Source organism: Gilliamella sp. Occ4-3 (genome assembly GCF_001690675.1).
In the GTDB taxonomy this organism is placed as follows: domain Bacteria; phylum Pseudomonadota; class Gammaproteobacteria; order Enterobacterales; family Orbaceae; genus Gilliamella; species Gilliamella bombi.
On the sequence record NZ_LZHR01000103.1, the window covers coordinates 1 to 57,671 of the forward strand.

The following is a 57,671-nucleotide window of genomic DNA, read 5'->3' on the forward strand; positions in this document are numbered from 1 at the left end:
CACCAACTAGCTAATCCCATATGGGTTCATCAAATGGCGCATGGCCCGTAGGTCCCATGCTTTGGTCTCTCAACTTTATGCGGTATTAGCAGTCGTTTCCAACTGTTGTCCCCCTCCATTCGGCAGATCCCCATACCTTACTCACCCGTCCGCCACTCGTCATCAAGTGCAAGCACTCATGTTACCGTTCGACTTGCATGTGTTAAGCCTGCCGCCAGCGTTCAATCTGAGCCATGATCAAACTCTTCAATTTAAAGTTTGATGCTCAATAACTGTCTCTGACATATTCAAATGAATCTTCAGTGTCACTTATCAAGACTTAATTTTTTTAGTCCGTAGACTTTAATCTTTCGTCTCGCAAGTGCCCACACAGATTGTCTGTTTCTTATTTTTAAAGAGCTGACAGCTTATGTTCCTTATCAACCTTTTGTTGATTTATCTCGCTGTCTCAAGGGTTGCGTATACTACGCTAACCTTTTTTATTCGTCAAGATCTTTTTTTAAAATTTTTGATCTCACTTAATCACTAACTTTCCGTCTGCTTGTCGCTGACTGCGTGTCAGTGGGTGCGCATTATAAGGGCTTCTTTTTTTTTAGCAAGCAAAAAAGATAAAATAGCCATCTGGTCGCGCAAGTTTTAATCTTACTGAACTTTAATGTTTTGATATTTATTTAGATTGTAATCAGATAATTTTTTAATCAAATTTTCTACAGGCTGAGTATAAACTGTGCTTAATACAATATTTTTGGACGCAGAAGGAATTATTTGGTCCAGATTATATTTATCATTTAGTAAATTACAGACTCTTGTCGCAATCGCATAACCTGAATCTATTAGGCTCGCCTGAGGAAAAAGCGTCTGTAATTCTGTCTTAATAAAAGGATAATGCGTACAACCTAGTACTATTGTATCAGGGATTGTTTGTAACCCAAGCCAAGGTTGCATTAGTTCTTTTAACTGTTTCATATCTACATTAATGCCTTGTAATTTATTTTCGGCTATAAGTGCTAATTCCGATAAACCTAACATTTTAACAGTACAATGCGAAGCAAATTGCTGTATTAAATCGGTTATATAAGTTCTTTCAACTGTTGCCTTTGTTGCTAATAATCCTATACATTTATTTTTAGTAAGTAAGCTAGCTGGTTTAATCGCTGGTACAACACCAATAATAGGGAAAGAAAATTTAGCGCGCAAACTAGGTAAACAAATAGTACTAGCTGTATTACAAGCAATAACTGCTAAATCAATTGGATAAAATTTAGTAACAGCCTCAATGACAGAGTTCACTCTATTAATTAAAAACTCTGATGATTTATCACCATAAGGGAACATCTCATTATCGAATACATAGATATAGTGTGCATTAGGTAGTTTATTGTAAATTTCATTATAAACAGATAAACCACCAATACCTGAATCAAATATTAACACTGAAGGAGATTGTTTTACGATATTCATTTTAGCTATAGGATATTAAATAATAAATTAGAAACGCGTCATATCGTAAATTGATTAAAAATTAATGCAAGTATTTTACCCAAGCTAATGTTGCATTTAGTTCCATAAATTATAAACTAGACGTCTAGACGGTAAAACTGCTAAAATAAATACTTACTAAAGCTAAATATTATATTTCGAATATTGTGCAAGAATAAGTTAAGAGGGTATTCTATGTCAGAGTTTCTATTTACTTCAGAATCTGTTTCAGAAGGTCATCCAGATAAAATTGCCGATCAGATATCTGATGCTGTACTTGATGCAATTTTAAAACAAGATCCGAAAGCGCGTGTTGCTTGCGAAACATATGTAAAAACTGGTATGGCCTTAGTTGGCGGTGAAATCACTACTTCAGCTTGGGTAGACATTGAAGAATTAACTCGAAAAACAATTAATGATATTGGATATACCAGTTCAGAAATGGGATTTGATGCAAATTCATGTGCGGTGCTTAATGCTATTGGTAAACAATCTCCGGATATCAATCAAGGAGTTGATCGAAACGATCCTCTAGAGCAAGGTGCTGGTGACCAAGGTATTATGTTTGGTTATGCTACCAATGAAATGCCAAATCTAATGCCTGCTGCTATAAGCTATGCTCATGACTTAATGCGCCGCCAAGCAGAAGTTAGAAAAAATGGTACACTTCCTTGGTTAAGACCTGATGCAAAAAGCCAAGTAACATTAATTTACCAAGACGGTCGGATAAAAGGTGTTGATACAATCGTTCTATCAACTCAGCATTCAGAAGGTATTGAGCAAAAAGCATTACATGAAGCCGTCATGGAAGAAATCATTAAACCGACATTGCCAGCCGAATGGTTAACACCTAGAACAAAATACTTTATTAATCCAACTGGACGTTTTGTTATTGGTGGCCCTATGGGAGACTGTGGACTAACTGGACGCAAAATCATTGTCGATACGTACGGTGGAGCAGCTCGTCATGGTGGTGGTGCCTTTTCTGGAAAAGATCCTTCAAAAGTTGACCGCTCAGCAGCTTATGCCGCACGCTATGTTGCAAAGAATATTGTTGCTGCAGGACTTGCTGACAGATGTGAATTACAAATATCTTATGCAATTGGTATTGCCAATCCTACATCAATCTATGTCAATACTTTCGGCACAGAAAAAATCCATCACGATAAAATTGTATCGCTTATCAAAGACTTCTTTGATTTAAGACCTTATGGATTGATCCAAATGCTTGAGCTAATTCAACCGATCTATCAACAAACTGCAAGTTACGGTCATTTTGGTCGAGATATATTCCCTTGGGAAAAAACTGATAAAGCGGCACTACTACGTGATGCAGCAGGACTATAAACGCATACCAATTTATTTACATAATCAAACTATGGCTTGTTTAAGAACTCACTTAATGCAAGCCAATCAACGTCTACATTCCCAATATAAAGAGCCTAAGATCATTTATAAACCCAAAGGCAGTATTGCTGGTAGTGCCTTTTTAACACGTTGGGAAATTCAACTTAATTCGATTATGTTGCTAGATAATGGTACTCAATTTATTGAGGAAGTTGTGCCTCACGAATTAGCACATCTCATTGTCTTTAAAGAGTTTGGCAAAGTAAAACCACATGGTAAAGAATGGCAATATATTATGTCAGAAATATTAGGAAAAATCCCTGCAACAACTCACCGTTTTCCTATTCAACGCAATACTTATTTATACTACTGCAGTTGTCAACAACATCAATTAACCTCAATCAGACACAACAAAATTCAAAATAATAAAACTAGTTATTTATGTCGTAAATGCGGTACTATACTCAAACTTAAAAGTGCCATTTAGTACTAAGATATTATATGTGTAAGTTAGATTTTCATTTTTACAAAAGTTCGTTATTAATTCTCACTCTTGGCATTATCCTATATATTACGGGAAATTGGTTCATACCTTTATACAATGGAATGACGGTTGTAGTGATTGAACATATTCAATCTCTCTTCTTATTATTTATGTGCTGTTATACCTATTATTATGCAAAACGAGTATCTGAACATTCTGAGCTTTATAGATTTTGGATTTGGACAATTTTCTGGTGGTTTATGCTTTTTGGTCGAGGAATTAGTTGGGGAAGAGACTTTTTCCCTGAGGTACCTCGTTTCTATTATAAAATCATTGCTAGTATATTAATAGCGATCCCAATACTAAGTATATTTTTACCCACGATTCGCCGAGAAATTGCTCGTCGCTACAAATACGAAAAAATACCATTTTGGCATATATTCTTTGCTTTTTTATTCTTAGGTATAGCTGATATTGCTGAACATCGCCGTATTGGACATGAATTTCTAGTTATAACAAAAGAGCGAAAAGATCTCATTGAAGAATTAATGGAAATTCCTTGTCTTCTTTGTTTATCCTTAATAACCTTTTATATGCAAAAAAATGAAAAAAAGAGAGTAGATTCCCTATGCTAAGCTACCGCCACAGTTACCATGCAGGAAATCATGCAGATGTATTAAAACATATTGTTTTAACATTATGTATTGAATCATTAAAGGAAAAAGAAAAGCCTTTTTTATATTTAGATACACACTCGGGGGCTGGACGATATCTATTAAGAAGTGAGCATGCAGAAAAAACGGGTGAATATTTATCAGGAATTAATTTACTATGGCAACAATCTAATATTCCTGAATTGCTTAATACATACATATCGGTACTAAGACGCTATAATCCTTTTGAGGAAATAAAATATTATCCTGGTTCACCATTAATTGCGAAGCAATTATTACGTGAACAAGACAAGCTCAACCTTACAGAGTTACACCCAACTGATTACCCTTTATTAAAACAAGAATTTAGTAAAGATAAACGAACAAAAGTTTTACGTGAAGATGGATTTTCCCAATTAAAATCAAAGTTACCTCCACTATCTCGTCGTGGAATAATATTGATTGATCCTTCTTATGAAATTAAAGACGATTATCAAAAAATCCCTGCAGCATTATTTGAAGCATATAAACGTTTTGCAACAGGTGTTTACTTAATTTGGTATCCTGTGGTATCTCGTACACAAACTCAAAAAATGATTGATAATATTGTTAACTTAGGCATAAAACGAATTTCACAATTTGAGCTGGCAATAAAGCCTGATAATAACCAAAAAGGCATGACAGCATCAGGGATGATAGTAATTAACCCACCATGGAAATTACACGAACAAATGCATACAATTTTGCCATGGCTAAAAACAACACTAGACGTTGGAAAAACAGGAAATTTCATCATTAGAGAGCTAAGTGGAGTTGATCCTTTATATTAACCATAAGTATCCAATGTGTTAATTTCTTAAAAAATCTTCCCATCGTAAGTAACGATGGGGAGATTTTTAATGATGATCAATAAAAATAAATTTTAAAGCAAATAGTAAAGCAAAAATTATTACACAAAGATTTAATTGTTTAAATTTGCCAGTAAAGGTTTTTAACACTACATAAGAGATAAAACCTAGTGCAACCCCTTCAGTAATTGCAAAGGCAAATGGCATCATAATTGCTGTAATAAAAGCGGGTGTTGCCTCTGTTAAGTCAGACCAGTTAACTTTAACTAGGCTGGAAACCATTAAGATCCCAACAAAGATAAGTGCGCCTGATGTTGCATAGGTAGGTACTAAATGTGCCAGTGGCGAGAAAAAGGCTACCAATAAGAATAATAGTCCAACTACTACTGCGGTTAATCCTGTTCGACCACCCACAGAGATACCTGCAGAACTTTCAATATAGGTTAACACTGATGATGTACCAAATAATCCACCTAAAGAGGAGCTAAAACTATCAATTAACAGCGCTTGACGCATTTTGGGGAATCGACCTTTTTCGTCACTAATGCCTGCTTTATCTGTTAGTGCTAAAATAGTGCCTGATGAGTCGAATAAGCTGACAATCATTATTGAAAAAATAACGCCCATGATACCGATATTAAGCGAGCCAGCTAAATCTACATGACCAACAACGCTAGTTACACTTGGTGGCATAGATATAATACCTTGGTAACTGATATTTGGATCGAGCCATAGTGCTAATAAAGTTACAACTAAAATTGAAATTAATACTGCTGCATGAAAGTTACGAGCCGCTAAAATAACAATGATAAAAAAACCTAGTGATCCTAATAGGACTTTAAGCGATAAGATATTCCCCATAGTTAATAGTGTGGAAGGAGAAGCGACTACAATGCCCATATTTTGAAATCCCATAAAAGCAATAAATAGTCCAATACCTGCACTAATACCTACACGCAAACATTGTGGAATATGTTCAATTAACCAGTGACGAACTTTAAATAGTGATAACGCAAAAAAGATTAAAGAACCCCAAAATATCGCTCCCATACCAATTTGCCAAGAATAGCCCATTGCCCCACATATGCCATAGGCAAAAAAGACGTTAAGCCCCATGGCAGGTGCTAATGCAATTGGTAAATTGGCAAATAGCCCCATTAAAATGGTAGCAAAGGCTGTTACGATACAAGTTAGAACAAAAACAGCAGAAGTATCCATACCTGTTGCTGATAAGATGGAAGGATTCACGAAGATGATATAAACCATTGTTAAAAAGGTAGTACAACCAGCGATAATTTCAGTACCGATAGTTGTTTTTTTCTCTTTCAATTGAAAGGTTTTTTCGAATATTGACTTCATAAGTTTAGGCCTAATTTAGATTGATAAGTAAGAGTAAAAGTTTATAAACAGTTTTACCTATTTTTTTACTAAAGGGGAAAAATAAAAAAGATGAGGAGTATTTACTCCGCACCTTCAAATAAACAAAAATTTTTCAGCGTCAATTATTGCTAGTTATTTATTTTGGTCAAGCGTTATTCTAGTTATTTCTCTTTGCTGTATTATAATGCTACAGAATCAGGTTTATTTAACGTGATTTTTACTTTAAGAATTCTATGACTTTCTATTTCAGCTACTTCAAATAAATAATCGCCAATTTGCAAGGTTTCGCCAACATTGAGTAAATGTTGAGCTTTTTCCATTAATAACCCTGCTAGGGTATGATATTCACGTTTATCATCAATCGGTATTGGTACAAAACGGACTAGCTCTTCAACTGGAATATAACCATTAGCAATCCAGCTATTATCATCTAGACATTGAATATCATGTTTAGCATCAATTTCCTCTTCTTCTGTTGGGAAATCGCCAGCAATGGTTTCGATAATATCCGTTACCGAAACAACCCCTTGCATTGAACCAAATTCATCAACCACAAAAGCAAAATGAGTTTTGGCCTTTTTAAATTGTTCTAATGCAACCAGTAACGATACGGTTTCTGGAAAGATTAAAGGTTGTTTGATTAGTGAGTGTATATCGATCGGTGCTTTGCTTTGTAGCACATCTTTTAAAAGGTCATTAACTTGGATAATGCCTAAAGGCTCATCAATTGAGTCATTATCAGTGACAACTAAACGAGAATGGGGATTATCAAAGATTTCTTTTATTATAACATCACGATCGTCATTAATATTGATCATATCAACATCAAGTCGAGATGTCATAATGCTACTGACCGAACGCTGTGCAAGTCCAAGTACTCGTTCAACCATGCTGAGTTCTTGATGATTAAACACTGATACTTTTTTATTAGCATCAGATACGATATCAATATTATGAGTATCGGGATCTTCCTCAGCATCACCTTTTAGTAGATGTAAAATAGCTTCGGCAGTTCGTTCTCGTAGCGGTTTTTTATTTAATGCTCTACGGCGATTTAATATGGCTAATTGATTAAAAAATTCAATCATGATTGAGAAACCGATCGCCGCATATAAGTAACCTTTTGGAATAATAAAATCAAAACCTTCGGCAACAAGGCTAAATCCTATCATTAATAAGAAGCTCAAACATAGGATCACAATGGTTGGATGGGCGTTGACAAAATTAGCCAATGGTTTGCTTGCAACCATCATAATGCCTATTGCTATACAAACGGCAATAATCATCACTGGGATATGTTCGACCATTCCAACAGCTGTAATGACAGAATCAAGCGAGAACACAGCATCAAGTACAACTATTTGAGCAACGACAGTCCAGAAGTGGGATGTCTTTTTAGGTTTACCATCCTCATTTGATGTGCCTTCAAGGCGTTCATTGAGCTCCATGGTAGCTTTAAATAGCAAGAATATACCACCAATTAGCATAATTAGTTGTCGGGCATTAAAACTGATCTCGGATATCGAAAATAGCGGTGTAGTGAGTGTGACTAACCAACCCGTAAACATTAATAATAAAATTCGAGTGATTAATGCAAAAGCAAGACCAGTAACGCGGGCTTTATCTCGTTGTTGGGGTGGAAGTTTCTCGGCAAGAATGGCTATAAAAACAATATTATCAATGCCAAGGACGATTTCAAGTACAACCAGAGTGGATAAGCCAATCCAGATTGTAGGATCCATGATCCATTCCATATGTCAGGTGATTACCTCTAATAAATACAGCACATGCTGCGTTGTAATTCTGTCTGTAATTGAGCAAATAATCAATAAAATATTTATAAAAATTGCATATCTTGTTAAAAACTTTCAGGTAACTATGTGTTTCAGTATAAATTTAGCTTTTCCAAAATGTTGGTGTGAATAAAACTAGTAAGGTAAATATTTCTAATCGCCCAAATAACATGTCAACCACCATTACCCATTTTACTATATCACTAACACTAGCAAAATTATCACTTACACTACCAAGACCGACCCCTAAATTGTTAAGTGATGATGCTACTATGTAAAAAGAGTCAGTGGCATCAATGCCTGTTGCCATAATAATAAATAAGCTAACTAAAAAGACCAACGTATATGCAGAAAAGAATCCCCAAATCGCTTCAATTATGCGTTCAGAAACCACGCGATTATTTAATTTTAAAGTATAAATAGCGTTAGGATGAATAAGGCGCTTTAGTTCACGTGAGCCTTGCATAAACAAAATTAACACACGAACCACTTTTAAACCGCCACCCGTTGATCCCGCACAACCACCAATAAATGAAGCACACAATAAAAAGATTGGTAATGATGATGGCCATGTGTTGATATCATCGACACTAAAGCCTGCTGTTGATGATATAGATACCACTTGTAAAATAATTTTATCAATGCTCAGGCGGTGTGGTTTATAGAAATAAATAACAATTGTGCAGATAGCAACTAGTATCAGTAGAATAAATATAAATATTCTGAACTCTTGATCACGCCAGTACTCTTTAATCGAAAAGCCACTTAGTGCGGCAAAATGGAGCGCAAAATTACAACCAGATAAAATCAAAAAGAGGGTGACGATGTAATTGATTACTGGACTGTTAAAATAGGCTAAATTATCATCATGGGTTGAAAACCCTCCCATTGATATCGTGGAGAAACTATGTGACACAGCATCAAATACATTCATACCAGCCAGCCAGAGACAAATAGCACAAAGCGTTGTTAGCAAAATATAAATTGACCAAAGTGTTTTAGCTGTTTCAGCAATACGTGGACGCATTTTACTGTCTTTTTGCGGACCGGGAATTTCGGCACGATAAAGTTGCATTCCCCCTACCCCCAGTAATGGTAAGATAGCAACAGCTAGCACAATAATCCCCATTCCTCCAAGCCATTGCAATAATTGGCGATAGAAAAGTAAAGCTTTAGGTAGATGATCTAACTTAACAATTGTGGTGGCACCAGTTGTGGTTAAGCTTGAAAATGATTCAAAAAATGCAGTATTTAAATTTAAATTAATATGTGTATCAAAAATAAAAGGAAAAGCGCCAATTGATCCTAGAACAACCCAAAATAGTACGACGATAAAAAAGCCTTCGCGTGTGCTCAGCTCGTGGCGATGATTACGATTAGGAAACCATAGTGCAATTCCTAAAATTAAGGCAACAAAAAAAGAGCGAACAAAAATTGCACCAGCCCCATCGCGATAGATTAATGCAACAAGTGCTGGTAATAACATGAATATCGATAATAGGGATACTAATAAACCGATAATTCGTAAAATTGATCGCCAATGCATCATGATGATAGTCTCTACTTAAATCCACGTGATGCTTTGATAAGATCATAGGCCGCTTGAATCTCTTGTGCACGTTTTTTGGCGGCTTCAAGCATCTCTTTCGGTAAGCCTTTCGATACTAACTTGTCAGGATGATGCTCATTCATTAATTTACGATAAGCTCTTTTTATTTCTGAGATTTCAGCTGTAGCTGCAACACCTAAAATTTTGTAAGCATTTTGTAGGTCGGATTGTGGTGAGCGACCTTGATAATTTCCATAATTATTACTGCGTTGGTATTGGCCTCGTTGTCCGTGTTGGTTACTATAGCCATTTTGACGGAAGTGATAACTTCCCATCATCATTTGGATATATATTGCCATTTGTTGACGTGGAATATTAAATTCTTCAGCCACAATAAATAAAATTTGTTGTTCTTTTTCGTCTAAAACGCCATCAACTAATGCGGCTTGGATCAATTGCTCACAAAAAATATTTAACACATTACGTCGAAAACGATATTGTGCGTATAGCTCAGCCAAACGAGATCTTAGTGGGTAGTCACTTGCTTTACCATTATTAAATGAATCTTGTGCTAGTTTTCGGCCGTTTCGGTCAAGTTGTAATCTATCCATAAATTGACTAGCAAGATTAATATCATCTTGTGTGACGACCCCTTTAGCTTTACTTAAGTGACCTAGAACTTCAAAAACAACAGTTAAATAAAGTGTTGGATTTGCTTGTGTTCTTTGTTCGGTCAATTTATTACAAAACGTGCGGTAAAGCATTGGTCCAACAAAAAGCCCAAGAATAAATCCCCATCCTGTTTTTAATACAGTGCTCAAAACAAAGCCTGCAATTATTGCCCAGATAAAAGACATATTATTCGTTCACCTCTATTTTATCTATCTTTTGTAAACCTCTTGGTAACGGTGTACCTTTTCGTGCTCGCTCTGCCTTAAATTTTTGTAAATCAGCAGGATATAATGTAAGTTTGCGTTTACCAACATATAACGTTATTGAAGTGTCTTGTGTAATTAATATAGTATAAGCAAGGCAGTCATCAGCACCTGAAAGTGATACTATTTTATTTCCTTTACCTTTAGCAAGTTCAGGTAAATCTTTTACAGGAAATATGAGCATTCGGCCTGCTTTGGTGATTGATAGTAGTAAACTATCTTCAGATGTGATTTCAATTGGTGGTAATATTTTAGATTCTTTAGGCAAATTAATAATTGCTTTACCATTACGATTGCGAGCAATCAAATCACTAAATTGACCAATAAATCCATAACCAGCACTTGAAGCAAGTAATAATTTTTGATCATCATTTTGAGACATGAGCACATGTTCAACTGTTGCACCAGCGGGTAGTGCTAATTTACCAGTTAATGGTTCGCCTTGACTTCGTGCTGATGGTAACGTGTTTGGTTCTATAGCATAACTACGTCCCGTTGAATCGATGAAAATAACAGGTTGATTACTTTTGCCTTTGGCGGCAGCTTTAAAACTATCACCAGATTTATAACTTAAACCAGCAGGATCAATATCATGACCTTTTGCTGTTCTTACCCAACCCATTTCAGATAAAACGACAGTAACAGGTTCAGATGGTGTTAACTCTTGTTCACTAATAGCTTTAGCTTCACTGCGCTCAACAATTGGAGAACGACGGTCATCACCATATTTTTCAGCATCCTCTTTTAGCTCTTTTTTAATTAAATTACTCAATTTTTTAGGCGAAGCTAACAAAGCTTGCAGATGATCACGCTCTTTTGCAAGCTCACTTTGTTCGCCTTTAATGCGCATCTCTTCAAGTTTGGCTAAATGGCGAAGTTTTAACTCTAAAATCGCTTCGGCTTGAATTTCAGTTAAAGCAAAACGATTAATTAATTCTTGTTTAGGCTCATCTTCGTGACGAATAATTTCGATGACTTCATCGATATTTAAAAAGGCAATTAATAAGCCATCGAGAATATGGAGTCTTTTTAATATTTTATCTAAACGGTAATTTAAACGTCGAGTGACAGTATTTTTTCGATACTCTAACCATTCAGTAAGAATTTCAACTAAGCCTTTTACTGATGGGCGATTATCAAGCCCAATCATATTCATATTAACCCGATAACTTTTTTCGAGATCGGTTGTGGCAAATAGATGATTCATCACTTGCTCTAAATCTACTCGATTTGAACGTGGCACAATGACCAGACGAGTTGGATTTTCGTGATCAGACTCATCACGTAAATCTTCAATTAAAGGTAGTTTTTTGGCTCGCATCTGAGAAGCTATTTGTTCTAAGATTTTAGCACCCGAAACTTGATGAGGCAGATCTGTAATTACAATATCACCTTCTTCTTTCTTCCAAACAGCACGCATACGGATTGAACCACGCCCCGTTTTATAGATTTTCGCTATGTCTTCTGGTGAAGTAATAATTTCAGCTTCTGTTGGGAAATCGGGGCCTTGTATGTGAGCCATTACTTCGTTGAGCGTCGCATTGGGGTTATCAGCAAGCATAATTGCCGCATTCGCGACTTCACGGAGGTTATGAGGCGGTATATCAGTTGCCATGCCGACCGCGATACCTGTTGTACCATTTAATAAAATGTTGGGTAATCTAGCCGGTAACATTTTAGGTTCTTGTAAAGTACCATCAAAGTTAGGCGTATAATCAACCGTTCCTTGTCCTAGTTCACCTAATAGTAGTTCGGCATATTTTGACAAACGTGATTCAGTGTAACGCATAGCGGCGAATGATTTAGGATCATCAGGAGCCCCCCAGTTACCTTGCCCATCAACTAATGGATAGCGATATGAAAATGGTTGCGCCATGAGCACCATCGCTTCATAACAGGCACTATCACCATGAGGATGATATTTACCAAGCACATCCCCGACGGTACGCGCAGATTTTTTAAATTTGGCTTGTGCGTTAAGTCCTAATTCAGACATAGCATAAACAATGCGTCGTTGCACTGGTTTTAAGCCATCTCCAATAAATGGCAATGCACGATCCATAATGACGTACATTGAGTAGTTTAAATAGGCGCTTTCGGTAAAAGTGCGTAACGACTGGATTTCTACTCCGTCATGAGTTATCTCACTCATTATTGTTCCTCTAAATCATTCAGTTTATTAGACATCAAGTTCAACTTGATCGCCTTTTTCTTGTAACCATTCGCGACGATCTTCTGAGCGTTTTTTAGCAAGTAGCATATCCATTAATGCCATCGTTTGCTCAGCATCATCAAGCGAAAGCTGTACTAAACGACGCGTATTGGGATCCATTGTTGTTTCGCGTAGTTGTAGTGGATTCATTTCACCTAGACCTTTAAAGCGCTGCACATTGGGCTTGCCTTTTTTACGTTTAAGCTGTTCTAAAATGCCTTCTTTTTCTTCTTCATCTAGGGCGTAATGAACTTCTTTTCCTAAATCGATGCGGTAAAGCGGCGGCATAGCAACAAAGACATGCCCATGTTCAACCATCGTACGAAAGTGCCGAACAAATAAAGCACAAAGTAATGTTGCAATATGTAGTCCATCTGAGTCGGCATCGGCTAAAATACAGATTTTACCATAACGTAATTGGCTTAAATCATCGCTATCTGGATCGATACCGATAGCAACAGAAATATCATGGATTTCTTGTGAGCCTAGTACTTCATCGGACGAGACTTCCCATGTATTTAAAATTTTGCCTTTAAGAGGCATAATGGCTTGATATTCACGATCTCGCGCTTGTTTAGCCGAACCTCCCGCAGAATCTCCTTCCACTAAAAAAAGTTCAGTACGACTTAAGTCTTGTGATGAGCAATCGGCCAATTTGCCTGGTAATGCAGGACCACTGGTTAATTTCTTTCGAATGACTTTTTTGGACGCTTTTAAGCGTTTTTGTGCACTTGAAATTACCATTTCAGCTAGTAATTCGGCTATTTGTACATTTTGATTCAACCAAAGACTAAATGCATCTTTCACAATAGCCGAAACAAATGCCGCACTTTGGCGCGATGATAAGCGCTCTTTAGTTTGACCCGCAAACTGAGGCTCTTGTATTTTGACTGAAATAACATAGGCACAGCGTTCCCATATATCATCGGCGGTTAATTTTAGTCCTCGTGGTAACAAATTGCGAAACTCACAAAACTCACGCATTGAGTCTAATAATCCTTGGCGTAAACCATTAACATGGGTGCCACCTTGTACGGTTGGGATTAAGTTAACGTAACTTTCAGTTAATAATTCTCCACCTTCTGGCATCCAAAGCAGTGCCCATTCTACAGCTTCTGTTTCGCCAGTATGATTACCTGTAAAAGGCGTTTCAGGTAAAAGAGAGTAACCGCTGACAGATTCCATTAGATAATCTTTTAGGCCATCTTCATAACACCAACGTTGTTCGGTATTATTGATTTCATCTTTAAAAATAATTTCAAGGCCAGGGCAAAGCACCGCTTTAGCTTTTAGTAGATGTGATAAGCGTGGGACAGAAAATCTAGGCGAATCAAAATATTTTTCGTCAGGCCAAAAATGAACTTTGGTACCTGTATTACGACGACCACAAGTGCCCGTAATATGCAGATCTTCAACTTTATTACCGTTTTCAAAAGCTATTTCGTACACTTGTCCATCACGATGAACTGTAACTTCAACACGTTTTGATAATGCATTGACTACCGAAATACCTACACCATGTAAGCCACCTGAAAATTGGTAATTTTTGTTCGAGAACTTTCCGCCAGCATGTAAACGACAAAGCAATAATTCAATCGCTGGTACACCTTCTTCAGGGTGAATATCAACCGGCATTCCTCGCCCATCGTCGATAACTTCTAGTGAATTATCTTGAAAAAGGGTAACCTTAACTTTACGAGCATGACCTGCGATAGCTTCATCAACACTGTTATCAATGACTTCTTGCCCTAAATGGTTTGGTCGGCTTGTGTCAGTGTACATTCCAGGACGATGACGAACAGGATCAAGCCCTTTTAAGACTTCAATATCAACGGCATTATAAGTAGATTGTGACATAGTTTTTCTATTTATTCGAATAAATGACGGCTATTATACCAATCTTTGTTCAATAAGACCAAGGTCAATGGTGAAGGGGCTTGATTTGCAATGCTAAACTGTATTTATCATAATAAATTAATCATAATGATTAAGATGGAAACTTATTGAGAGTAAATCGTTGGCACTGTCCTTTAATTGATTTTTATACCTAAAATCTCTATGTGCAAATAAATTCATAATGTATTTTTAATTGTGAATTACGGTTGATAATTTAATACCTAGAGCAAGTGTTGTATTTATTTTTCGTTTTACATTGTCAATATAGTCTATAACAAAATCAACACTCTTAACAAATCTTAACAAATATTAATAAAAGTTAATGTTTTTTATCTTTAAATAAAATTATTTTTTGTTTAAAATTAAAGCAACGCCCTCTTTATGGGCGATATTTTACACATTAATACTACAGAAACACCATTAATTAATGGTCAATAATAACTCAACTATTTAATTTTTTAAAATAATCATAAGTTCACAAAATAGAATAGGTAATGGTATAATGTCGATTAATCATACTTTTCAACAACCAAAAAATTTAATTTCTCTAAGATCATTGCTTTTTAATTGTCAGTCACAGCTATTTTATACTCCATGTAAACGCTTTCTCTCATTTCTAAAATTTTTTTCTTTACGTTTAACTCTATTTACTTGCATTTATCTTCTTTTACCTGCTAATAACTCAATCGCTTTATCAGCAACGACCAATAAAGTAATACAGGGTAGTGCACCATATTTAACGTTTGATGGTGGAGCGACCAAGGTAACGAGTATTGAAGGATTATTAGGCATCAATTTACCAAATAGTAGCTATATACCATCAGGTATAAATAGCGCTCTTTACCCAAATGCAAAGGTGGATACCTCAAGTACAGATAACCCAATAGAAATGCCAAATATAACCGACACTTTCGCTGATATTCAAACCATAGTGCCTGTTTCAAATTATCCTGAAGTTTCGTTAACTAATTTGGTTAATGCGCCATATAATTATGGTCGAGATGATGACGGGGATGGTAGCATCAGTGCAACTGGTCAATTAACGATTAAATGGCAAGACAAAAATGGTAAAGATATTACTAATGAGGTAAAAAAACAACCAAATAAGCCATTAAATATTTGTAATTCACCTTATAAACTAACATTAACAGCAACGAATGCTAGGTTATGGACAACGTACGGTATACCACACGAAAGTCGATTCACTGGGGCTAGTCACTCATATTACATCAAACCAAATATTGATAAACCTTTAGTGTGTTATGCTCAACCTAATTTAAACTATGGTACGAACGAATATGCTGGTCCAGAGGAACAATGGGATCCAAATCATGGATTTAAAGTACAAGACCTTGGCAATGCATCAAAGAATTTCCCTACAACTGGAGCAAATAATTTATATTTTAAATTAATACTTGAAGGTATGACAGCAAGGCAAATGATTGCTATTAATGGTAATAAAGTAAATCCAGTATTAGGTAAGGGGATTACGCTATCATTGTCAGCTGAAAATAATGCATTAGAGGGTAATATTGTTCGGATAACCTTAAAAGGACCAACACAGAATTCGATAAATAAAACGTTTCACCCAGCAAGATTTGAACTTTATAGTGATAAAGCAAAAAAAAACTTGATTTATCAATTTAAAATAGAGCATTGGTTTATCGTAAAATCAGGGGATACAGGTCAAAATTTCAATAATGCGCTTTCGTTTTGTAAAAATCTTTCTTCACCACAAACGTATTTTGTCCCTGAAGTACAAGATTATACAAACGCAAATGGTTTTGGTTGGAACTTTGGGGTGCCAGGACAAGGCAATACGTATCAACGCAGAATTAGTTATTGGAATTCTTCTAATAATAAATGGGTTGGAGGATTGTTTAATGAATGGGGAATTATTTATGATTATCGTGATGCAGGTTGGGATTTTGGCGACTATTGGGTAATTAATGAATCTCAGGGTAAAAGATATAATGTTTTCGCTCAATTTGGTGATGTAGATTTTCTATTCAATCACCCTTCTAGTGACAGGGTTGCTTGTTTTACTTGGATGAGTGACTTTTAGAAAACACTGGATTATTTACACTTTATGGTTAGAATAACCCGTTAAAAACTCATAAAGCGTTTTCCCCGAAATCGCTTTATGGGATTTAATCTTATTATAATTCTAACAGCTATCTATTTAATCATCGTTTCATTCGATTCTTATTAATTTAAACAGTTTTCGTTTTTAGTTTGTTTATTTCTTTTTTAGTATTATTATCAACAAATCCCATATTTATATCAGGGAATAATGTGAGTAAACTACAAAATAAAATAACCCGACGTAATTTTTTACAAAAATCATTAACTATAGCAGGTGTATCTGTACTAACGAATAATATACAATTGCCTTTTGTCTATGCAGAGCCAAACACCAATGCTAGAAGTAAGATAATCCTTACTAATTCCACAGATGAAGAAAAGATTGTTTATAGTGCTTGTTTAGTAAACTGTGGTAGCCGTTGTCCTTTAAAAGTTCATGTCAAAAACGATATTATTACTAAAATATCATCAGAAGATGGGATTGATGATTCCGTTTTTGGCTTGCATCAAATTCGCCCTTGTCTTCGTGGTAGATCTGTTCGTTGGCGAACTTATGATCCTGAACGTTTAAAGTATCCTATGCTGCGCATTGGTAAACGTGGTGAAGGTAAATTTAAACGTATTTCATGGGATCAAGCCATTAGTCTACTAGCCAATAAACTTAAATATACCATTAATCAGTATGGCAATGAGGCAATTTATTACCAATATGGTTCAGGTACAACAGGAGCTAATCTTTCTGGGCGTAATGCATGTAAGCGTTTTTTAAGTACAATTGGTGGTTTTTTAAATTATCATGGCGATTATTCGAGTGGGCAGATTTCAGCTATTCGCCCTTATATTTTTGGTAATGCTAAGGATTCTTTACTTGATCAGATAAAGCATTCTGATTTAGTTGTGATGTTTGGACATAACATTGCCGAGACCCGAATGTCGGGTGGAGGGCAAGTTACAGAGCTTTTTCATGCATTAGAACAAAGTAATGCACGGGTGATTATAATTGATCCCCGTCGCAGCGAAAGTGTGGTGGCGTATAATGCTGAGTGGATCCCGATAATTCCCGGTACCGATGCTGCGTTAGTTGCTGCTATTGGCTATGCTTTACTTGAAGAAGATCGTATTGATGATGCAATGCTCAATCAATATTGTGTTGGTTGGAACACTGAGTCATTGCCTGACAGTGCACCACCTTTTAGTGATTTTAAATCTTATATTCTCGGATTGGGTAACGATAGAACGCCTAAAACACCAGAATGGGCAGCTAAAAAGACAGGTATTCCTGCGGAACAAATTCGTAAGCTAGCACTGGATATTGTTAACGCTAAAGCTGCATGGATTTCTCAAGGTTATGGTGTACAGCGCTGGCAAAATGGCGAACATACCGCACGTGCGATTATGATGCTACCTATTATTACAGGACAATTTGGTAAACCTGGTACCAATATTGGGACGTGGGGTGGGAGTGTTATTTATCCTATACCTAGTTTTAACCTTCCAAATCCTGTTAAAACCAGTATTCCTTTCTTTCTATGGACGAAGGCAATTGAAGATGGGCCAAGTATGACAGCTAGAAATTCTTATCTCAAAGGTAAGGAGAAGTTGGATGTAGGTATTAAATTTATCTGGAATTATGCTGGTAATGTAATTGGCAATCAACATTCAGATCTAAATCGTACTCACCAAATTTTACAAGATGAATCTAAATGTGAATTTATTCTTGTTTGGGATACGCATATGACTGCATCAGCCAAATATGCTGATTTATTGCTGCCTGATGTTTCATCAGTTGAAAATAATGATTTGATTAATAACTCTTATTCATCTGGTGCGTATAGTTATTTAATTCGTATGCAACGTACAATTAATCCGCTTTGGGAAAACCGTGCAGCTTATGATGTATTAACCGATCTTTCTGAAAAGCTAGGCGTAAAAGATAAATTTACTGAAGGTCGTTCTCAAGATGAATGGATAGAATATTGTTATGAGCAATTGCGAAAAAATGAACCTAATTTACCTCCTTTTGCTGATACCGATGGTATGGGAGTAATTGAGCGTAGGCTTGCCGATAGTGATAAACAAATTGGTTTAAAAGCTTTTAGAGATGATCCTATTAAAAACCCATTAAACACGCCGTCGGGAAAAATAGAAATCTATTCAGAGGCATTAGCTAATATTGCCAACAAATGGGAGCTTGATGCTGAAGATGTTCTGTACCCAATTCCAGCATATTTGCCTGCTATCGAAGGGAGCGAAGATAAACCAAAACGTAAAAAATACCCGTTGCAACTTATTGGATTTCATACTAAAGGGCAATGCCATTCCTCTTATAGTAATTTACCGCAATTGCGTGAAGCTGTTGCTAACAGCCTTTGGATTAATCCATTCGATGCCGAGCAAAGGCAGATTAAGCATGGGCAATTGGTTGAAGTTTATAACGATCGTGGTCGTTTGTATATTCCTGCTAAAGTCACACCACGTATATTACCAGGAGTGATTGCGATTCCGCAAGGAATGTGGGCAAAAACCAATTCTATAGGGATTGATATTGGCGGATGTATTAATCGGTTAACATCATTGCGCCCAACAGTACTAGCAAAATCGAATCCACAGCATACCAATCTGGTTGAAGTTAAACCATTATCGGTTGCAGGATTAACATCGTAAATTAAAGAGTGGATAATAAAAATGCAATATGGATTTTATATTGATTCTTCAAAATGTACCGGTTGCAAAACCTGCCAACTCAGTTGTAAAGACGAGAAAGACAATGCTTTAGGTGTTCATTTTCGCCGTGTTTATGAATATGGTGGAGGTACTTGGCAGTTGGTTGATGGTATGTGGCAAAACGATACCTTTGCCTATTATTTATCTATCTCGTGTAATCATTGTGAAGAACCAACTTGTGTACAAGGTTGCCCAACAGGTGCGATGCATAAACGAAAGCAAGATGGTTTAGTGGTTGTTAATCAAGATGTTTGTATTGGTTGTCGATATTGCGAAATGCGTTGTCCTTATGGAGCACCGCAATTTGATCATCAAAAGAAAGTCATGTCAAAATGTGATGGCTGTTATGAACGTGTAACCGAAGGTTTAAAACCAGTATGCGTTGAATCTTGCCCTCAGCGTGCGTTAGATTTTGACGAAATTGAAAAACTACGTCACCGTTATGGTGATGAATGCAATATTGCACCACTACCAAGTTCACAGCTGACTAAACCTAATATTGTGATAAAACCACATGCACATGCCAAAGCATCTGGTGATACCTTAGGTAAAGTTCTTAATCCTGAGGAGTTATGAGTTATATGCATGAATTACCATTAGTATTTTTTACGGTACTCGGTCAATTATCTGCTGGGATGGTATTGATTGGTGGCATATCATCTTTAAGCCATTATTCATACAGTTTAATTAAGATAAATACAATGAATATGGCAGCTCTGATTGTAATGGCTGTTGCAATGCTTATTGCTTCGCTACATTTAGGTCATCCTTTTCGGGCTCTTAATGTTATTTGGGGTATTGGTCGTTCGCCGATGAGCAATGAGATTTTTTCCTTTGGTCTCTTGTTTGGAATAACATTAGTATGTGTATTACTAACTTATTTTTCTTATCATAATGATGGTAAAAAATGGCTATTGGTCAACTCACTTTGTCAACGTATATATCAAATCCCCAATTTTTCTAAAATATTATCTTTATTGCTGATCTTTTTTAGTTTAATTTTTGTTTGGATGATTGCTCTTACTTATATGCTGCCAACGGTTAAAACCTGGAATACCTATTACACAGCCATTCAGATGTATACCTCTATGCTAGTGTTAGGAGGAATTGTTGCAATAGTTTTTGGGATATATCGAATTGGCATAATTTCTTTCTTTACTGGTGTAATATCGATTCTGTTATTAAAAATTCCTTATATTAATTTAATGACCTCAGTATCACCTGAACTTACCTCAAAACAATATATTTGGATGCTAATTCAATGCCTATTATTAGTACTTGCACTTGTTTTAGTTATTGTAAATATTTATCGATCTAAGCAATCAACAATAATTTACTCTATTGCTTTTATTATTGTTTTAGTTGCCGAGTTATGTGGGAGAATTGCGTTTTATAATTTATGGACTATTCAAATGTAAAATTAATAACATTTTAATGTTTTTAATAACAATAAAAACACACTATACAATAGGGACTATTGATCTTTTAACAAAAAATAAACAGATATACTAGTGTCTTTCTATAAAATAACGACTATCCTCTATAAATAATTAATACCAAGATCAAGCACTTATTGATAGCAAAAACTTGACATTATCTCCCCTGGGGTCTAGAATCTTGCGACCCAAAACTTATACACATAGGTTTTGGTCTACAGTTATTAATTACGTATCTAAAAAGCAATTTTAAATTTATTTTAATTAATCAGGAGCTTATTAATGGCAACAATTAATCAGCTGGTACGCAAACCAAGAGCACTAAAGGAAGCAAAAAGCAACGTTCCTGCCCTTGAAGCATGCCCGCAAAAACGCGGTGTTTGTACTCGTGTTTACACAACTACACCGAAAAAACCAAACTCAGCATTACGTAAAGTATGTCGTGTACGTTTAACCAACGGTTTTGAAGTTACTTCTTATATCGGTGGTGAAGGTCATAACCTACAAGAACATAGTGTAATTTTAATCCGTGGTGGTCGTGTTAAAGACTTACCAGGTGTTCGTTACCACACTGTTCGCGGCGCATTAGACTGCGCAGGTGTTAAAGATCGTAAACAAAGCCGTTCAAAATACGGTGTTAAACGACCTAAAGCTTAATGGAACTCCGTTAAGTAAGGCCAAACTATATAATTCCATTTAACTCATTTGAGTTTTGGGTAAACCTGAAAATTTATAACATATAAACGGAGTATTCCAATGCCACGTCGTCATGTTGTCGGTCAAAGAAAAATTCTTCCTGATCCGAAGTTCGGTTCAGAGTTACTGGCGAAATTTGTAAATATTTTAATGATAGATGGTAAAAAATCTATCGCAGAATCAATCGTATATTCAGCTCTTGATAAATTAGCTGAGCGTAGTGGAAAAGACCACTTAGCAGCTTTTGAAGTTGCATTAGATAACGTAAGACCAACTGTAGAAGTTAAGTCACGTCGCGTTGGTGGTTCTACATACCAAGTTCCTGTTGAAGTGCGTCCAGTTCGTCGTAATGCACTTGCAATGCGTTGGATTGTAGATGCTGCACGTAAACGTGGCGACAAATCAATGGCTTTACGCCTAGCGAATGAACTTATGGATGCTTTTGAAAACAAAGGTACCGCTGTGAAAAAACGCGAAGATGTTCATCGTATGGCTGAAGCTAATAGAGCGTTTGCACACTATCGTTGGTAATATTCGCACTTATAATTGTATAAGTGACTTGAATTTGGACTGATAGCCCTTATCTGCTATCGGTCACCAAAATGATGTTTTATTAAGCAAACGATTCTAAACAGAGGATTAATATGGCTCGTACAACCCCTATAGCACGCTACCGTAACATCGGTATCAGTGCACATATTGACGCAGGTAAAACAACAACGACTGAACGTATTTTGTTTTATACTGGCGTTAGTCACAAAATTGGTGAAGTTCATGATGGTGCAGCTACCATGGACTGGATGGAACAAGAACAAGAACGTGGTATTACTATCACATCTGCAGCAACAACAGCTTTCTGGTCTGGCATGGGTCAACAATTTGAACCACACCGTATCAACATCATCGACACCCCTGGACACGTTGACTTTACAATCGAAGTTGAACGTTCTATGCGTGTTCTTGATGGTGCAGTAATGGTTTACTGTGCGGTTGGTGGTGTGCAACCTCAATCAGAAACTGTATGGCGTCAAGCAAACAAATATAAAGTTCCACGTATTGCATTTGTCAACAAAATGGACCGTATGGGAGCTAACTTCTTACGTGTTGTTGATCAAATCAAAACTCGTTTAGCAGCGGTTCCAGTTCCTTTAGTTTTACCAATCGGTGCTGAAGAAGGATTTACTGGTGTTGTTGATTTACTTAAACGTAAAGCAATTAACTGGAATGATGCTGATCAAGGTGTAACATTTACTTATGAAGATGTGCCAGCTGACATGGTTGACCAGGTTGAAGAATGGCGTTCTTTCTTAATAGAAACTGCAGCTGAAGCAAGTGAAGAGTTGATGGAAAAATACCTTGGTGGTGAAGAGTTAACTGAGCAAGAAGTGAAAGCCGCATTGCGTGAGCGCGTACTTGCCAACGAAATCATCTTAGTAACTTGTGGTAGTGCCTTTAAAAACAAAGGTGTGCAATTCATGCTTGATGCTGTTATTGAATACTTACCAGCGCCAACTGATGTGCCAGCAATCAAAGGTGAATTACCAAATGGTGAAGCTGCTGAACGTCACTCAAGTGATGATGAACCATTCTCATCATTAGCGTTCAAAATTGCAACAGACCCATTTGTTGGTAACTTAACATTCTTCCGTGTTTACTCTGGTGTTGTTAACTCTGGTGATACTGTTCTTAACTCTGTAAAAGATAAGAAAGAACGTTTTGGTCGTATCGTTCAGATGCATGCTAACAAACGTGAAGAAATTAAAGAAGTTCGCGCAGGCGATATTGCTGCTGCAATTGGTCTTAAAGATGTCACAACAGGGGATACTCTTTGTGCTGAAAGTGCACCAATTATTCTTGAAAGAATGGAATTCCCTGAACCAGTGATTTCGGTTGCTGTTGAACCAAAAACTAAAGCTGACCAAGAAAAAATGGGCCTTGCTTTAGGTCGACTAGCACAAGAAGACCCTTCATTCCGTGTTCACACTGATGAAGAATCTGGTCAAACTATTATTTCTGGTATGGGTGAACTTCACTTAGAAATCATCGTTGACCGTATGAAACGTGAATTTAAAGTGGAAGCAAATGTTGGTAAACCACAAGTTGCTTACCGTGAGACAATTCGCAATGAAGTAGAACAAGAAGGTAAATTTGTTCGTCAGTCTGGTGGTCGTGGTCAATACGGTCATGTATGGTTAAAAATCAAACCATTGGAAGCTGGTGGCGAAGGCTACAAATTCAACAACGAAATCGTTGGTGGTGTGGTTCCTAAAGAATACATCCCTGCGGTTGATAAAGGCTGTCAAGAACAAATGAAAAACGGTGTTCTTGCTGGTTACCCAATTGTTGATGTCGAAGTCACTATCTTTGATGGTTCTTACCATGATGTTGACTCATCAGAAATGGCATTTAAAATTGCTGGTTCAATGGCATTTAAAGATGGCTTCATGAAAGCTAAACCTGTGCTTTTAGAACCAATTATGAAAGTCGAAGTTGAAACTCCAGAAGATTATATGGGTGATGTTATCGGTGACTTAAACCGTCGTCGTGGTATGATCGAAGGAATGGAAGATACTGCAACAGGTAAAACTGTTAAAGCACAAGTTCCACTTTCAGAAATGTTTGGTTATGCAACAGACCTTCGTTCACAAACTCAAGGTCGTGCTTCTTACTCAATGGAGTTCTTGAAGTACAATGAAGCACCAACAAATATTGCAACCGCAATTATTGAAGCTCGTAAAGCGAAATAATTTTATCTAAATAAAGTAACACTTCCCTTAATCACTTAAGGGAAGTGATTTAATAAAGGAACATTAAGATGTCTAAAGAAAAATTTGAACGTACAAAACCCCATCTAAACGTTGGTACAATCGGCCACGTTGACCACGGTAAAACAACTTTAACTGCTGCAATTACTTCTGTACTTGCTAAAAAATACGGCGGTCAAGCTCGTGCATTCGATCAAATCGATAACGCACCAGAAGAAAAAGCACGTGGTATCACCATCAACACTTCACACGTTGAATACGATACACCAACTCGTCACTACGCACACGTAGACTGCCCAGGCCATGCTGACTATGTTAAAAACATGATCACTGGTGCTGCACAAATGGACGGTGCTATCTTAGTAGTAGCAGCAACAGATGGTCCTATGCCACAAACTCGTGAACACATCCTTTTAGGTCGTCAAGTAGGTGTTCCTTACATCATCGTATTCTTAAATAAATGTGATATGGTTGATGACGAAGAATTATTAGAATTAGTTGAAATGGAAGTACGTGAACTTCTATCTCAATATGATTTTCCAGGTGATGATACTCCAGTAATTCGTGGTTCTGCGCTTAAAGCGTTAGAAGGCGATGCAGCATGGGAAGACAAAATTGTTGAATTAGCAGAAGCATTAGATAGCTACATTCCAGAGCCAGAACGTGATATCGACAAACCATTCCTATTACCAATTGAAGACGTATTCTCAATTTCAGGACGTGGTACAGTAGTGACTGGTCGTGTTGAACGCGGTGTAATCAAAGTTGGGGAAGAAGTTGAAATTGTTGGTATCAAGCCAACCACTAAAACAACTTGTACTGGTGTTGAAATGTTCCGTAAATTACTTGACGAAGGCCGTGCAGGTGAAAACGTTGGTGTATTACTACGTGGTACAAAACGTGAAGAAATTGAACGTGGTCAAGTACTTGCAAAACCAGGTTCAATCACACCACATACTGATTTTGAATCAGAAGTGTATATCTTAAGCAAAGATGAAGGTGGTCGTCACACTCCATTCTTCAAAGGTTACCGTCCACAGTTCTACTTCCGTACAACTGACGTAACTGGTACTATCGAATTACCAGAAGGTGTAGAAATGGTAATGCCTGGAGATAACATCAAAATGACAGTATCATTAATTCACCCAATCGCAATGGCAGACGGCTTACGTTTTGCGATTCGTGAAGGTGGTCGTACTGTTGGTGCGGGTGTTGTTGCTAAAGTTATTAAGTAATCAAACTTACCGTAATAAAGAGCAACTATTGATGCTCTTTATAATCAGTAAAAAAGGTGCATTTAGGTGTGCCTTTTTTATTTTTTAATCAATAATTTCATATATACTTAAAGTTAACTAACCGCAGTAACCTTATATTTTCTACAGCATTATAAAACGTCAAGCCTCGAACATATTTCCGTTAAAAGAAAGCCTTTAGCCAATTATTCTAAATGTCTATTAATACTTTTACTAATTTATCTAGCATGTTTTTAGTACATCATTGATATTAAAAATAAATTTCACTATTTACAGTTATACATAAGGTTGTTATTAGTGAATTTAATTCATGATACTATCAATTAGAAACTTATTTATTTCAATAAATATAAGGGTTAGAATAATTTATCGAAAATATATTATTCGCTTATTGTTAGAAGGATAAAGTTTATTCAAATTAATTTTTACAAGGGAGGATTTTATGGAATATTTACAACTTGGCAACTCTGAGATTAAAGTGTCTCGTCTTTGTTTAGGATGTATGAGTTTTGGTGATCCTGCCAGTAAAATGCATGCATGGACACTTAATCCCGATCAAAGCGAAACAATTATTAAACATGCACTAGATTTAGGAATTAATTTTATTGACACTTCCAACACTTATTCTGCCGGTACAAGCGAAGAATATTTAGGACGGGCAATCAAAAAAAATATCGCTCGCGACAAAGTCATATTGGCAACAAAAGTCTATTTTAACGAAGGACACCTATCAAAAACCGCAATTGAAAGGGAAATAGACGGATCGCTTAAACGACTTGGCACTGACTATGTTGATTTATACATCATTCATCGCTTTGACGATACAACACCAATGGAAGAAACAATGCAAGCTTTACACAATCTTGTCAAGGCAGGAAAAGTCAGAGCTTTAGGAGCTTCGGCTATGTATGGATACCAATTTTATAACATGCAACTTGTGGCAAAGCAAAATGGTTGGACGCCTTTTATTTCTATGCAAAATCACTACAATTTACTTTACCGTGAAGATGAACGCGAGCTTATCCCTATCTGCCAACAATTCAATGTCTCTTTAACACCATATAGCCCTTTAGCTGCAGGCAGGCTTGCTCGCCTAGCATGGAAAACCAACACCTTACGCAGCCAAACCGATCAAGTCGCCAAGTCTAAATATGATGGCACGCAAAAAGCTGATGTCAGTATTGTGCAAAGAGTTAATGAACTTGCACAAAAATATGAAGTAACCATGACACAAATAGCATTAGCTTGGCAATTTGCTAAAGGAGTCACTTCACCAATTATTGGTGCAACTAAAACCAATTATCTCGATGATGCTGTTGGATCACTTAAAGTATTTTTATCGGAGGAAGATATTGAATATTTAGAAGAACAATACATACCACATCGTATTGTTGGGGCGCTTTAATTTGTGAAATAAGATGATTACGAAGAAGTTAGCAAACTTTTTAGCCATTTGATGAAATAAATAGCAGTATGATTTTGGGGGAATTTGTCCCTCCCTAATGTAGTAGTTAAGTTTTCTGACACAGCTAATTAGTTTTATTCCAACAATAAAAGAGAATATACCCATTCTCTATTTAACGTATCAAGCAAGCATTTAAAAATAACCGCAATCACAGAGTCGCTGGAGTTGTTTTTTTAGCATAGAAGAATTCCTCTTATAATGGACTCCTCTCTATTAGATCAAAGAACTCGCCAAAAAGCGAGTTCATTGTCATCAATCTGAAACCAGACATTATGTCTGATTTTTTTACTTTTTATCACGATAATATTTAAAAATCTAAATTCGCCGCTTTAAGGGCATTTTCTTCAATAAATAGTCGGCGTGGCTCAACTTCATCACCCATTAATGTGGTAAATAATTGATCCGCTTCAATTGCATCTTTTATGGTGACTTGCAACATGCGACGACTGGTTGGATCCATTGTGGTTTCCCATAACTGTTCTGGGTTCATTTCACCTAGTCCTTTATAACGCTGAATAGTTAATCCACGACGTGATTCTTTAATTAACCAATCAACAGCTTCATCAAAAGATTCTACGGGTTGTTTGCGTTCTCCTCGTTGAATAAAGGCGCTGTCTTCAAGTAGATCTTTTAATTGTGTACCAAGGTGGCAGATATTACGGTATTCATTACTATGGATGAAAACTTGATCTAATGGATAATTAGTATCTACACCATGAGTTTTTACTTTAATGATTGGCACATATAGCTGTGCTTTTTCATTATATTCAGCTGAATAAAGGTAACTGCTACCATGTTGTTCTTTATTTGATAGTTTTTCAACAAGGGTTTTTGCCCAATTTTCGGCCTGTTGTTGGTTTTGTAAAATACTTTCGTTTAATACATCATGATAAACCAATTCCGATAACAACGCTTTTGGATAGCGACGTTCCATTTTTGTAATAAGTTTTTCGACTTTTTGATATTCATCAATTAGTCTTTCTAATGCTTCGCCTGCAAGTGCAGGTGCATGGTCATTGACATGTAACGATGCATCTTCAAGCGCTAAGGCAATTTGAAATTGCGTCATTGCCACATCATCTTTGATATATTGTTCTTGTTTTCCTTTTTTGACTTTGTATAAAGGTGGTTGTGCAATATAAACATAACCTCGCTCAATGATTTCTGGCATTTGTCGGTAGAAGAATGTTAATAATAACGTTCGAATATGCGAGCCATCAACGTCGGCATCGGTCATGATAATAATGCTGTGGTAACGCATTTTGTCTGGGTTATATTCATCACGGCCAATTCCACAACCTAATGCGGTAATTAGTGTTCCGACTTCTTGAGATGAGAGCATTTTGTCAAAACGGGCTTTTTCGACATTTAAAATTTTACCTTTAAGCGGTAAGATTGCTTGATTTTTGCGGTTGCGGCCCTGTTTTGCTGAGCCCCCCGCAGAGTCTCCTTCCACTAAGTATAATTCAGATAAAGCTGGGTCTTTTTCTTGGCAATCAGCAAGTTTACCTGGTAATCCGCCTAAGTCTAAGGCGCCTTTTCGACGTGTCATTTCGCGCGCTTTACGGGCGGCTTCTCGTGCTCTTGCGGCATCGATGATTTTTCCGACGACAATTTTGGCATCACTTGGGTTTTCAAGTAGATATTCTGTTAACTTTTCGCCCATTACGGATTCAACGGCAGATTTTACTTCTGATGATACCAATTTGTCTTTGGTTTGTGATGAGAATTTAGGGTCAGGCACTTTAACTGATACTACCGCAATTAAACCTTCACGAGCATCATCACCTGTGGCGCTGATTTTGGCTTTTTTGCTGTATCCTTCAGCTTCCATATAGTTGTTTAATGTGCGCGTCATTGCTCCACGGAAACCCGCCAAGTGAGTACCGCCATCTCGTTGCGGAATGTTGTTAGTAAAGCAATAGATGTTTTCTTGGTAACCATCGTTCCATTGTAGTGCTACTTCAACACCAATACCGTCTTTTTCTGTGCTGAAGTAAAATATTTTAGGATGAATAGGGTTTTTATTTTTGTTTAAGTATTCAACAAATGCTTGAATGCCACCTTCGTAATGGTAATGTTCATTTTTGCCTGTGCGCTCATCAAGTAATCTTATTGATACGCCTGAGTTTAAGAATGATAATTCTCGTAGTCGTTTTGCTAATATTTCGTAGACAAATTCAATATTAGTAAATGTTTCCGGGCTTGGCCAGAAGCGTACATAGGTGCCAGATTCAGATGTTTCGCCAATTATTTTTAGGGGAGCTTGCGGGACACCTAAGTTATAAACTTGTTGGTGGATTTTTCCATCACGATAAATAACTAATTCTAATTTATCTGATAAGGCGTTAACAACTGAAACACCTACACCATGCAAACCACCAGATACTTTGTAAGAATTATCATCAAATTTACCGCCAGCATGCAATACGGTCATGATAACTTCTGCTGCTGAAATACCTTCTTCTTCATGAATACCTGTTGGAATACCGCGACCATCGTCACGTACAGAAACAGAGTTATCAGGGTGGATTGTTACTTCAATATGGTGACAATATCCAGCTAATGCTTCATCTATGGCATTATCAACAACTTCAAAAACCATATGGTGAAGTCCTGTACCATCATCAGTATCACCAATATACATACCTGGACGTTTACGGACAGCATCAAGCCCTTTGAGTACTTTAATGCTAGAAGAATCATAAGAATTGGACATGGATTTCTCGACTTTTTTGATTGTTTATATCGTTCTGTATATTTACGAAATTATACCAGATCTTATGTGAAAAATCTTATCATTTTCATCGATCATATGGGTAATTTGCGATTGGTTAACTGCAGTTATGAATACTTGTGAATTAGCTTGTTTTAAACGTTTGGCTAATAATTCGCGTTTATTGTTATCTAATTCAGATGCAAAATCATCAAGTAGGTAGATACAAGCTTGGGTATTTTGCTTAGAGTAATATTCACCTTGAGATAAACGTAATGCGCACATTAATAATTTTAATTGACCACGTGATAACAGATCTTCAACTGGAATGTTATCAACACGTAATCGAATATCTGCTTTATGTGGTCCAGCTGATGTGTAGTTAAGGAGTTTGTCTCGTTCATACTGTTTGCGTAATATTTCAGCATAATCAGTACCATGCTCCCAACCTTGGTAATATTGGCAATTAAGTTGGTATTCGGGTAAAAAATCATGGCAAGTTTGTATAATTTCAGGAAAAATATGTTGTGAGTAGTTTTCTCTAATGTGGCTAATTTTTTCAGCGATGGGCGCAAGTTCTTTGTCCCAAGGTAATAATTGATTATAGTTATGGGATTGCTTTAATAATGCATTGCGTTGTTTAAATAAACGCTTTAAATTATTCCATAAATGAACAAATTCAGGGTGGTGATGAAAACATCCCCAATCAATAAATGCTCGGCGATATTTAGGTCCACCAGTCAATAAATCAAATCCTTCAGGTGTGATTAGTTGAATGGGTAATAATTTGGCTAAATCGGTTAATCGATAACCTTCATCTCCATCTATTCTGATTTTATTATCATTATTACGCGATTTAGCAAGCCCAATTGAGTGATTTTGTTGATTGGCTGTGTTTAGTTCGCTGAATAATACTAGTTCTGGCTGTTCGTGTTGAATAATTCGATTAGATTGAGTATGTCTAAATGCACGACCATGACCAAGCATATAAATAGCTTCAAGTAAGCTCGTTTTTCCACTCCCGTTATCGCCAACAATGAAGTTGAAATGTGGCGATAAAGATAACTGTGCATAACTAATATTACGAAAATGATGAACTTTAATTTTTGAAAGAGTCATATGCTTTAAATTATTCCGGACGAAGCCGGAATATTAAGTAAGATTGGATTATAAGCGCATTGGCATAACAACATAAGTTGCTGTTTGATTATTAATATCTTCTATTTGTACACTTGATGTTGCATCGGTTAATAATAGTTGTACGCTATCACATTTCAATGTATTTAATATATCAAGTAGATAGGTTACATTGAAGCCAATCTCAAGCTCTGCGGATTCATATTTTACGTCAATAACTTCTTCTGCTTCTTCTTGTTCTGGGTTGTTTGCTGTAATCTTTATTTGATTGTTATGGACATAAAGTCGAATACCACGAAATTTTTCATTAGATAAGATCGCAACTCTTGATAGGGCGTTTCTAAGTTCTTCGCAAGATACTTCAAGTGGTTTATCTGGGTTGCGTGGTAATACTCGTTTGTAGTCAGGGAATCTTCCATCAATGAGTTTTGATGTGAAAGTGAAATCACCAAGATTAACCCGTAAGTTATTATTACCAATTTGCATATTGATTAATTCTTCGTTATCACTAACCAGTTTTGCAAGCTCTAGTACCCCTTTTCTTGGTAAAATGACAGAATGATTAGTTTTAGTATCTTGTTCAATAGGTTGTGCGCATAAAGCTAATCGATGTCCATCTGTTGCAACTGATTTTAGTAAACCATCTTCAATTTCAAATAACATGCCATTTAGGTAATATCTTACGTCTTGATTCGCCATTGAAAATTGTACTGCATCAATAAGGCGTTTAATGGTTTTTTGTGGAACTGAAAGTTCAACATCACTTTGCCAATTTTCTAAATTTGGAAAATCGGTAGCTGGTAGTGTTGATAATGAAAATTTACTACGTCCTGATTGAATCATCAATCGGTTATCGTCAACGCTTATCGAAATTTTGGCATCATTAGGTAAGTTTCGGCAGATATCAAGAAACTTTCTTGCTGGCACGGTTGTTGCGCCAGGTTCACTTGGTTCAATTAATGGTAGATGAGATATCATCTCTATTTCAAGATCAGTTCCTGTCATCGATAGCGTGTTATCACTCACTTGTAATAATAAATTCCCCAAAATTGGTAGTGTAGGGCGACTACTTAATGGTGCACTTACAAGTTGTAATGGCTTTATTAGTTTTTCACGATCTATAATAAATTTCATAGTATTGATTCTTTTTAAGTTGATAATGTTCGAATTAAATTGGAGTAATCTTCTTTAATGTTATTACTTTCTTCTTTTAACTCTGCGATCTTTCTACATGCATGTAATACAGTCGTGTGATCTCTTCCACCAAAGCCGTCACCGATTTCAGGTAGGCTTTTATTTGTGAGCTCTTTGGCAAGCGCCATTGCTACTTGCCGTGGTCTTGCCACAGAACGAGAACGACGTTTAGAAAGTAAATCTGATACTTTAATTTTATAATATTCGGCAACTGTCTTTTGTATATTTTCAATGGTGACAAGTTTTTCTTGTAAAGCGAGTAAATCTTTTAAGGCATCTTTAACAAAATCAATGGTAATGGCCTTACCAGTAAAATTAGCATTAGCGATAACCCGATTAAGAGCACCTTCTAATTCACGAACATTAGAGCGTAATCGTTTAGCAATAAAAAAAGCGACTTCTTCAGGTAATTTAATATGATTTTCCTCGGCTTTTTTCATTAAAATTGCAACCCGTGTTTCTAGTTCAGGTGGCTCAATTGCAATGGTTAGTCCCCAACCAAAACGTGATTTTAGTCGGTCTTCAACGCCATTAATTTCTTTAGGATAGCGATCTGACGTTAAAATAATTTGCTGATTACCCTCTAATAAAGAGTTAAAGGTGTGGAAAAATTCTTCTTGAGATCGCTCTTTATTTGCAAAAAACTGAATGTCATCGATAAGTAAAGCATCAACAGAACGGTAGTAATTTTTAAATTCTTCGATAGCGTTATTTTGTAGTGCTTTGACCATGTCTTGCACAAAGCGCTCGGAATGCATGTAAACAACTTTGGCGTTGGCTTTTTTTGCCATTATTTGATTGCCAACTGCATGTAATAAATGCGTTTTACCTAAACCGGTGGAACCATATAAGAATAGTGGATTATAAGCTTTTCCTGGATTTTCAGCTACTTGTTTTGCAGCCGCAACAGCAAGTTGGTTTGATTTACCCTCAACAAAACTATTAAAAGTGTGCTTATGGTTAATACCTGAATGATACACATGATTATTATTGGTTTCTTTTGTTGTTTTCCATGCAGGAACAACCTCTGCTTTCTTTTGGTTATTTTGTTCTTTTTTATCTGCGGATACGGTTGAACCAACCTCAAGAAATAATTTTAGAGAATCGTCATTAATTAGTTTATTTAATAGTTGAGAAATAGTAGTTAAATATTTATTTCTTACCCAATCTAGGACAAATCTATTGGGCGCATAGATATAGAGTTTATTATCAACCATTTCCGCTTGCAACGGGCGAATCCATAAGTTGAATTCTGTTGTGGGGATTTCTTCTTGTAATTGAGAAAGGCAATCTTGCCAAATAGCGGTAGGCACGGCAACTCCTTTAACTTTGCTTACTAACAATATCGTGAAGTATTATAATCTTTTTTGTGGATAATTTGTAGATCTAAGGTAATATTTAATTTAGTTGTTAACAATAAAAATAAGAAAAACCCGGCTTATAACCGGGTCTTAATGAAGTATCTAAATAACAAAAAATTAATTTGTTTCATTAGTTACTTGAACTTCTTTTTCGTTAAGTGCTTTAACTTCAATTTCAACACGACGATCTGGAGCTAAACAAGCTTTTAAGCTAGCACCACGAAGAGCATTACATTTTGTACCAGTAACTGGTTGAGATTTACCCACACCACGAGCGCTAATTAGGTTAGAAGGAACACCTTTAGCAATTAAATATTTCATTACTGAGTTAGCACGTTGTTCTGATAGTTTTTGGTTATAACTAACTGAACCGATACGGTCAGTATGACCAATTACTACGATAGCGCTTTCAGTTGGGTTAAGTTTAACAAGATTTGTTAGTAAGTTGTCTAATGCTTGGCGACCTTCTTCTTTTAAGTCAGCTTTCGCATAAGCAAATAGTACATCTTCATTTAATACATAGCGGTTTACTTCAGTTTTTAATTCAACTGGTGCTGGAGTAGCTGGTGAACCTAAACGATAAGTAATACCCAAGCTTACAGTACCTGCGTCTGGAGATGCGTCAGTTTTAGTATGAATATGTTGAACATATTGGTATTCTAAACGAGTAGAGAAGTCTTCGTCGAAACGATAGTCAAGACCTAATGCATAAACTGGAGATAGGTCAGTTTTTGTACCATTGTCAAGTTTTTCATATTTTTTAACTAAGCCGCTATTTTTCCATTTAGCGATAGTAACCATACCACCTGCACGACCATAGATATCTAGTCCGTCAATGATAGGATAACTTAATTTACCAGTTAAAGAAACACCTTGTGCAGAAACTTTACTATGACCTACATCATAGCTTCTTCCTGCATAACTGAAAGATCTTTTATATTTAGCAGATCCTAACCAGTCGTAGCCTAATTCGAAAGCTAAGTAAGGATTTGCTTGGAAACCAAGGAAAGCCCCACCAGCAACGTTGCTACGGTTTGACGTGCTAATGCCAACGTCATCCCATACACGAACTTTATTTGCATCTAATCTATAAAGTTCCGACCAACCTAATTTAGCACCTGCATAAATAGTGTTGTCATCGTATGCTGCGTTAGCTGCAGTAGCTGTTAAACTTGCAACTGCGATTGCTAGAGCTAGAGTAGTTTTTTTCATTTTATTGCCTCAACTTATATGTTGTTATAGACGATGTTTAGTTTCTTTTATTGTTTAAAATTAATTTAAAGTAAAAAGAACAATACTTATTTTTATATAATTATGTTACCCATAATCTGATGTCAAGTATAGCATAGATAATAGGCAAATCTATAGTTATTGCAGTTACAATAAAAAAAATTTAGATAATTTTATCAAATAATTTTGTTAATTGTTATGTAAAAGTCATTAATAGTATTTGCTAATGCATTAGCCATAATAAAAAAGTCAGCTTCTAATCGCTTATTAAATTCATCTGAACCGATATCTTCGTTTTCATCCAAAATAGCAGAATCAAACTTAATTCGTTTAAATGTTAAGTCACTATTAACAATAAAGCTAACGCCTCTTTCATCAATAATTTTAATTTTAGTGATCCATTTCCCTGAATCGAAATGGACACGCATTTCATCACTGGTGATTTCTTGATTTTTACAGCTAATAATTCCATTTCCTTCAAGAGGATCTTTTAGTTCGGCTTGATCGCCTAATAAAAATGGTGGGAATTTTAGGTTTTCCTTAGCCCATGAGGTCATAACCTGTTCAAGTGGTTTATCAATTGATAAAGGGGTTAAAGCGAGTGAGCCAAGCTCTTTACGTAGAATCGCTAAGATATCTTCTGATTGTTTAAAGCTACTACAGTCAACAATAATGCGTTTATTATGCGTATCTAACCATAACCAATAATGATTATATTTACTAAAAGCCCTTGGCATTAGATCAATCATAACTTCATCTTTTAAAGTCGCCTTTTCGTTTTTAGTTAGTTTTCTGCTTAGAGCTTGTTCTTGTTTATCGATTTTTTCTAATAAAGCTTGTTTTATTACGGGGGCTGGTAATATTTTTGTTTCTTTTTTGATCCGTAATAATAAATGCCCTTGCATATCAACTATAAAATCATCTTGGTTATTATCACAATAAGGCGAAACCCAGCCCATTTTTGTGGTGTCTAAATTACCACATGGAGTAAAAGGGTGAGACTTTAGTGCTTTTTCTATTGCGTCTTTATTAAGTAACGTGTCGCTATTAAGTTGGTAAATTATGGCATTTTTAAACCAAAGCATACTTTTCTATTTCCTGCATTTTTGTAATAAAGGGTTATCATTGTTTAAATGAGTAACAGCTTATAGAGAATAATAAGCTGTCATTATTTGGTTATTGAGTATAAATGTATATTTATTAGAAGCTATAAGATACACCCATATAAATCGAGGTTACCGTGCTATTGTCCACCATTGGACTATCTGCCGCATCACCAGTTAACTTGTCAATATGAACTCCACCAAATGTCGCAATATTTGGGGTTAATGAATATTGTGCAGCTATTTCAGCATAAGGTGTCAATGACGCATCAGCATTAAAGTATCGTAATCCTGAACGAGAGGTTTCTTTATGTGAAACACCATAATAATAATTGTTGTGCTTATTATTAGCCCAATTTATACCGATGGTGGGCGCAACAATCAAATTGCCTTGCATATAAGGAACGGTATAATCAGTATTTACTAAAATACTATTACTTTCATTTAATACATCAGTTCCTACACTACTCGAAAAACTTCCCCAATTGGTATCAATAGAATACTCGATTTCTGCAAGTAATGTTGAATGGCGGCTATCAAGTAGCCTTAATTGGTGGTTATCTGAATCATGTGGCTTAAATTCGTTAGATAAATAACGTGCGCCAATAGACACGCTTTGATTGTCCTGATTATAAGCATAAATACCAGCTGACAGGTCATCGATAAAAAATAGGCCATTATCATAATCAATATGAGGAATAGGGTAATAATTAGCACTATAACTTTTATACGGTGAATTACTCCAACCAACACCACCCCCGATAGAGGTGGAATCAGCTAATGCAATTTGGGTAGCTCCTAAAGTTATTACTGATAAAATAGAAAGTGTACAAAATGTTTTTTTCATTTTTCATACCCATATATAAAAGGTGATCACCTGTCGTTATTTATACTAATTTTATATCTTATTGATAGTTAGTTTTGTCGTCACACAATCTATACATTAATTGTACATTGTAACAAACAAATTTCCTGAATAATAATGCCACATTTTATCATATTTGAATATCAATTAGTGAGACAACTTATGAGTAAACCAACTTTAGAAATGATTAATAGCCGTCCTGATGATGCTACTTTGTTAGCAGATGAGGCAAAATATTGTTCTTTCGGTGATACAGTGCATTATGTAGAACCACCAAAAATTTTTGATGGTTGTGAAGGTAGTTATATGTATGACAAAGAAGGCAAAGCTTTCCTTGATCTACAAATGTGGTATTCTGCATGTAACTTCGGTTATGCCAATGAACGTTTAAACAATGTTCTTAAAAAGCAAATTGATACCTTACCACAATGTGCTAGCCAATATTTACACCCAACTAAAATTGAATTAGCTAAAACTATTGCTCAAGGTATGGAAAAGCGATTTGGTTATGAAGGGCGGGTACATTTCAATGTAGGTGGTTCACAGTGTATTGAAGACTCTTTAAAAGTTGTTCGTAATGCTACTGGTGGTAAATCATTAATGTTCGCTTTCCAAGGTGGATACCATGGTAGAACTTTAGGTGCTTCATCAATTACTTCAAGTTATCGTTATCGTCGTCGCTATGGTCATTTTGGTGATCGTGCGATGTTTGTTCCTTTCCCATATCCTTTCCGTCGTCCAAAAGGCATGACAGCAGAAGAGTATGGTGAACATTTAGTCGCAGAATTTGCGCGTTTATTTGAAACTGAATACCACGGTGTTTGGGACCCAAAAGTTGGGCAAGCTGAATATGCAGCGTTCTATGCTGAACCTTTACAGGCAACAGGTGGTTATATTGTTCCTCCTCGTAATTACTTTAAAGGACTTAAAAAAGTTTTAGATCAGTATGGTATTTTATTGGTGGTTGATGAAATCCAAATGGGCTTTTATCGTACAGGTAAACTTTGGTCAATTGAACACTTTGATGTTAAACCTGATGTCGTTGTTTTTGCTAAAGCATTAACTAATGGTCTTAATCCACTAGGTGGTTTATGGGCGCGTGAAGAATTAATCAATCCTCAAGTATTCCCAGTTGGCTCAACCCACTCAACTTTTGCATCAAATCCATTAGGTACAGCTGTTGGTCTTGAAGTATTAAAAATGACTTCTGAAACAGATTACGAAAAAATGGTAATGGATAGTGGTGCTTATTTCCTTGAGGGTTTAAAAACACTTGAGAAGAAACATAAAGAAATTGGTGAAGTTGATGGTTTAGGCTTGGCACTTCGCGCAGAAATTTGTACAGAAGATGGCTTTACGGCTAATAAAGCCTTAGTTGACAAAATGGTTGATATTGGTATGTCAGGTGATCTTGATTGGAAAGGTACCAAAATGGGATTAGTGCTTGATATTGGTGGTTACTATAAAAATGTGATTACTTTTGCACCATCATTACACATTTCACGTCAGGAAATTGATCAAGGTATTGAACTTCTAGATCAGTTAATTACCCGAGCGAAAAAAGAACTTTAATTGTTTGATCTTCATAATCCCGTCAATGTCTATTGGCGGGATTATGTGTTACAGCCAATCATAGATTTACCTTATGAAATACCTTAATCAGTTAGAACCTAATGAATTAATAGACAATTTTTTAGCTCATCCTCCGCAAGATTTTTCAGCATGGCTGAGCGAAGATGGTGTGCCTATTTTTTCTGCTAAGTTTGATCTTCTTACTACTGCAGATGATGATTTCAGGCATAAAGTTCAGAAACTTCCTTTTTATAATAAATGGCGGCGTTATTTACAACCTCATACTTGTTTTGTTGGTGCTACTGTTTCGGAATATGCATTATTAACTGATAACGTTGATGCGAATCAATTGGCTGAACACCTCAAAGCAGCTTATGCTAAGCAGTATCCTTTTTTTATTGTTAAAGATATTCCTGTTGCGTCTCCTTTACTAAACGAAAAAGACAACCATTATTCAATGGATTTTATTTCGTCATTAAAAGAAAATGGTTTTATCGAAGTTGAAGGGCAGGCATTAGCTTGGGTTCCGATTGATTTTGCAAATATGGACGAGGTTTTTTTACAGTTTTCTTATAGCCGACGTAAAAATTTTAGAAGAAAATTAAGATCACGTGAAAAATTAAATATTAATGTTTTGCATAGTGGTGATGATTGTTTTTTTAATGATACTGTTCTAGATGAGTATTATCAATTGTATCTTAATGTTTATCAGCAAAGTGAAATACATTTTGACTTATTGACCAAACCATTTTTCACCCAACTATTACAATGTAAAACCCAAAATGCACATATAGTGACTTATCACTATAATGATAGGTTGGTGGGGTTCAATATTTGTTTTGTTGTTAATAATATGCTAGTTGATAAATATATCGGTATGGTTTATCCGCAGGCAAGGGAACTTAATCTCTATTTTGTAAGTTGGTTTGTTAATCTTGAATATGCTTTACAGCAAGGTTTTAGTCACTATATTGCAGGTTGGACTGATCCCGAAGTAAAAGCTTCGTTAGGTGCAAAATTCACCTTTACTAAACATCTTGTCTATATTCGCAATCCATTATTAAGAACCGTATTGCGTAGATTCATTGGTCATTTTGAAAGTGACAAGGAGAAAGTAACATGACATGTCCTATTATTCTCAATTTTGATAGAAGTGTTGGTGAAATTTATCATGCTAAAACGATTGATTTTACCCAATGGCAAGATGCGATTCGTTTTGGTTGTACTAAGAAAAAATTTCACCAATTTAAAAATGTGTTACAGCAATCTTTACCTGAAAACCATGGTACGGTATTAATGGGTAGCGGTGATTATCACCATATTTCATTATTACTGATTGAAAATCTAGCTAAACAATATTCTGCCAAAAATCCAATTCAAGTCGTGATTTTTGATAATCATCCAGACAATATGCGATATTTGTTTGGTATTCATTGTGGTTCATGGGTTAGTTATGTGGCAAGTTTGCCTTTTGTTAGTCATGTACATGTACTTGGTATTACGTCTCATGATATTGGGCTTTCTCATTTTTGGGAAAATAGATGGTCAGCGCTTTTTCATAAAAAGTTGACTTATTGGAGCTTGGAGGTCAATGTTGCATGGGCCAAAAAAATTGGTTTAGGACACGCTTTTCGACATTTTGCAACACCAGATGATCTTATTGCGAGCTTTTTATCAGAACAGTATCGCAGTGCACAACCCGTTTACTTATCGATTGATAAAGATGTATTGAGCGAAGATGTAATTCATACCAATTGGGATCAAGGTAAGCTACAAACATATCATATTCTTGATACTATATCATCAATAAAACCTAGAATTATTGGTAGTGATATTACGGGAGAGCTATCTATATGGCAATCATCAAATTGGTTTAAACGTTTACTCAGTTCACTCGATAAACAACCTACCATATCGCCAGATAAGCTTATCAATTGGCAACAAGAACAACATCAACTTAATTTAACCTTATTAAGGGCATTAGCAGTATAAACTTGTAAAAAGGTTTTAGGAAAGCGGTACTTTAAGTATAAACCTTTACCTACCTTTCCATTATTGTGTTCAGAATTTAATGTTGATGATTGTGTAAATTTTGTTTAGATAATTTATTTTCAGCTAGGGCTAAAAAGAGAATACCTGAAACAATTAATATTGCACCTATTAACTTGAATAATGTAATCGGTTCGTGAAATAACCAGATTGAAACAATCATAACTGTCACAATTTCAAAGTGTGATGCAGCAAAAGCAGGACCTACAGGTGCTTTTTTTAATAATGTCATCCAAGTGAAGAAAGTAAGAATATATCCTACTATTGAAATATAAATCCAAGGATTGGTAAATACTCGGATTAACCATTGAATACTCATTTCTAATGGTTGAGCTTCGATAGCCGTTAATTTAAAACTACATTGCGCAATTGTGTCAAAAAAGAGCAATACAGAAAAGCCAATTAAATAAAATCTAGCCATATTAAGACATTCCTACAAAAATGACACCAGCTGTAATTAATAGCATCCCAATTAAGCGATAAATGGTTAGTAATTCTTTAAAAATAATTCGACCAACTAACATAATCGTAATGATATTAAATGAAGCAAGTAATACGCCTTGAGAAAGAGGGACTAAGGTTAAAAAGGCTAACCATAATAAAAATTCAGCAATATAAGATATAACACCAACCCAAATCCACTTATTTTTCGATAAATCTAGCCAGTAGTACCAACCATCGCGATTATTTGGCGCGATGGCTGCAAATTTAAAAGCGACTTGTCCTAGCGTATCAAAACAGATATTACTAATCCAAAGTATAATAACTAATGGTGACATTATGCTTTTATTCCTTCTGCGATATTATCAAAGAACGATGCACACTCTTTGATTACTTCACGGCGTTGGCTGTCAATAGTAATTAAATGATAACTATCATTTAAGACCACTAATTTTGTTGAGCCTGATACTGATTTTTCAACCAATTTGGCATTAGTTTCTATATTGGCGATATCATCATTGCCTGAATGCATAATTAAACAAGGCGAAATTACTTTAGGTAATTGTTTGCGCATCTCTTTTGCCAATAACTGCATTTCGGCAAGTGCAGGGAATGGGTTACCAGCAAGACCTGCTGATGCCGCATCGCCACTTAACATGCTTTCGGACACTACTGCGCGAATGCGTTCATCTTTAAGCCCATAGGGTGGTTTTTCAATGAAAACCTTTTTTTGAAAAATACCCAATTTTTTAAAATAGACTAATAAGAAGAAAAGTTTTTTTGCCCAAAATGGCATACTCCAACCATCATAACAAAATGTGGGGGCTAAAACGCCAACACCTTTAATTTGTTCAGGTCTATCGGCAGCAAGTTTTAGTGCAAGTAGCGCACCCATTGATAATCCAGCAACAAAAACATTATCTACATGCTGTGCTAAATAATCTGCGCCATCTTGTACGCTTTTATACCAATCTTGCCATGTTGTTTTACACAGATCTTCCTCAGTACCACAATGCCCAGCTAATTGGATTGCATAAACAGTAAATCCAGCTTTATTTAATCCATTAGCTAAAATGCGCATTTCATTAGGGGTACCAGTTAAACCATGAATCAAAAGTACGCCATTTTTGTTACCTGGTAGAAAGTAAGATAAATTTTGAATTGTACTCATTAATATTCCTTTATTTTACCATCATGACAGGGATAACGGCATGTTGTGCACGTTTTAATGCCGAGGTTACATCTGCGAAACTAGTAATCTTACAATGTTCAATTTTATTTTTTTCACAATAATTAACTAACTTGTCTTTGGCAAAAACGAAATCAACATTATGTGATACGCAATAGTCTGATGTACCGTCACCAACATATAATATTTGCGAAAAGTGCTGTTGTTTTTTTACATGATTACATTTGCAATTGCCACTTTGCTTAATACAGTCCTTGTTTGCGTAAGGAAACTCAAGGCGCCAGCTGCGTGCGTTATTATGCATTAATTTATTAGCAAAAATTGGTAAATGTTCAATACCATGACGTTTTAAAATAAACTCAATGGCATAATCTAAACCGTCGCTGACCACATGAACGGGAATATTGTTCTGTTCGGTATAATGAATAAAAGCTTTAAAATCCGGGTCTATTTCAATTTGTGATAAAACTTGATTGAGTTCATCTAAGCTTGCATCCATTAATGCAATTTGTTTACTCATACATTCTTGAGAGCCAATTTTACCGTTAACCCACAATTCTTCAAGCTCATCACAACCATTTTGACCAAAGTGGCTTAGTAAAGTATCGGTGACATCTTTAACACTAATCGTACCATCAAAATCACACAAAACAATTGGCGTGTGATTTTGTGGATAAGATGGGTGAAAAAGATGGTTCGCTATTGATGAAAAAGTATTCATTTTGATAAAAAATAGTCTATTTATAGATATTGGCGTAAATTCTCTCATAGAGTTGCTATAAACTTTGTAGCCTCTTTGTATATATTTTGTAACGGGAAAAAAATTATCTGTATAATGAGGTATCTCTAGGTACAAGCTACAGTAATCGAGAACAGATAATGAGTGAACGTATATTAATCATTGAAGATGATCAGCGCTTAGCTAATTTAATTCAAGTTTATCTAATTCGGCAAGGATATCTTGTTGAATGGCATAATAGTGGAGAAGGGGCAGAAGAAAAGATTCAACAACTTAATCCCGATCTAGTTATTTTAGATGTAATGTTACCTGTAAAAACAGGTTTTGATATTTGTCGAGATATTCGTACATGGTTTAGTAATTTTATACTGATCATGACAGCAAGTGAAGATAATATTGATGAAATTGTTGGGCTTGAATTGGGAGCGGATGATTATTTAGCAAAACCAGTTGAACCTAGATTATTATTAGCGCGAATACGAGCTTTATTACGACGGAAACAGATAGAAACCGACAAAGACAATACGAAAGAGTTTGTTTTACCACAGAATAATAAAACTTTAATATTTGATAATCTAGTCATAGACGGTGAAAACCGAAAAGTACTCTTGCACGAGCAAGAAATTGATTTAACTACTGCCGAATTCGATCTGCTATGGTTGCTTGCTTATAATGCGGGAACTATTCTTTCTCGAGATGATATTTTTTCTCAAGTAAGAGGGATCGATTTTGATGGTAGTGATCGTTCTATTGATGCTCGTGTTTCAAGACTTCGTCGTAAATTACTCGATGATCCAGATAATCCGTCTCGCATAAAAACAGTGCGAGGAAAAGGCTACTTATTTATGCGAGAAGGAGAAAATCATTGAGTCAATTATTAGCCAAGCCGCTATTTTTTAATCGCCGTATTGTATTTTATCTAGTTATTTTACTTTTATTGCAAAGTATTATTGCTTATGGCGCTTTATTGGTTTTTGATTCATTACCTTCATCATTAACCGATATGCCAGATGATCATGTTGTATTTCGCGAATCTCAACGAGGTACAGTGAATCTGATTCGTATGCAAATTAAAGAACATAAAGATCGACCCCTTCAAGAAGTGGTTAATGAATTGCAACCTTATTTTGGCTACCCTATCGAAGTGTTACCAATTAACACACCGTTACCTGATACTGTACTTAAAGAGTTAAAAAAACTTGGTTTTTCTTATGATGGTGATAATGAGATTGTTTATATAGATTTAAAAGATGGCAATTTGCTTCAATTAGGTCCGATTGTAATGCGGGATATTTTGGCATCCAATACCATGTCGTTGACCATCTTTCTTGTTATTTGGGCTTTGTTTAGTGCTATTGTTTTTTTCATTTTAATTTATATGGCTTTTAGTGCCGTATGGAAGGATCTAGTTAATATCAGACAAACTGCCGAGCAGTTAGGACAAGGCAATTTAAAAGCTCGAACCGAAAATGTTAAAGGTTGGTTATTTAAGCCGCTAGCAAATGTTTTAAATAATATGGGAACGCATATTGAACATCTAGTTGGTACCAATCAAACAATCTCTCATGCGATGGCTCATGAATTACGTACACCTCTTGCCCGTATGCGATTTGAACTTAGTATGCTTGAAGAGTCAACCGATGAAAAAGAGAGATTTTTGCTACAAAAAGGCATGAGTGATGATATTAATGAACTTGAGACATTAATCAATGCTAGTTTAAATTACTTTAAAATTCAGCAAAGCAATGTTGAATTAAACTTCACGAGGGTATCATTAAAACAGTGGAGTGAAAAAGTTTGCCAATCCCTAACATTATTTAAACCAAAAGGATTTGAACTAACTTGTAATAGCCAAGATGCGTATGCAATGATTGATACTAATTTAGTTGAAACCATAGTTAAAAATTTGTTACTAAATGCTTTTAAGTATGCAGCACATAAAGCAGTTTTGAATATCACAAAACAAGAAAATCGAGTCATTCTTGAAATCGATGATGATGGTGTGGGCATTCCCTTTGATGCACGTGAAAAGATTTTTATGCCTTTTGCCAGACTTGATACGAGCCGAACTCGCTCAACTGGAGGTTATGGACTCGGTTTAGCTTATGTAAAACTAATGGCAGAATTTCATAATGGTAAAGCCTTTGTTGTCACTAGCCCACTAGGTGGAGCAAGATTTGTGGTTTCATTGAAATCGGGTGATGAATAAAAATAATTAGTTGTATTTTTAGCGAAAACCGTCAGGCAGAGCTTTTATTTTGTTTAATTTTTTATTTTTGTATTCCTAGATTACACCATGAAGTGCAATTCTTCTTAACTCCTTAGAATAAAAATCGGCAGGGCTTTTAAACTTATGCCGTTTTCTTGGGCGTGTGTTCAATAGATATTGTATTTTCTTTATCTGTTTGTCGTCAACTAATGAAATGGCCGCTGACTTAGGTATAAACTGACGTATTAAGCCATTGGTGTTTTCATTTGAGCCTCTTTGCCAGCTTTTATAAGGCTCCGCAAAGTACACGGTAGTATTTAAATAATGCTCAATAGCATGATGATAATTAAATTCGGTTCCATTATCAAAGGTGATGCTTTTAACCATTTTTTTAAACGGCGTTAGCAATTTTATTATCATATCTCTCGTTTCGGAGGCGGTACGTTGATTGAGGCGCCCAATTAATACTAGCCCTGTTTTGCGTTCAACTAATGTCACCAATGCTTGCTTGTCTTTACGGCTAATAATCGTATCGCCCTCCCAATGTCCTTGCGTTTTCCGACTTTCTACATAACTTGGACGTTGTTTAATTGACCGTTTATATCGGCGGTCTCCTTCTTTAATGTTCGGCGCCTTGCAATGCCGATAAGCTTTGCCTTTTCGCCTTAGATAAGGTTTGAATTGTTCATAGCGCGCTTTATTTTGATAAAGGTAGTTATAGATTGATTGGACGCTGATTTTCTTTACACGTGCTGCAATCTGCTCTGGGCTGTAATAAAGCATGAGGTATTTTTCAACTTGGCGCCATACCGAAGACTCTATTGGCTTACCATTACCGCTGTTTTTTCGCCTTTTCCTAGCGAGTGTTACCGCCTCATGTGCTTGATAGGTTTGATTAGGTTTTGAGTTTCTTTTTATCTCTCGAATTATTGTCGAAGGATGTCTATTGAGTAGCTGGGCTATCTCTTTTTTATTCTTTCCTGCTTGTAATAATACGAAAATCTGGTATCTTTCCTTCCTAGAAAGGTGATTATAATACTTAGCAATCTCCAAACTGTGGTGGTGCGAAGGTGCTAGTATAAATCACCTTTCTACTTTCTTCACTCCACCGTGTTTAAAATTGCACTTCATGTTTGAATCCAGGATTTTTGCTAAAAAGATATGTTTTTTTGTTAAAAATAGCAGGGTTTAATCAAAGATTAATTTTGTCGATGTGAATCGTTTGTTTTCCATTTCAGAAATAAGAAAAATTTGTTATATTCATTACATAATAAGCAATAATATAGCAAATATTCTCAATTTGTTATTAATAAATATATCACCAGAGGTTTTTTTATGAGCGGTTCATTACCGAGCGAAACAGATAATCGTCCATCTAATTTTATTCGCCAAATTATTGATGCTGATTTAGCAGCAGGAAAATATAAAACTACGCACACACGTTTTCCTCCAGAGCCTAATGGTTATTTACATATTGGTCATGCTAAATCAATATGTTTAAATTTCGGTATTGCGCAAGATTATAGAGGTAAATGTAATTTACGTTTTGACGATACCAATCCGACTAAAGAAGATATAGAGTATGTTGAGTCGATTAAAGAAGATGTCCGTTGGTTAGGGTTTGAATGGGATGGCGAAATTTGTTACTCATCTGACTATTTCGACCAATTATATGAATATGCTATTGAGCTAATCAATAAAGGACTTGCTTATGTTGACGAGCTTTCAGTTGATGAAATTCGTGAATATCGAGGAACACTTACTCAACCGGGTAAAAATAGCCCTTATCGTGATCGTAGCATCGATGAAAATTTAGCGCTATTTACCCAAATGAAAGAGGGAAAATTTGCCGAAGGAAAAGCATGTCTGCGTGCTAAAATTGACATGGCATCACCATTTATTGTGATGCGAGATCCAGTGTTATATCGTATTAAATTTGCAGAACATCACCAAACAGGTAATAAATGGTGTATTTATCCAATGTATGATTTCACCCACTGTATTTCAGATGCGATCGAAAATATTACCCATTCACTTTGTACACTTGAATTCCAAGACAATCGCCGTTTATACGACTGGGTATTAGATAATATTACAATCGAGGCTCGACCTCATCAGTATGAATTTTCAAGATTAAATCTTGAGTATGCGATTACTTCAAAACGTAAATTAAATTTACTTGTGTCAGAAAAGATTGTTGATGGTTGGGATGATCCGCGTATGCCGACTGTTTCAGGCTTACGTCGTCGTGGTTATACACCAACTTCGATCCGTGAATTTTGTCGTCGAATTGGTGTGACAAAACAAGAAAATACCGTAGAAATGAGTACTCTTGAGTTTTGTATTCGCGAAGATCTTAACGAAAATGCGCCTCGTGCTATGGCGGTGCTTGATCCGGTTAAAGTTGTCATTGAAAACTTCTCGGATACTATTGATGAAGTGCTTAATATGCCAAATCATCCAAATCGTCCTGAACTGGGTCATCGAGAAGTCACTTTCACTCGTGAAATCTATATTGATCGTGCGGATTTTCGAGAAGAAGCCAACAAAAACTACAAACGCTTAGTATTAGGTAAAGAAGTGCGATTGCGTAATGCCTATGTGATTCGAGCAGATCGAGTTGAAAAAGATGCCGAAGGTAATATTCAAACGATTTATTGTAGTTATGATCCAGCAACCTTAAATAAAAATCCTGAAGATGGCCGTAAAGTCAAAGGTGTAATTCATTGGGTTTCAGCTAAATTTGCAAAACCAGCCGAAATTCGCCTGTATGATCGTCTATTTAATACGCCAAATCCAGGTGCAGCAGAGGACTTTTTATCAACCATTAATCCTACCTCGTTAGTGATTAAGCAAGGTATTGTTGAACCAAGTTTACAAAAAGCTCAAGCGGGGCAAGCTTATCAATTTGAACGAGAAGGTTATTTCTGTTTAGATAGCAAGTTTGCAACTGAAGATAAGCTAGTGTTTAACCGAACCGTAGGGTTAAGAGATAGCTGGAACGAAGCGTAATTTAATATGCTACCATTCGCCGGCTTAAGTCGGCGAATGTTCGTTACCACAATGACTTAAGCCAAAATTAAAGCCTTTTATTGTCTCTATCATCTTATCTAATTAAAAATTATCAGTATTTAGATGTGTGGTGTACTCAATGGAGTAAATTTCTATTAAGTGCTTCTTTCTAGTCATTTTTATATTTTAGCTTTCATTTTTATGACTTTTTAACTTCGTTAAGTAATTTTAATGCAATAATAATTAATATGATAGCGCCAATAACTAAGCTACCCCAAATTAACCATTTAGGTAAAATTGAATCTCTTGTCGGATCATTATTTGCTTGGGATAATACTTTTTGACCTGCTAGTTTAATATTTTCACCAACAAAGGCTTGTGGTACATCAACTACAGATATTGAATCTGAAAGTAATGCTTTTTCACTTAACGATGCAGACATTGCTTTTGCTGATCCCCAAGCTAGAATGAAGGGACCATTATTGGCGCTATTAAAAACAACACTCATGCGATTGCGGTAAGCTGTTAGTTGTGGTGCTTCATCAAAGCTTGCGTTGATGGCTTTAATTTTTAATTGTTTAATAATTAATCCAGCACTGATATGTTGGCTATGATCATTGCTATCTAAGTTTCGAATAATATAGTCATCAAGTTTATGCCATGTTTTATCTTTGTCATCGGTTTTATAATAGATGCTAGTAGGTAAAACCATACGTGGGTTTTGTAGCTTAATTGATAACTCTCTAACTGGTTGAGGCGATGGTAACTGATAAGTTGCTTCTTGACCATCTGATGATATTAGTTCGAAGTTAATTGGGAAAAGAGCTAATTTTGGTGTTTCTTTTCTTGAAGTAAATTCAATTTTTTTGACGTTAGGAATAGTGGATTGATCTGACTTTAATAATAAAATCCAATAGCGTGCTTTGTAATTAGTGTTTGTTGGTATATCAATTGTATTTACTCTAAGTGACTGATTACTATTGTTATCAGTCAAAGACATCATTGGAACATTATTGAGTGCAGTTTGCCAATTACTTAAATCTTGGCTATAAAGCAATTTAGCAATTGCTTGCCAATTTTGATTTTCAGCTACATCAAAATCAATGGATAAACGGCTTATGGCTTGTTCTAACTTAACATTTTCGGGAATTTGCAATAAATACCTTGCGTTATAGTCACCTTGGCTATTTGCTTTATCGAGATAAATTTGAATATCTTTATTATTGATATTGATATTATACTGTTCAATCGCCATTTTGCTTTGATCTTCATCTTCGTTTTGATTTAACGCGTAAATAGCTACTGGGAAAGTTTGATTATTATCACTTTGCTGATAAACATTGACTAATGCATAAGGTACAGGCTGACCTTTTTGGTTAAAAATGCGAATATCATCTAATGAACTTGATAATGTTTGTGTATAAACATCATGAGTCAGTTCTATTCTGCTATACATGCTAGTATCGTTGGAGATATCAATCATGGCACCATAGGCATACTGGTTAGTTTTGTCTATCGCTTGGCTAAATCCACTTATTAATAACAGCGAACTCAATAAAAATTTTTTCATAATTTTTTATCCATAATAATCAATGACATTCACGAATTTTTATTTATTGTTATATTAAACTGAATGATATTATCAGAATGATTTCTGAAAACGTCATTGTTAAACTTAAACCTATTTTTTATAGTGTATTTATTCATCAGTATCATCATTTTTTAACTTAGGCGGTAATGGTGCTAGATACCCAATTAACAGCATTAATAACGCAACACCAATAAAGGCAAATGCACGAAGTAATCCATCAAGCTCACGAATATCTACAAATATTAATTTAATAATAACGATCACTTGAATAAATTCACCGCTATACCATATTTTCCGAAGTGAATAACGGTGTCCAATAGTCACCAATATTACTGCAGTTAACATCCAAAGTAATGATGCAGTCATTTGGACAATATTATTGTGCCATAAAGAATTAGCTGTCCAAGATATGTCAAATATTTGGCTTAAGCAGCGTAAAACGATACTGTTTCCCCAGAAAAAGGTTAAAACAATTAAAGGCACTAGAACCATATTAGGTAATGGTATTTTAAAGTTTGCAAGATTCATTATCCTACTATTTAGTTGTAAATGGTTTATTGCAAGTTTTAACCAAACGCTAAACATCATTAAAGCAAAGATTGCACTTTCTTCAAGTGGATTAATGATAGGAACATAATTCCAATAAATGATTTGACCACTCATACCAAGCCCAATTATTAAATAAAATCCTAAATAGATAACAATAGGTAATAAGCCTATCATCCAATAAGATTTAATTAATGATATTGTGGTCATAATTTGGCGTTTAATCAGTATATAAAATAGTAGAATAATGCTGCTTGCAATAGTTGCAGTTACACTCCATTTTATTACTTCGTATCCCCATGGTAATTGATTAAGTAAATGAGTAGATTCTCGTGTTATCCAGTATAAAATCATCCAAAATAAACTGATGTGTAACATATCAAATAAACGATAAGTATTTTGTTTATTTATTTTAAAACTACGATTTACAATACTGTTTGTGATAAGTGCCTTTCCAATATGTAAATAATAGTAAGCACTAACAAAGGCTATGATCCAAACCACGCTCCAAATGCCGGAGTTTAATAAATAGTAGGATTCGGCATAACTTTTAAATAAAGCTAGTAATATCATTAGCCATAAGGTTAACCCAGAATAACAGAGCTGATGCCAATTGATTTTTTTCCCAACGATATACCATAGCCATGAAGAAAAAGTGAAGCATAATAAAATTGGTAATACTTTTGGTGTTGTATTGTCAATATGTAAATAAATACTTGATAAAATCCATATTACCCAAAATACAACAGCAATAGCAATAAACATCGTTTTAGGTAAATTATTTATATTAATTCTACGATCATAGCAATGCCATAAACAGGCATTTACTAGTAAAATGGTACTTATAATACCAAGTAGTAGTGTAATTGAGCTCGGATTTAATTGTTCATATTCGAAAGATATACAAGCGGAAACAATACCAAATAATGTAATTGCGACACCTAATAAAGCAGTACGATAATGTTTTTGCGAAAGCATAATCCAACTTAATGCTGTTCCTTCAAATAACCAAATTGTGGCAGTCCAATTGGCACTAAAGGCAAGTGGAATAGCCAATGTACTAAATGATAGACCAATGGCCAAGCCATAAAGCGAGATTTTTTTTGCTGAAGATTTCAACAAGCGCAGAATGAAATAAGAGCCAATAATATAAAACAGACCAAATGCCAATGATGAAAATGCAGGTCCAAATTCCCACTGATTGGTAATAGAATATTGTAATGCAAAACCAGATAACGGTGTGCCAAATAGTAAAATTAAATCAATAGCATTTTGATTATGTTCTTTATTAAAACATCGAACCGAGAATAAAACAGCTAAAATACCATAAATTAACATATTAGCGATGATAAATATTTGGCATTCAATGTAAAACTCAGGGCAGAAATTACTCATTCCCCATAGTAGAGATATTACAAAGGTGAATAAAAATCCTAATAAATTAAGTATTCGCCAAGACTGCCAGATGCTAACAACTAAAATAGCACTGGAAATCATCAAATAATAACTAAATAAAGCAATATGATTGTCTGAACCATTGGATAGTAAAATCGGTGTCACATAACCGCCGATACTGGCTATAATTGCTAAGCTCATAGCTCTTTGCAAAATGGAAAATAAAATGCTTGTTGAGCAAATGATTAACAAAATAGTAAACGTCATTAACATAGGTACAAGTTCGTATAACCTATAGGCGGCAAATATGGTCAGATATAAAACAGCAAAGGCACCGCCTTGTAGTATTAAGGCGTAGATTTCTCGTTTATGTCTTAATTTCCAACCGATTCCTAACAAAACAAAACCTAATACTAAGGTTCCTAAGATCCTGATCTCAGGTGAAATATAATCATGTTCAATACTGTATTTAAATAGATAGGTTAGACCTAAAAATAAGATCACAATAGCAATTTTGGCAATTACATTGCCTTTAATTAACCAATTAAAAAAAATAAATAACGGATTGGGTTCAGTACTTGTAACTGGTCTGTATTGTGGGTTAAATGGATCTGTTGTTTGTGATGTAGTTTCATCAAGATTGATTTTTTCTTGTTCTGGAGTTTCTATCGCCAGAGATTCGCTAGCTAATGTTGGTAACTCTTCTTCCTGACTGAGTTCTTGATATTGAGAATCGGGTTGTTCTACTGTTACTGAATCAAGTTGCATATTTTCTTGTAACAGAGCGGGGGCATTTTGCTCATTAAGTTGCAAAAGTCCATCGTTTAAATGGTTATTATTAGCTGCACAAGGTAAAGAAATTTCGGTTGGAGGCTCTATTTGAACAGCAATATCCGATGTTTCTTCAGTAGTATTGCTATTTGAATATTCAAATTGCGAATTAGTATTATCGTGCTCAATATCCTCTTTTTCATCTGAATTTTCTGAATAATTAATTGGCTCGGACGTCGTTTTATGAATTAAATTGGAATTTTCTTCTAACTCAACCGAGCTATTTTGCTGATAAAGTTGTTCTTTGAGTGATAAAAGGGTTTCTTGTACCTCTGTTAACTGAATTCTTAACCGGACAATTTGATCTTTCAAACTAGAAAGATTAATAAATGCCACTATAATTATTACTATTGCGAAGAATAAGAAATAAAAAAGAAATTCCATACCAATTTTTCCTTATATTTTTTATTTCATGATCACTTATTTGTTTTTATCGTTAATTAAAATATTAAGTTAGTATTTTGCTGATGAACAGTAAATCAGTAATTAATCAATAAATCAATATGTTTGAATAAACTATCATTAGAGTAACTTGATAATAATTTGTTTTTTTTATTTAAAATTTTACTTAATTGAAATTTCTTTGCTAAAATTTAACAGTTAAATGAAATATAAAAGCTCTAGTACTAAATATCTTATAAATGCTTGATTTTACTAAAAACGCTTAAATAGAAAAATTCAATAAAATCAATACTCTACCTGAATGATTTTAGAGTAAAAAACTTTTTCATAATACTGCAAGGTCAATATACCTACCTTATTCCTGTATCAAAATATCCTAACCCTCATACTTAATTCATTTCACTTACCAAAATAGATCCAATTCTTAGTAAAAAAGAATTATATATCATAATGATTTTATTTTTCTTTTTGGTTATTTCTTTTGGTTAAAAAACAGAATTTTTATCTATCTCCTGATTAACTGTATTTAATATAGCCACATCGTGCGCTTTCTTTTATAATATTGTCTTATTTCTTCTCTATTTTTAGCTTAAAAAGAGTAATTTTTATGAAAATTTTAGCTGGCTGCTCTGCGTTATCTCCATTTCGTATTAGTAAAATCTTATCTGCTTGTTGTAAGAAATCTATCCCTGTTATCAATATTGAAGCCCAATACCTGCATTTTGTTGATTTGGCAGGCGAATTGACGGCTGAACAACAGTTAACGTTAGATAAATTATTACAATACGGTCCAAAAAATACACAAATCAATGTTAAACAAACGGCTAGCAAGCAACTCTTTTTAGTGGCGCCAAGAGTGGGAACGATTTCGCCTTGGTCATCAAAAGCAACTGATATTGTACATAATTGCGGTTTACCACAGATTCGCCGTATTGAGAGGGGGATTGCTTATTATGTACAAGTAAGTTCAGAATTAACCGATTGTCAAAAAAACGATTTTATAGCATTAATTCATGATCGCATGATGGAAGCAGTCTTTAGCCATGTTGATCAAGCCGAGCAGTTATTTCATGTTGAATCACCTGCGCCAGTGACAACCATTGATTTATTAGGTCAAGGTCGTGCTGCATTAGATGAGGCTAATCTTAAATTAGGTTTGGCGTTAGCATCTGATGAGATTGATTATTTAGTTGAGAACTTTAAAAAACTAAATCGTAATCCTACTGATATTGAACTTTATATGTTTGCACAAGCCAATTCCGAACATTGTCGTCACAAAATTTTTAATGCCGATTGGGTTATTGATGGGGTAAAGCAGCCTAAATCACTGTTTAAGATGATCAAAAATACTTTTGAACACACTCCTGATTATGTTTCGTCCGCTTATAAGGATAATGCCGCAGTGATGGACGGTTCAATCGTTGGGCGCTTTTTTGCGGATAATGAGAATAAAACCTACTGCTATCATCAAGAATATGCAGATATTTTAATGAAAGTTGAAACACATAATCATCCAACAGCAATATCACCTTGGCCGGGTGCGGCAACGGGCAGTGGAGGTGAGATTCGTGATGAAGGTGCAACTGGTCGAGGTGCTAAACCTAAAGCTGGTTTAGTAGGGTTTTCAGTTTCTAATTTACGTATTCCTAATTTTGAACAACCTTGGGAGCAAAATTTTGGTAAGCCTGATCGCATTGTGAGCGCCTTTGATATTATGATGGATGGCCCTTTAGGTGGTGCGGCGTTTAATAATGAATTTGGGCGTCCGGCTTTGTTAGGGTATTTCCGTACTTATGAAGAAAAGGTTAATAGCCATAATGGCGAGGAGCTTCGAGGTTATCATAAACCGATTATGTTAGCTGGTGGTATGGGTAATATTCGCCGTGAACATATCCAAAAAGGTGAGTTTCCAGCTGGCTCTAAACTGATTGTTTTAGGTGGTCCTGCTATGAATATTGGCTTAGGTGGTGGGGCGGCTTCGTCTATGGCGTCGGGTCAGTCTGATGCTGATTTGGATTTTGCTTCTGTTCAGCGTGATAATCCTGAAATGGAGCGCCGTTGTCAGGAAGTTATCGATCGCTGTTGGCAACTTGGTGAAGATAATCCTATCTTATTTATTCATGATGTTGGTGCTGGAGGTTTGTCTAATGCAATGCCTGAACTTGTTAGCGATGGTGGGTGTGGTGGTCAGTTTGAGCTTCGTAAAATACTTAGCGATGAACCAGGTATGTCACCACTAGAAGTTTGGTGTAATGAATCACAAGAACGTTATGTGCTTGCGATTCATCCCGATAAATTGGCATTATTTACTGAACTTTGTCAGCGTGAGCGTGCACCTTATGCGGTGATTGGTCAGGCAACCGCCAATAAGGCGGTTACCTTGCATGATGAGCATTTTAATAATCATCCCATCGATTTGCCATTAGATGTGCTACTTGGTAAAACGCCTAAAATGCAACGTGATGTTAAAACTCACCAAGCACATGGTGATAATTTTTCAACTTCTGAAATTAATTTATATGATGCGGTCAAACGCATTCTACATTTGCCAACCGTTGCCGAAAAGACCTTTTTAATTACCATTGGCGATCGTTCAGTGACGGGTATGGTTGCTCGTGATCAAATGGTCGGGCCTTGGCAAGTACCGGTTGCTGATTGTGCTGTGACTACTGCAAGTTTGGATAGTTATTATGGTGAAGCTATGTCAATTGGTGAACGTGCGCCAGTTGCGTTACTTAATTTTGCCGCATCAGCAAGGCTTGCAGTTGGTGAGGCAATTACTAATATTGCCGCAACCAATATCGGTAATATCAAACGGATTAAGCTTTCAGCTAACTGGATGGCAGCGGCAGGACATCCGGGCGAAGATGCTGGTCTTTATGAGGCCGTTAAAGCTATTGGTGAAGAGTTATGCCCAGCTTTAGGGCTTGCTATTCCTGTTGGTAAAGATTCGATGTCCATGAAAACGACATGGCAACAAGATGGTGAGCAACAAACCATGACTTCACCATTATCATTGGTGATTTCGGCATTTGCGCGTGTTGAAGATGTGCGTAAAACAGTGACACCACAATTGCGTACTGATCAGGATAATACTTTATTGTTGGTTGATTTATCGAAAGGCCATCAAGCACTAGGAGCCACCGCACTAGCCCAAGTGTATCGTCATTTAGGGCAAAAAACAGCGGATGTCCATGATCCTAAAGAGCTGCTTGCTTTTTATAATGCGATTCAGGCTTTAGTAAGCCAAAATGCTTTGCTTGCTTATCATGATCGTTCTGATGGTGGACTGTTTGTGACATTGGCCGAAATGGCTTTTGCTGGACATTGTGGTATTGATGTAGATATTGCCTCGTTAGGTCATGATGTGATTGCTTCGTTATTTAATGAAGAATTAGGCGCAGTTATTCAAGTAGCTAATAATCGTTTAGATGATGTGATGGCTTGCTTTAAGCAGTTTGGCTTATCCCATGCGGTTCATGTTCTTGGTAGTGCTAAAACTGGTCAACAAATTATTATGCGTGATAACTCGGCTACAGTATACAGTGAATCACGCTTAACCTTGAGAACATGGTGGGCGCAAACGACATGGCAAATGCAACGTTTACGTGATAATCCTGAATGTGCAGATCAAGAACATCAAGCTAAACAAAATGAAGATGATCCAGGATTAAATGTGCAGCTAACTTTTGATCTGCAAGCCGATATTGCTGCGCCTTATATTGCCAAAGGTACAAAACCTAAAGTGGCCATTTTGCGTGAACAAGGTGTTAACTCGCATGTCGAGATGGCAGCAGCATTTGATAGAGCAGGCTTTCAAGCAATCGATGTACATATGACAGATTTACTTTCTGGTCGAATTACACTTAGTCAATTTAGTACACTGGTTGCTTGTGGTGGCTTCTCTTATGGCGATGTTTTAGGAGCAGGTGAAGGTTGGGCTAAATCTATTTTATTTAATAAAAAAGTGCGTGATGAGTTTGAACGATTCTTCCATCGCAAAGATACTTTATCGTTAGGGGTTTGTAACGGTTGTCAGATGATGTCGAATCTTAAAGATCTAATTCCGGGAGCGGATTTGTGGCCTCGTTTTGTTCGTAATTCGTCAGAACGTTTTGAAGCCCGCTTTAGTTTAGTGCAAATTCAATCAAGCCCTTCGTTGCTATTTACTGATATGGCTGGTTCGCATATGCCAATTGCTGTTTCACATGGGGAAGGACGTGTTGAAGTGGGTGATGATGTTCATCTAAGCCGTTTAGAGGCATCAGGATTAATTGCCGTACGTTATATTGACCATTTTGGCAAAGTAACACAGCAATACCCTGCTAACCCAAATGGTTCGCCAAACGGTATTACTGCAGTGACATCTCAAGATGGGCGGGCAACTATTATGATGCCACATCCAGAACGGGTATTTAGAACAGTAACTAATTCATGGCATCCTGATAACTGGGGTGAAGATAGCCCTTGGATGAGAATATTCCATAATGCTCGTAAGCAATTAGGTTAAATAAAACAAAGATCGCCGACAATGGTGTCGGCGATATGTTTATCTGTTGAGTAGTTTAAGCAGTAACTGAGTGCTTTTGTCTTTCGATAAGTGGCTGCGCTAAAACGTGCTCCATTTTTCGTAATAGCTCGTCTGTTTCTTCCCAGTTAATACATGCGTCAGTCACAGATACGCCATATTTAAAGTTTTCTGGTAGTTGTTCGGAAGGCTGATTTCCTTCAAATAAGTTACTTTCAATCATTACACCAATAATTGAATTATTGCCTTTTTCTATTTGCTCGATAATGGAATTAGCAACAATAGGTTGATTTCTATAATCTTTATTTGAATTCGCATGGCTACAGTCAACCATTAAGTTAGGTAACAATCCTGCCTTTTTCATTTGTGTTTCGCACAATGCGACATTTTCAGCATCATAATTTGGTGTTTTACCGCCACGCAAAATAACATGGCCGTGTGGATTGCCAGTTGTTTGTAAAACCGTTACTTGCCCTTGTTGGTTAATTCCTACAAAACGATGAGGCATAGAGGCTGATTTCATGGCATTAATTGCAACATCTAAACTGCCATCAGTTCCAT

Annotated in this window: 42 protein-coding genes and 1 rRNA gene (1 of these 43 running past the window's edge); 20 read left to right on the forward strand and 23 right to left on the reverse strand. The window is 35.8% G+C overall.

Annotation, left to right across the window (positions count from 1 at the left end; all coding sequences use genetic code 11):
* Together A9G44_RS10000 and murI are read right to left on the reverse strand one after the other, a co-directional pair.
* Positions 1-253, reverse strand: a 16S ribosomal RNA gene (locus A9G44_RS10000); the annotation flags it as partial.
* A gap of 389 nt (positions 254-642) precedes the next feature.
* A complete protein-coding gene (gene murI / locus A9G44_RS10005; RefSeq protein WP_065610801.1) occupies positions 643-1,461 on the reverse strand; it encodes a glutamate racemase in 819 nt (272 codons plus the stop codon).
* Between the two features lie 213 nt (positions 1,462-1,674).
* Here murI and metK point away from each other — a divergent pair, with 213 nt between their 5' ends.
* From metK to A9G44_RS10025, 4 genes are all read left to right on the forward strand, one after another.
* Complete coding sequence (gene metK, locus A9G44_RS10010; protein ID WP_065610803.1) at positions 1,675-2,826, forward strand: methionine adenosyltransferase; 1,152 nt, start codon at positions 1,675-1,677, stop codon at positions 2,824-2,826.
* Positions 2,810-3,313, forward strand: a complete 504-nt coding sequence (locus A9G44_RS10015) for a SprT family zinc-dependent metalloprotease (RefSeq protein WP_034913345.1) — start codon at positions 2,810-2,812, stop codon at positions 3,311-3,313. The genes metK and A9G44_RS10015 overlap by 17 nt, the downstream gene beginning before the upstream one ends.
* A 131-nt stretch (positions 3,314-3,444) precedes the next feature.
* Positions 3,445-3,945 carry a hypothetical protein gene (locus tag A9G44_RS10020; protein WP_143426385.1) on the forward strand — a complete coding sequence of 167 codons (501 nt, stop codon included), beginning with the start codon at positions 3,445-3,447 and terminating at the stop codon, positions 3,943-3,945.
* Positions 3,939-4,793 (forward strand): 23S rRNA (adenine(2030)-N(6))-methyltransferase RlmJ, encoded by an 855-nt coding sequence (locus tag A9G44_RS10025; protein ID WP_065610806.1) that lies wholly within the window; start codon positions 3,939-3,941, stop codon positions 4,791-4,793. Before A9G44_RS10020 ends, A9G44_RS10025 begins: the two co-directional genes overlap by 7 nt.
* 66 nt (positions 4,794-4,859) lie before the next feature.
* On the opposite strand, the gene A9G44_RS10030 is transcribed toward A9G44_RS10025, so the two are convergent.
* The 6 genes from A9G44_RS10030 to parE form a co-directional block, all read right to left on the reverse strand.
* Complete coding sequence (locus A9G44_RS10030; protein ID WP_065610808.1) at positions 4,860-6,170, reverse strand: NCS2 family permease; 1,311 nt, start codon at positions 6,168-6,170, stop codon at positions 4,860-4,862.
* 200 nt (positions 6,171-6,370) lie between these two features.
* Positions 6,371-7,945 carry a TerC family protein gene (locus A9G44_RS10035; protein WP_065610809.1) on the reverse strand — a complete coding sequence of 525 codons (1,575 nt, stop codon included), beginning with the start codon at positions 7,943-7,945 and terminating at the stop codon, positions 6,371-6,373.
* Positions 7,946-8,087: 142 nt separating this feature from the next.
* Complete coding sequence (locus A9G44_RS10040) at positions 8,088-9,530, reverse strand: TrkH family potassium uptake protein (protein ID WP_065610854.1); 1,443 nt, start codon at positions 9,528-9,530, stop codon at positions 8,088-8,090.
* 14 nt (positions 9,531-9,544) lie between these two features.
* The gene (djlA, locus tag A9G44_RS10045; RefSeq protein WP_034913354.1) at positions 9,545-10,390 is read right to left on the reverse strand and encodes a co-chaperone DjlA; all 846 of its coding nucleotides are present in this window, start codon (positions 10,388-10,390) and stop codon (positions 9,545-9,547) included.
* Between the two features lies 1 nt (position 10,391).
* On the reverse strand, positions 10,392-12,620 hold the full coding sequence (gene parC / locus A9G44_RS10050) for a DNA topoisomerase IV subunit A (protein ID WP_065610811.1): 2,229 nt from the start codon (positions 12,618-12,620) through the stop codon (positions 10,392-10,394).
* A gap of 27 nt (positions 12,621-12,647) precedes the next feature.
* Positions 12,648-14,537 (reverse strand): DNA topoisomerase IV subunit B, encoded by a 1,890-nt coding sequence (gene parE / locus A9G44_RS10055; RefSeq protein ID WP_065610813.1) that lies wholly within the window; start codon positions 14,535-14,537, stop codon positions 12,648-12,650.
* 541 nt (positions 14,538-15,078) lie between these two features.
* Here parE and A9G44_RS10060 point away from each other — a divergent pair.
* The 9 genes from A9G44_RS10060 to A9G44_RS10100 all read left to right on the forward strand — a co-directional run bounded on the left by A9G44_RS10060 (position 15,079) and on the right by A9G44_RS10100 (position 26,940).
* Positions 15,079-16,641, forward strand: coding sequence for a hypothetical protein (locus A9G44_RS10060; RefSeq protein WP_065610815.1), 1,563 nt, complete (start codon positions 15,079-15,081; stop codon positions 16,639-16,641).
* Between the two features lie 230 nt (positions 16,642-16,871).
* On the forward strand, positions 16,872-19,325 hold the full coding sequence (locus A9G44_RS10065; protein WP_081298319.1) for a DMSO/selenate family reductase complex A subunit: 2,454 nt from the start codon (positions 16,872-16,874) through the stop codon (positions 19,323-19,325).
* Between the two features lie 21 nt (positions 19,326-19,346).
* Positions 19,347-19,961 carry a DMSO/selenate family reductase complex B subunit gene (locus A9G44_RS10070; protein ID WP_065610817.1) on the forward strand — a complete coding sequence of 205 codons (615 nt, stop codon included), beginning with the start codon at positions 19,347-19,349 and terminating at the stop codon, positions 19,959-19,961.
* Positions 19,958-20,803, forward strand: coding sequence for a dimethyl sulfoxide reductase anchor subunit family protein (locus tag A9G44_RS10075; RefSeq protein WP_065610819.1), 846 nt, complete (start codon positions 19,958-19,960; stop codon positions 20,801-20,803). Before A9G44_RS10070 ends, A9G44_RS10075 begins: the two co-directional genes overlap by 4 nt.
* A 300-nt stretch (positions 20,804-21,103) precedes the next feature.
* Entirely contained in the window at positions 21,104-21,478 is a 375-nt protein-coding gene (rpsL, locus tag A9G44_RS10080; RefSeq protein ID WP_034883792.1) for a 30S ribosomal protein S12, read from the forward strand.
* Positions 21,479-21,577: 99 nt separating this feature from the next.
* Positions 21,578-22,048: a 30S ribosomal protein S7 gene (rpsG, locus tag A9G44_RS10085; protein ID WP_034915550.1), complete on the forward strand. Its 471-nt coding sequence runs from the start codon at positions 21,578-21,580 to the stop codon at positions 22,046-22,048.
* A 113-nt stretch (positions 22,049-22,161) separates the two neighbouring features.
* Positions 22,162-24,264: an elongation factor G gene (gene fusA, locus A9G44_RS10090; protein WP_065590403.1), complete on the forward strand. Its 2,103-nt coding sequence runs from the start codon at positions 22,162-22,164 to the stop codon at positions 24,262-24,264.
* 68 nt (positions 24,265-24,332) lie between these two features.
* A complete protein-coding gene (tuf, locus tag A9G44_RS10095; protein ID WP_065610821.1) occupies positions 24,333-25,517 on the forward strand; it encodes an elongation factor Tu in 1,185 nt (394 codons plus the stop codon).
* A 460-nt stretch (positions 25,518-25,977) separates the two neighbouring features.
* Positions 25,978-26,940 (forward strand): aldo/keto reductase, encoded by a 963-nt coding sequence (locus tag A9G44_RS10100; protein WP_065610823.1) that lies wholly within the window; start codon positions 25,978-25,980, stop codon positions 26,938-26,940.
* A gap of 367 nt (positions 26,941-27,307) precedes the next feature.
* On the opposite strand, the gene gyrB is transcribed toward A9G44_RS10100, so the two are convergent.
* The 7 genes from gyrB to A9G44_RS10135 form a co-directional block, all read right to left on the reverse strand.
* Positions 27,308-29,719, reverse strand: coding sequence for a DNA topoisomerase (ATP-hydrolyzing) subunit B (gyrB, locus tag A9G44_RS10105; RefSeq protein WP_065610825.1), 2,412 nt, complete (start codon positions 29,717-29,719; stop codon positions 27,308-27,310).
* A 42-nt stretch (positions 29,720-29,761) separates the two neighbouring features.
* Positions 29,762-30,835, reverse strand: a complete 1,074-nt coding sequence (gene recF / locus A9G44_RS10110) for a DNA replication/repair protein RecF (RefSeq protein WP_065610827.1) — start codon at positions 30,833-30,835, stop codon at positions 29,762-29,764.
* 48 nt (positions 30,836-30,883) lie between these two features.
* Complete coding sequence (gene dnaN / locus A9G44_RS10115; RefSeq protein WP_065610829.1) at positions 30,884-31,987, reverse strand: DNA polymerase III subunit beta; 1,104 nt, start codon at positions 31,985-31,987, stop codon at positions 30,884-30,886.
* A gap of 14 nt (positions 31,988-32,001) precedes the next feature.
* Positions 32,002-33,360, reverse strand: coding sequence for a chromosomal replication initiator protein DnaA (dnaA, locus tag A9G44_RS10120; RefSeq protein WP_034914300.1), 1,359 nt, complete (start codon positions 33,358-33,360; stop codon positions 32,002-32,004).
* Positions 33,361-33,525: 165 nt separating this feature from the next.
* Positions 33,526-34,620: a porin OmpA gene (gene ompA / locus A9G44_RS10125; RefSeq protein WP_065610831.1), complete on the reverse strand. Its 1,095-nt coding sequence runs from the start codon at positions 34,618-34,620 to the stop codon at positions 33,526-33,528.
* Positions 34,621-34,814: 194 nt separating this feature from the next.
* Positions 34,815-35,723 (reverse strand): recombination-associated protein RdgC, encoded by a 909-nt coding sequence (locus A9G44_RS10130; protein ID WP_065610833.1) that lies wholly within the window; start codon positions 35,721-35,723, stop codon positions 34,815-34,817.
* A gap of 115 nt (positions 35,724-35,838) precedes the next feature.
* A complete protein-coding gene (locus tag A9G44_RS10135; protein ID WP_065610836.1) occupies positions 35,839-36,588 on the reverse strand; it encodes a MipA/OmpV family protein in 750 nt (249 codons plus the stop codon).
* 180 nt (positions 36,589-36,768) lie between these two features.
* Between A9G44_RS10135 and A9G44_RS10140 the strand changes: the two genes are divergently transcribed.
* From A9G44_RS10140 to A9G44_RS10150, 3 genes are all read left to right on the forward strand, one after another.
* Positions 36,769-38,178, forward strand: a complete 1,410-nt coding sequence (locus A9G44_RS10140; RefSeq protein ID WP_141671132.1) for an aspartate aminotransferase family protein — start codon at positions 36,769-36,771, stop codon at positions 38,176-38,178.
* A 73-nt stretch (positions 38,179-38,251) separates the two neighbouring features.
* Positions 38,252-39,301, forward strand: coding sequence for a GNAT family N-acetyltransferase (locus A9G44_RS10145; RefSeq protein WP_034914288.1), 1,050 nt, complete (start codon positions 38,252-38,254; stop codon positions 39,299-39,301).
* On the forward strand, positions 39,298-40,170 hold the full coding sequence (locus A9G44_RS10150) for an arginase family protein (RefSeq protein WP_065610838.1): 873 nt from the start codon (positions 39,298-39,300) through the stop codon (positions 40,168-40,170). Before A9G44_RS10145 ends, A9G44_RS10150 begins: the two co-directional genes overlap by 4 nt.
* A gap of 76 nt (positions 40,171-40,246) precedes the next feature.
* Here A9G44_RS10150 and A9G44_RS10155 read toward each other — a convergent pair whose 3' ends face one another.
* From A9G44_RS10155 to A9G44_RS10170, 4 genes are read right to left on the reverse strand one after another with little or no spacing between them, the layout of a single operon-like run.
* Positions 40,247-40,648, reverse strand: coding sequence for a DMT family transporter (locus tag A9G44_RS10155; RefSeq protein WP_034914280.1), 402 nt, complete (start codon positions 40,646-40,648; stop codon positions 40,247-40,249).
* A 1-nt stretch (position 40,649) separates the two neighbouring features.
* On the reverse strand, positions 40,650-41,006 hold the full coding sequence (locus A9G44_RS10160; protein WP_034914277.1) for an EamA family transporter: 357 nt from the start codon (positions 41,004-41,006) through the stop codon (positions 40,650-40,652).
* A complete protein-coding gene (locus tag A9G44_RS10165) occupies positions 41,006-41,839 on the reverse strand; it encodes an alpha/beta hydrolase (RefSeq protein ID WP_034914274.1) in 834 nt (277 codons plus the stop codon). Before A9G44_RS10165 ends, A9G44_RS10160 begins: the two co-directional genes overlap by 1 nt.
* 10 nt (positions 41,840-41,849) lie before the next feature.
* A complete protein-coding gene (locus tag A9G44_RS10170) occupies positions 41,850-42,626 on the reverse strand; it encodes an MtnX-like HAD-IB family phosphatase (RefSeq protein WP_208610438.1) in 777 nt (258 codons plus the stop codon).
* 110 nt (positions 42,627-42,736) lie between these two features.
* Here A9G44_RS10170 and A9G44_RS10175 point away from each other — a divergent pair, with 110 nt between their 5' ends.
* Both A9G44_RS10175 and A9G44_RS10180 read left to right on the forward strand, forming a co-directional pair.
* Positions 42,737-43,465, forward strand: a complete 729-nt coding sequence (locus tag A9G44_RS10175; protein ID WP_034914270.1) for a winged helix-turn-helix domain-containing protein — start codon at positions 42,737-42,739, stop codon at positions 43,463-43,465.
* Positions 43,462-44,805, forward strand: coding sequence for an ATP-binding protein (locus A9G44_RS10180; protein ID WP_065610840.1), 1,344 nt, complete (start codon positions 43,462-43,464; stop codon positions 44,803-44,805). Before A9G44_RS10175 ends, A9G44_RS10180 begins: the two co-directional genes overlap by 4 nt.
* 75 nt (positions 44,806-44,880) lie before the next feature.
* Here A9G44_RS10180 and A9G44_RS10185 read toward each other — a convergent pair whose 3' ends face one another.
* Entirely contained in the window at positions 44,881-45,858 is a 978-nt protein-coding gene (locus A9G44_RS10185; RefSeq protein WP_081298320.1) for an IS30 family transposase, read from the reverse strand.
* Between the two features lie 282 nt (positions 45,859-46,140).
* Between A9G44_RS10185 and glnS the strand changes: the two genes are divergently transcribed.
* A complete protein-coding gene (gene glnS / locus A9G44_RS10190; RefSeq protein ID WP_065610842.1) occupies positions 46,141-47,817 on the forward strand; it encodes a glutamine--tRNA ligase in 1,677 nt (558 codons plus the stop codon).
* A 199-nt stretch (positions 47,818-48,016) separates the two neighbouring features.
* Here glnS and A9G44_RS10195 read toward each other — a convergent pair whose 3' ends face one another.
* Positions 48,017-49,387: a DUF3999 family protein gene (locus tag A9G44_RS10195; RefSeq protein ID WP_065610844.1), complete on the reverse strand. Its 1,371-nt coding sequence runs from the start codon at positions 49,385-49,387 to the stop codon at positions 48,017-48,019.
* Between the two features lie 129 nt (positions 49,388-49,516).
* Complete coding sequence (locus A9G44_RS10200) at positions 49,517-52,564, reverse strand: DUF2339 domain-containing protein (protein WP_065610846.1); 3,048 nt, start codon at positions 52,562-52,564, stop codon at positions 49,517-49,519.
* Positions 52,565-53,189: 625 nt separating this feature from the next.
* Between A9G44_RS10200 and purL the strand changes: the two genes are divergently transcribed.
* Positions 53,190-57,092 carry a phosphoribosylformylglycinamidine synthase gene (gene purL, locus A9G44_RS10205; protein WP_065610848.1) on the forward strand — a complete coding sequence of 1,301 codons (3,903 nt, stop codon included), beginning with the start codon at positions 53,190-53,192 and terminating at the stop codon, positions 57,090-57,092.
* A 55-nt stretch (positions 57,093-57,147) separates the two neighbouring features.
* Here the strand turns inward: purL and A9G44_RS10210 are convergent, their stop codons facing one another.
* Positions 57,148-57,671: the 3' portion of a 3-deoxy-7-phosphoheptulonate synthase gene (locus tag A9G44_RS10210; RefSeq protein WP_065610850.1), read on the reverse strand. The gene runs 562 nt beyond the window's last position; 524 of the gene's 1,086 nt are visible here — the last part of the coding sequence; its start codon lies beyond the right edge, outside the window; it ends in the stop codon at positions 57,148-57,150.

Bases quoted from the DNA above. Each gene is read 5' to 3' on its own strand.
- murI (WP_065610801.1), bottom strand. From the start codon at position 1,461: ATGAATATCGTAAAACAATCTCCTTCAGTGTTAATATTTGATTCAGGT.
- metK (WP_065610803.1), top strand. From the start codon at position 1,675: ATGTCAGAGTTTCTATTTACTTCAGAATCTGTTTCAGAAGGTCATCCA.
- A9G44_RS10015 (WP_034913345.1), top strand. From the start codon at position 2,810: ATGCAGCAGGACTATAAACGCATACCAATTTATTTACATAATCAAACT.
- A9G44_RS10025 (WP_065610806.1), top strand. From the start codon at position 3,939: ATGCTAAGCTACCGCCACAGTTACCATGCAGGAAATCATGCAGATGTA.
- A9G44_RS10030 (WP_065610808.1), bottom strand. From the start codon at position 6,170: ATGAAGTCAATATTCGAAAAAACCTTTCAATTGAAAGAGAAAAAAACA.
- A9G44_RS10035 (WP_065610809.1), bottom strand. From the start codon at position 7,945: ATGGAATGGATCATGGATCCTACAATCTGGATTGGCTTATCCACTCTG.
- A9G44_RS10040 (WP_065610854.1), bottom strand. From the start codon at position 9,530: ATGCATTGGCGATCAATTTTACGAATTATCGGTTTATTAGTATCCCTA.
- djlA (WP_034913354.1), bottom strand. From the start codon at position 10,390: ATGTCTTTTATCTGGGCAATAATTGCAGGCTTTGTTTTGAGCACTGTA.
- parC (WP_065610811.1), bottom strand. From the start codon at position 12,620: ATGAGTGAGATAACTCATGACGGAGTAGAAATCCAGTCGTTACGCACT.
- parE (WP_065610813.1), bottom strand. From the start codon at position 14,537: ATGTCACAATCTACTTATAATGCCGTTGATATTGAAGTCTTAAAAGGG.
- A9G44_RS10060 (WP_065610815.1), top strand. From the start codon at position 15,079: ATGTCGATTAATCATACTTTTCAACAACCAAAAAATTTAATTTCTCTA.
- A9G44_RS10070 (WP_065610817.1), top strand. From the start codon at position 19,347: ATGCAATATGGATTTTATATTGATTCTTCAAAATGTACCGGTTGCAAA.
- A9G44_RS10075 (WP_065610819.1), top strand. From the start codon at position 19,958: ATGAGTTATATGCATGAATTACCATTAGTATTTTTTACGGTACTCGGT.
- rpsL (WP_034883792.1), top strand. From the start codon at position 21,104: ATGGCAACAATTAATCAGCTGGTACGCAAACCAAGAGCACTAAAGGAA.
- rpsG (WP_034915550.1), top strand. From the start codon at position 21,578: ATGCCACGTCGTCATGTTGTCGGTCAAAGAAAAATTCTTCCTGATCCG.
- fusA (WP_065590403.1), top strand. From the start codon at position 22,162: ATGGCTCGTACAACCCCTATAGCACGCTACCGTAACATCGGTATCAGT.
- tuf (WP_065610821.1), top strand. From the start codon at position 24,333: ATGTCTAAAGAAAAATTTGAACGTACAAAACCCCATCTAAACGTTGGT.
- A9G44_RS10100 (WP_065610823.1), top strand. From the start codon at position 25,978: ATGGAATATTTACAACTTGGCAACTCTGAGATTAAAGTGTCTCGTCTT.
- gyrB (WP_065610825.1), bottom strand. From the start codon at position 29,719: ATGTCCAATTCTTATGATTCTTCTAGCATTAAAGTACTCAAAGGGCTT.
- recF (WP_065610827.1), bottom strand. From the start codon at position 30,835: ATGACTCTTTCAAAAATTAAAGTTCATCATTTTCGTAATATTAGTTAT.
- dnaN (WP_065610829.1), bottom strand. From the start codon at position 31,987: ATGAAATTTATTATAGATCGTGAAAAACTAATAAAGCCATTACAACTT.
- ompA (WP_065610831.1), bottom strand. From the start codon at position 34,620: ATGAAAAAAACTACTCTAGCTCTAGCAATCGCAGTTGCAAGTTTAACA.
- A9G44_RS10130 (WP_065610833.1), bottom strand. From the start codon at position 35,723: ATGCTTTGGTTTAAAAATGCCATAATTTACCAACTTAATAGCGACACG.
- A9G44_RS10135 (WP_065610836.1), bottom strand. From the start codon at position 36,588: ATGAAAAAAACATTTTGTACACTTTCTATTTTATCAGTAATAACTTTA.
- A9G44_RS10140 (WP_141671132.1), top strand. From the start codon at position 36,769: ATGAGTAAACCAACTTTAGAAATGATTAATAGCCGTCCTGATGATGCT.
- A9G44_RS10145 (WP_034914288.1), top strand. From the start codon at position 38,252: ATGAAATACCTTAATCAGTTAGAACCTAATGAATTAATAGACAATTTT.
- A9G44_RS10150 (WP_065610838.1), top strand. From the start codon at position 39,298: ATGACATGTCCTATTATTCTCAATTTTGATAGAAGTGTTGGTGAAATT.
- A9G44_RS10155 (WP_034914280.1), bottom strand. From the start codon at position 40,648: ATGGCTAGATTTTATTTAATTGGCTTTTCTGTATTGCTCTTTTTTGAC.
- A9G44_RS10160 (WP_034914277.1), bottom strand. From the start codon at position 41,006: ATGTCACCATTAGTTATTATACTTTGGATTAGTAATATCTGTTTTGAT.
- A9G44_RS10165 (WP_034914274.1), bottom strand. From the start codon at position 41,839: ATGAGTACAATTCAAAATTTATCTTACTTTCTACCAGGTAACAAAAAT.
- A9G44_RS10170 (WP_208610438.1), bottom strand. From the start codon at position 42,626: ATGAGAGAATTTACGCCAATATCTATAAATAGACTATTTTTTATCAAA.
- A9G44_RS10175 (WP_034914270.1), top strand. From the start codon at position 42,737: ATGAGTGAACGTATATTAATCATTGAAGATGATCAGCGCTTAGCTAAT.
- glnS (WP_065610842.1), top strand. From the start codon at position 46,141: ATGAGCGGTTCATTACCGAGCGAAACAGATAATCGTCCATCTAATTTT.
- A9G44_RS10195 (WP_065610844.1), bottom strand. From the start codon at position 49,387: ATGAAAAAATTTTTATTGAGTTCGCTGTTATTAATAAGTGGATTTAGC.
- A9G44_RS10200 (WP_065610846.1), bottom strand. From the start codon at position 52,564: ATGGAATTTCTTTTTTATTTCTTATTCTTCGCAATAGTAATAATTATA.
- purL (WP_065610848.1), top strand. From the start codon at position 53,190: ATGAAAATTTTAGCTGGCTGCTCTGCGTTATCTCCATTTCGTATTAGT.